Origin of the sequence: Cellulomonas carbonis (assembly GCF_014636275.1) — a bacterium.
Classification (GTDB): domain Bacteria; phylum Actinomycetota; class Actinomycetes; order Actinomycetales; family Cellulomonadaceae; genus Actinotalea; species Actinotalea carbonis.
Genome location: NZ_BMEB01000001.1, coordinates 286,560 through 343,444, shown reverse-complemented (window position 1 = coordinate 343,444; position 56,885 = coordinate 286,560). Strand labels below are relative to the sequence as shown.

Annotated in this window: 53 protein-coding genes and 4 tRNA genes (2 of these 57 cut by a window edge); 30 read left to right on the top strand and 27 right to left on the bottom strand. The window is 74.5% G+C overall.

Annotated elements, in window-relative coordinates:
• The 11 genes from pdxT to IEV86_RS01520 form a co-directional block, all read right to left on the bottom strand.
• On the bottom strand, nt 1–351 hold the 5' portion of the coding sequence (gene pdxT, locus IEV86_RS01570; RefSeq protein WP_043602341.1) for a pyridoxal 5'-phosphate synthase glutaminase subunit PdxT. The gene continues 267 nt to the left of window position 1, outside the view; 351 of the gene's 618 nt are visible here — the first part of the coding sequence; its start codon is at nt 349–351; the stop codon falls past the left edge of the window.
• A 53-nt stretch (nt 352–404) separates the two neighbouring features.
• Nucleotides 405–974, bottom strand: coding sequence for an NUDIX hydrolase (locus IEV86_RS01565; protein ID WP_052425794.1), 570 nt, complete (start codon nt 972–974; stop codon nt 405–407).
• A complete protein-coding gene (gene pdxS, locus IEV86_RS01560) occupies nt 971–1,873 on the bottom strand; it encodes a pyridoxal 5'-phosphate synthase lyase subunit PdxS (RefSeq protein WP_043602343.1) in 903 nt (300 codons plus the stop codon). The genes IEV86_RS01565 and pdxS overlap by 4 nt, the downstream gene beginning before the upstream one ends.
• Nucleotides 1,874–2,001: 128 nt before the next feature.
• Nucleotides 2,002–3,177, bottom strand: a complete 1,176-nt coding sequence (locus IEV86_RS01555; RefSeq protein ID WP_052425795.1) for a PrsW family intramembrane metalloprotease — start codon at nt 3,175–3,177, stop codon at nt 2,002–2,004.
• Entirely contained in the window at nt 3,174–3,845 is a 672-nt protein-coding gene (locus IEV86_RS01550; RefSeq protein ID WP_043602463.1) for a hypothetical protein, read from the bottom strand. Before IEV86_RS01550 ends, IEV86_RS01555 begins: the two co-directional genes overlap by 4 nt.
• Nucleotides 3,842–5,038, bottom strand: a complete 1,197-nt coding sequence (locus IEV86_RS01545) for a glycosyltransferase family 4 protein (protein ID WP_043602345.1) — start codon at nt 5,036–5,038, stop codon at nt 3,842–3,844. The genes IEV86_RS01550 and IEV86_RS01545 overlap by 4 nt, the downstream gene beginning before the upstream one ends.
• Nucleotides 5,035–6,066, bottom strand: a complete 1,032-nt coding sequence (locus IEV86_RS01540; RefSeq protein WP_052425796.1) for a phosphatidylinositol mannoside acyltransferase — start codon at nt 6,064–6,066, stop codon at nt 5,035–5,037. The genes IEV86_RS01545 and IEV86_RS01540 overlap by 4 nt, the downstream gene beginning before the upstream one ends.
• Nucleotides 6,063–6,689, bottom strand: a complete 627-nt coding sequence (pgsA, locus tag IEV86_RS01535; protein WP_043602347.1) for a phosphatidylinositol phosphate synthase — start codon at nt 6,687–6,689, stop codon at nt 6,063–6,065. Before pgsA ends, IEV86_RS01540 begins: the two co-directional genes overlap by 4 nt.
• Nucleotides 6,686–7,306 (bottom strand): HIT family protein, encoded by a 621-nt coding sequence (locus IEV86_RS01530; protein ID WP_438501587.1) that lies wholly within the window; start codon nt 7,304–7,306, stop codon nt 6,686–6,688. Before IEV86_RS01530 ends, pgsA begins: the two co-directional genes overlap by 4 nt.
• A gap of 2 nt (nt 7,307–7,308) precedes the next feature.
• Nucleotides 7,309–9,321 carry a threonine--tRNA ligase gene (thrS, locus tag IEV86_RS01525; protein WP_043602349.1) on the bottom strand — a complete coding sequence of 671 codons (2,013 nt, stop codon included), beginning with the start codon at nt 9,319–9,321 and terminating at the stop codon, nt 7,309–7,311.
• A 303-nt stretch (nt 9,322–9,624) separates the two neighbouring features.
• Nucleotides 9,625–9,696, bottom strand: a tRNA-Val gene (locus IEV86_RS01520).
• A 177-nt stretch (nt 9,697–9,873) separates the two neighbouring features.
• Between IEV86_RS01520 and IEV86_RS01515 the strand changes: the two genes are divergently transcribed.
• Nucleotides 9,874–10,227, top strand: a complete 354-nt coding sequence (locus tag IEV86_RS01515; RefSeq protein ID WP_229734484.1) for an SsgA family sporulation/cell division regulator — start codon at nt 9,874–9,876, stop codon at nt 10,225–10,227.
• 88 nt (nt 10,228–10,315) lie between these two features.
• Here IEV86_RS01515 and IEV86_RS01510 read toward each other — a convergent pair whose 3' ends face one another.
• Together IEV86_RS01510 and IEV86_RS01505 are read right to left on the bottom strand one after the other, a co-directional pair.
• Complete coding sequence (locus tag IEV86_RS01510; RefSeq protein WP_043602351.1) at nt 10,316–11,185, bottom strand: aminotransferase class IV; 870 nt, start codon at nt 11,183–11,185, stop codon at nt 10,316–10,318.
• Complete coding sequence (locus tag IEV86_RS01505) at nt 11,182–12,396, bottom strand: chorismate-binding protein (RefSeq protein ID WP_229734431.1); 1,215 nt, start codon at nt 12,394–12,396, stop codon at nt 11,182–11,184. The genes IEV86_RS01510 and IEV86_RS01505 overlap by 4 nt, the downstream gene beginning before the upstream one ends.
• Before the next feature lie 230 nt (nt 12,397–12,626).
• Between IEV86_RS01505 and IEV86_RS01500 the strand changes: the two genes are divergently transcribed.
• The 3 genes from IEV86_RS01500 to IEV86_RS01490 all read left to right on the top strand — a co-directional run bounded on the left by IEV86_RS01500 (nt 12,627) and on the right by IEV86_RS01490 (nt 12,909).
• Nucleotides 12,627–12,699: transfer RNA gene (locus IEV86_RS01500), tRNA-Gly, on the top strand.
• A 52-nt stretch (nt 12,700–12,751) separates the two neighbouring features.
• A tRNA-Cys gene (locus IEV86_RS01495) sits at nt 12,752–12,822 on the top strand.
• A 12-nt stretch (nt 12,823–12,834) separates the two neighbouring features.
• Nucleotides 12,835–12,909: transfer RNA gene (locus IEV86_RS01490), tRNA-Val, on the top strand.
• Nucleotides 12,910–12,981: 72 nt separating this feature from the next.
• Here the strand turns inward: IEV86_RS01490 and IEV86_RS01485 are convergent.
• Complete coding sequence (locus IEV86_RS01485) at nt 12,982–13,173, bottom strand: hypothetical protein (protein ID WP_043602353.1); 192 nt, start codon at nt 13,171–13,173, stop codon at nt 12,982–12,984.
• Nucleotides 13,174–13,312: 139 nt separating this feature from the next.
• On the opposite strand from IEV86_RS01485, the gene IEV86_RS01480 reads away from it, so the two are divergent.
• The 3 genes from IEV86_RS01480 (at nt 13,313) to IEV86_RS01470 (ending at nt 15,039) form a co-directional block, all read left to right on the top strand.
• Nucleotides 13,313–13,720, top strand: a complete 408-nt coding sequence (locus IEV86_RS01480) for a VOC family protein (RefSeq protein WP_043602355.1) — start codon at nt 13,313–13,315, stop codon at nt 13,718–13,720.
• Nucleotides 13,721–13,814: 94 nt separating this feature from the next.
• The gene (locus IEV86_RS01475) at nt 13,815–14,180 is read left to right on the top strand and encodes an HNH endonuclease (RefSeq protein ID WP_043602357.1); all 366 of its coding nucleotides are present in this window, start codon (nt 13,815–13,817) and stop codon (nt 14,178–14,180) included.
• Between the two features lie 148 nt (nt 14,181–14,328).
• Nucleotides 14,329–15,039 carry a hypothetical protein gene (locus tag IEV86_RS01470; protein ID WP_152605527.1) on the top strand — a complete coding sequence of 237 codons (711 nt, stop codon included), beginning with the start codon at nt 14,329–14,331 and terminating at the stop codon, nt 15,037–15,039.
• A 48-nt stretch (nt 15,040–15,087) separates the two neighbouring features.
• On the opposite strand, the gene IEV86_RS01465 is transcribed toward IEV86_RS01470, so the two are convergent.
• Complete coding sequence (locus IEV86_RS01465; RefSeq protein ID WP_188484521.1) at nt 15,088–15,582, bottom strand: hypothetical protein; 495 nt, start codon at nt 15,580–15,582, stop codon at nt 15,088–15,090.
• Nucleotides 15,583–15,785: 203 nt separating this feature from the next.
• Here IEV86_RS01465 and IEV86_RS01460 point away from each other — a divergent pair, with 203 nt between their 5' ends.
• From IEV86_RS01460 to IEV86_RS01450, 3 genes are all read left to right on the top strand, one after another.
• Entirely contained in the window at nt 15,786–15,995 is a 210-nt protein-coding gene (locus IEV86_RS01460) for a hypothetical protein (RefSeq protein ID WP_043602359.1), read from the top strand.
• A gap of 82 nt (nt 15,996–16,077) precedes the next feature.
• Nucleotides 16,078–17,727, top strand: a complete 1,650-nt coding sequence (locus tag IEV86_RS01455) for a RecQ family ATP-dependent DNA helicase (RefSeq protein WP_229734430.1) — start codon at nt 16,078–16,080, stop codon at nt 17,725–17,727.
• A gap of 77 nt (nt 17,728–17,804) precedes the next feature.
• Nucleotides 17,805–18,548 (top strand): MBL fold metallo-hydrolase, encoded by a 744-nt coding sequence (locus tag IEV86_RS01450; RefSeq protein WP_043602473.1) that lies wholly within the window; start codon nt 17,805–17,807, stop codon nt 18,546–18,548.
• A gap of 88 nt (nt 18,549–18,636) precedes the next feature.
• Here the strand turns inward: IEV86_RS01450 and IEV86_RS01445 are convergent, their stop codons facing one another.
• Together IEV86_RS01445 and IEV86_RS18155 are read right to left on the bottom strand one after the other, a co-directional pair.
• Entirely contained in the window at nt 18,637–18,813 is a 177-nt protein-coding gene (locus IEV86_RS01445; protein WP_043602362.1) for a CsbD family protein, read from the bottom strand.
• Between the two features lie 117 nt (nt 18,814–18,930).
• Nucleotides 18,931–20,232, bottom strand: a complete 1,302-nt coding sequence (locus IEV86_RS18155) for a UbiA family prenyltransferase (RefSeq protein ID WP_081978430.1) — start codon at nt 20,230–20,232, stop codon at nt 18,931–18,933.
• A 53-nt stretch (nt 20,233–20,285) separates the two neighbouring features.
• Between IEV86_RS18155 and IEV86_RS01435 the strand changes: the two genes are divergently transcribed.
• From IEV86_RS01435 to IEV86_RS01425, 3 genes are all read left to right on the top strand, one after another.
• The gene (locus IEV86_RS01435; protein ID WP_043602364.1) at nt 20,286–21,350 is read left to right on the top strand and encodes a type III polyketide synthase; all 1,065 of its coding nucleotides are present in this window, start codon (nt 20,286–20,288) and stop codon (nt 21,348–21,350) included.
• A gap of 4 nt (nt 21,351–21,354) precedes the next feature.
• Nucleotides 21,355–21,888, top strand: a complete 534-nt coding sequence (locus IEV86_RS01430) for an isoprenylcysteine carboxyl methyltransferase family protein (protein ID WP_043602367.1) — start codon at nt 21,355–21,357, stop codon at nt 21,886–21,888.
• A 77-nt stretch (nt 21,889–21,965) separates the two neighbouring features.
• A complete protein-coding gene (locus tag IEV86_RS01425; RefSeq protein ID WP_043602369.1) occupies nt 21,966–23,024 on the top strand; it encodes an NAD(P)/FAD-dependent oxidoreductase in 1,059 nt (352 codons plus the stop codon).
• A 31-nt stretch (nt 23,025–23,055) separates the two neighbouring features.
• On the opposite strand, the gene IEV86_RS01420 is transcribed toward IEV86_RS01425, so the two are convergent.
• Nucleotides 23,056–24,132 carry an NAD-dependent epimerase/dehydratase family protein gene (locus IEV86_RS01420; protein WP_043602371.1) on the bottom strand — a complete coding sequence of 359 codons (1,077 nt, stop codon included), beginning with the start codon at nt 24,130–24,132 and terminating at the stop codon, nt 23,056–23,058.
• 11 nt (nt 24,133–24,143) lie between these two features.
• Nucleotides 24,144–24,314: a hypothetical protein gene (locus IEV86_RS01415; protein WP_161784009.1), complete on the bottom strand. Its 171-nt coding sequence runs from the start codon at nt 24,312–24,314 to the stop codon at nt 24,144–24,146.
• Nucleotides 24,315–24,511: 197 nt separating this feature from the next.
• On the opposite strand from IEV86_RS01415, the gene sqr reads away from it, so the two are divergent.
• From sqr to treZ, 6 genes are all read left to right on the top strand, one after another.
• Nucleotides 24,512–25,783: a type III sulfide quinone reductase, selenoprotein subtype gene (gene sqr / locus IEV86_RS01410; protein WP_052425798.1), complete on the top strand. Its 1,272-nt coding sequence runs from the start codon at nt 24,512–24,514 to the stop codon at nt 25,781–25,783.
• Between the two features lie 3 nt (nt 25,784–25,786).
• Nucleotides 25,787–26,101 carry a TusE/DsrC/DsvC family sulfur relay protein gene (locus IEV86_RS01405; protein WP_043602372.1) on the top strand — a complete coding sequence of 105 codons (315 nt, stop codon included), beginning with the start codon at nt 25,787–25,789 and terminating at the stop codon, nt 26,099–26,101.
• 26 nt (nt 26,102–26,127) lie between these two features.
• Entirely contained in the window at nt 26,128–26,628 is a 501-nt protein-coding gene (locus tag IEV86_RS01400; protein ID WP_043602373.1) for a DsrE/DsrF/DrsH-like family protein, read from the top strand.
• A gap of 83 nt (nt 26,629–26,711) precedes the next feature.
• Nucleotides 26,712–28,835 (top strand): glycogen debranching protein GlgX, encoded by a 2,124-nt coding sequence (gene glgX, locus IEV86_RS01395; protein ID WP_043602374.1) that lies wholly within the window; start codon nt 26,712–26,714, stop codon nt 28,833–28,835.
• Nucleotides 28,832–31,363, top strand: a complete 2,532-nt coding sequence (gene treY / locus IEV86_RS01390; protein WP_043602376.1) for a malto-oligosyltrehalose synthase — start codon at nt 28,832–28,834, stop codon at nt 31,361–31,363. Before glgX ends, treY begins: the two co-directional genes overlap by 4 nt.
• A 4-nt stretch (nt 31,364–31,367) precedes the next feature.
• A complete protein-coding gene (gene treZ, locus IEV86_RS01385; RefSeq protein WP_043602479.1) occupies nt 31,368–33,188 on the top strand; it encodes a malto-oligosyltrehalose trehalohydrolase in 1,821 nt (606 codons plus the stop codon).
• Between the two features lie 61 nt (nt 33,189–33,249).
• On the opposite strand, the gene zapE is transcribed toward treZ, so the two are convergent.
• A complete protein-coding gene (gene zapE, locus IEV86_RS01380; RefSeq protein WP_043602378.1) occupies nt 33,250–34,272 on the bottom strand; it encodes a cell division protein ZapE in 1,023 nt (340 codons plus the stop codon).
• 73 nt (nt 34,273–34,345) lie between these two features.
• On the opposite strand from zapE, the gene IEV86_RS01375 reads away from it, so the two are divergent.
• Both IEV86_RS01375 and IEV86_RS01370 read left to right on the top strand, forming a co-directional pair.
• Nucleotides 34,346–35,107: a dihydrofolate reductase family protein gene (locus tag IEV86_RS01375; RefSeq protein ID WP_043602380.1), complete on the top strand. Its 762-nt coding sequence runs from the start codon at nt 34,346–34,348 to the stop codon at nt 35,105–35,107.
• Between the two features lie 10 nt (nt 35,108–35,117).
• Nucleotides 35,118–35,597, top strand: coding sequence for a hypothetical protein (locus IEV86_RS01370; RefSeq protein ID WP_043602381.1), 480 nt, complete (start codon nt 35,118–35,120; stop codon nt 35,595–35,597).
• Between the two features lie 33 nt (nt 35,598–35,630).
• Here the strand turns inward: IEV86_RS01370 and cuyB are convergent, their stop codons facing one another.
• Genes cuyB through gnd form a run of 3 tightly spaced genes read right to left on the bottom strand, consistent with a single transcriptional unit; the run spans nt 35,631 to nt 39,083 of the window.
• Complete coding sequence (gene cuyB, locus IEV86_RS01365; protein WP_043602383.1) at nt 35,631–36,350, bottom strand: cysteate racemase; 720 nt, start codon at nt 36,348–36,350, stop codon at nt 35,631–35,633.
• Nucleotides 36,347–37,645: a carboxylate--amine ligase gene (locus IEV86_RS01360; RefSeq protein WP_052425799.1), complete on the bottom strand. Its 1,299-nt coding sequence runs from the start codon at nt 37,643–37,645 to the stop codon at nt 36,347–36,349. Before IEV86_RS01360 ends, cuyB begins: the two co-directional genes overlap by 4 nt.
• Before the next feature lies 1 nt (nt 37,646).
• Complete coding sequence (gene gnd, locus IEV86_RS01355; RefSeq protein ID WP_043602385.1) at nt 37,647–39,083, bottom strand: NADP-dependent phosphogluconate dehydrogenase; 1,437 nt, start codon at nt 39,081–39,083, stop codon at nt 37,647–37,649.
• 191 nt (nt 39,084–39,274) lie between these two features.
• Here gnd and IEV86_RS01350 point away from each other — a divergent pair, with 191 nt between their 5' ends.
• From IEV86_RS01350 to IEV86_RS01330, 5 genes are all read left to right on the top strand, one after another.
• Nucleotides 39,275–39,856 carry a DUF3000 domain-containing protein gene (locus IEV86_RS01350; RefSeq protein ID WP_438501588.1) on the top strand — a complete coding sequence of 194 codons (582 nt, stop codon included), beginning with the start codon at nt 39,275–39,277 and terminating at the stop codon, nt 39,854–39,856.
• A gap of 138 nt (nt 39,857–39,994) precedes the next feature.
• Nucleotides 39,995–40,543 (top strand): helix-turn-helix transcriptional regulator, encoded by a 549-nt coding sequence (locus IEV86_RS18150; RefSeq protein WP_081978432.1) that lies wholly within the window; start codon nt 39,995–39,997, stop codon nt 40,541–40,543.
• A 65-nt stretch (nt 40,544–40,608) separates the two neighbouring features.
• Nucleotides 40,609–41,916 (top strand): HRDC domain-containing protein, encoded by a 1,308-nt coding sequence (locus tag IEV86_RS01340; RefSeq protein ID WP_081978433.1) that lies wholly within the window; start codon nt 40,609–40,611, stop codon nt 41,914–41,916.
• A gap of 42 nt (nt 41,917–41,958) precedes the next feature.
• Nucleotides 41,959–43,212, top strand: coding sequence for a thiolase family protein (locus tag IEV86_RS01335; RefSeq protein ID WP_043602387.1), 1,254 nt, complete (start codon nt 41,959–41,961; stop codon nt 43,210–43,212).
• Nucleotides 43,209–45,374, top strand: a complete 2,166-nt coding sequence (locus IEV86_RS01330) for a 3-hydroxyacyl-CoA dehydrogenase NAD-binding domain-containing protein (RefSeq protein WP_043602390.1) — start codon at nt 43,209–43,211, stop codon at nt 45,372–45,374. The genes IEV86_RS01335 and IEV86_RS01330 overlap by 4 nt, the downstream gene beginning before the upstream one ends.
• An 87-nt stretch (nt 45,375–45,461) precedes the next feature.
• Here IEV86_RS01330 and pflA read toward each other — a convergent pair whose 3' ends face one another.
• The 4 genes from pflA to IEV86_RS01310 all read right to left on the bottom strand — a co-directional run bounded on the left by pflA (nt 45,462) and on the right by IEV86_RS01310 (nt 52,916).
• On the bottom strand, nt 45,462–46,349 hold the full coding sequence (gene pflA, locus IEV86_RS01325; protein WP_043602393.1) for a pyruvate formate-lyase-activating protein: 888 nt from the start codon (nt 46,347–46,349) through the stop codon (nt 45,462–45,464).
• A gap of 121 nt (nt 46,350–46,470) precedes the next feature.
• Nucleotides 46,471–48,747, bottom strand: a complete 2,277-nt coding sequence (gene pflB, locus IEV86_RS01320) for a formate C-acetyltransferase (protein WP_043602396.1) — start codon at nt 48,745–48,747, stop codon at nt 46,471–46,473.
• A 183-nt stretch (nt 48,748–48,930) separates the two neighbouring features.
• Entirely contained in the window at nt 48,931–50,805 is a 1,875-nt protein-coding gene (gene dxs / locus IEV86_RS01315; protein ID WP_043602398.1) for a 1-deoxy-D-xylulose-5-phosphate synthase, read from the bottom strand.
• Nucleotides 50,806–50,858: 53 nt separating this feature from the next.
• Complete coding sequence (locus IEV86_RS01310; RefSeq protein ID WP_043602401.1) at nt 50,859–52,916, bottom strand: glycogen debranching N-terminal domain-containing protein; 2,058 nt, start codon at nt 52,914–52,916, stop codon at nt 50,859–50,861.
• A gap of 190 nt (nt 52,917–53,106) precedes the next feature.
• Between IEV86_RS01310 and IEV86_RS01305 the strand changes: the two genes are divergently transcribed.
• From IEV86_RS01305 to IEV86_RS01290, 4 genes are all read left to right on the top strand, one after another.
• Nucleotides 53,107–54,153, top strand: coding sequence for a LacI family DNA-binding transcriptional regulator (locus tag IEV86_RS01305; RefSeq protein WP_043602404.1), 1,047 nt, complete (start codon nt 53,107–53,109; stop codon nt 54,151–54,153).
• Between the two features lie 88 nt (nt 54,154–54,241).
• Nucleotides 54,242–55,513 carry a sugar ABC transporter substrate-binding protein gene (locus tag IEV86_RS01300; protein WP_043602407.1) on the top strand — a complete coding sequence of 424 codons (1,272 nt, stop codon included), beginning with the start codon at nt 54,242–54,244 and terminating at the stop codon, nt 55,511–55,513.
• A 1-nt stretch (nt 55,514) separates the two neighbouring features.
• Nucleotides 55,515–56,684, top strand: coding sequence for a carbohydrate ABC transporter permease (locus IEV86_RS01295; RefSeq protein WP_438501589.1), 1,170 nt, complete (start codon nt 55,515–55,517; stop codon nt 56,682–56,684).
• Nucleotides 56,681–56,885 carry the 5' end (the start) of a carbohydrate ABC transporter permease gene (locus tag IEV86_RS01290; RefSeq protein ID WP_043602409.1) on the top strand. 710 nt of this gene lie beyond the right edge of the window, so the window shows 205 of its 915 coding nt (coding positions 1–205); it begins with the start codon at nt 56,681–56,683; the stop codon falls past the right edge of the window. The genes IEV86_RS01295 and IEV86_RS01290 overlap by 4 nt, the downstream gene beginning before the upstream one ends.

Sequence of the window (56,885 nt, the reverse complement as noted above, 5' to 3'; positions counted from 1 at the left end):
CTGGCGCCCGAAGGCGTTGCGTCGCACCGTGATGTCGAGCCCGCCGATGGTCCGCTGGCCCTCGATCCCGCCCGCGATGCGGTCGGCCAGGAGGATCATGCCCGCGCACGAGCCGTAGGCCGGCAGGCCCGAGCGCACCGCCTCCTGGAGCGGCTCGAAGAGCTCGAACGCGCGCAGCAGCTTGTCCATCGTCGTCGACTCGCCGCCCGGGACGACGATCCCGTCGACGGCCGCGAGCTCGCGCGCGCGGCGCACGGGGACGGCGCGCGCGCCTGACTCCTCGAGCGCGGCGACGTGCTCGCGCACGTCACCCTGGAGCGCGAGCACGCCGACGGTCACAGGTGTGGTCACGGCGGGCGAGTCTACGGGGCGAGCCGCCGTGGGCCGGTGCTCGTCAGATCCGGTCAGTGCCCGTCAGGAAGCCTTCGCACGACCCCGTCCCAGCCGTCGAGGAGGTCGCGGACGACCCCGACCAGACCCGCCGGGAACACCTCCTCGCGCACGTCCGCGAGGTCGTCGAGGGTCCACCAGCGGACCTCGTCCATGAACGCGCGCTCGACGTCGGTCCACCCCGCGTGGTGCACGGCGGCCGGGCGCTCGACCCGCGCGAGGAAGAACTCCTCGTCCTGGCGCACGGTCCGGCGCCAGAAGTCGAAGACGGCGCGACGCCGCAGGACCGGCCCGACGAGCGACGCGGGGTCGACCACGAGGCCTGTCTCCTCGAGCAGCTCACGGGCCGCGGCCTCGCGTGCGGACTCGCCGGCGTCGATCCCGCCCCCGACGGTGAACCACCACGTCCGCTCGGGGCGGTCGACGTCGTGCCCGCGGGCCAGCAGCACCCGGTCGGCCTCGTCGAGCAGGATGACCCGCGCTCCTCGCCGGAACGGCACGCCGTCGTCACCGACGACCCAGTCGGGACCCAGCTCCCACGGAGCCCGGTCCCCCGCGGCCGCCCCGTCGGCGGCCGACGTCACCAGCCGCGCTCGGCGAGCCGGTGCGGCTCGGGGACCTCCTCGACGTTGATCCCGACCATCGCCTCGCCGAGGCCGCGCGAGACCTTGGCGATGACGTCGGGGTCGTCGTAGAACGTCGTCGCCTTGACGATGGCCGCGGCGCGCTCGGCGGGGTTCCCCGACTTGAAGATGCCCGAGCCGACGAACACGCCCTCGGCGCCGAGCTGCATCATCATCGCCGCGTCGGCGGGCGTCGCGATGCCGCCCGCGGTGAACAGGACCACGGGGAGCTTGCCGGTCGCGGCGACCTCCTTGACGAGCTCGTACGGCGCCTGCAGCTCCTTCGCCGCGACGTAGAGCTCGTCCTCGGGGAGCGACGTCAGCCGGCGGAGGTCCTGACGGATGCGCCGCATGTGCGTCGTCGCGTTCGAGACGTCGCCCGTGCCCGCCTCACCCTTGGAGCGGATCATCGCGGCGCCCTCGGTGATCCGGCGCAGCGCCTCACCGAGGTTGGTCGCGCCGCACACGAAGGGGACGGTGAAGCGCCACTTGTCGATGTGGTGCTCGTAGTCGGCCGGCGTGAGCACCTCGGACTCGTCGACGTAGTCGACCCCGAGCGACTGGAGCACCTGGGCCTCGACGAAGTGGCCGATGCGCGCCTTCGCCATGACGGGGATCGAGACCGCCGAGATGATGCCGTCGACCAGGTCCGGGTCGCTCATGCGCGCGACGCCGCCCTGCGCGCGGATGTCGGCCGGCACGCGCTCGAGGGCCATCACGGCGACGGCGCCGGCGTCCTCGGCGATGCGCGCCTGCTCGGGCGTGACGACGTCCATGATCACGCCGCCCTTGAGCATCTCGGCCATGCCGCGCTTGACCTTGGCGGTCCCGATGACGTTCTGGGTGTTCTCGGTGCTCACGTCAGTCCTTGTCTCGGCGGGTGGTCGCGGTGGGGCGGTGACACCCGGTTCGCGTCGAGGGGGCCGCGCGGAGTCGTCGCGCAGCGGCATCCCCATCGTAGTCCTCGGGCGGTGGCGCGACGGACGGGCTAGCGCAGGCCGACGAGCTCGCGGCGCAGCCGTGACAGCTCGACCAGCAGCGCCGCCTCGTCCTGCCGGGCCACCCACAGCCGGTCACGGCCGGTCGCGGCACGCTGCCGCTGGTGCGCGAGGCGGGACGCGGCCGTCTGGAAGGCCCGCATCGCCCGCCGGCCCGACGGCCCGCCGCTGCGCGCGGCCCAGCGCCGCGCGGTGCGCCGCAGCCGCAGGGACGCCAGCATCTGGACCTCGTGCGGCGCGAACCACCCCGCCGCGGCGTACTCGGCGAGGCGCGTGCGGACGACGACCGCCTCCCGGTGCCGCAGCCACACGACCAGCGCGACCGTGCCGAGGAACAGCGGGACCTGCACGACGACGTAGAGCACGAGGAAGCCCATGCCGTCGCCGAGGCTCGCGCTGCCGTTCCAGAGCCCGTGCAGCAGCATCGCGACGACGAGGCCGAGCGGGAAGGCGCCCACCCACGCCGCACGCCCGCGGCGCACCGAGAGGCCGAGGGCGAGGCCGACGGCCGCGGTGAACAGCACGTGGGCGAACGGCGACATCACGGCGCGCAGCACGAACACGACCGCCACGCCGCCGTCGTCGCCGAGGACGGCCGCCTCACCGACCGCCTGCCCGAAGTAGAGGACGTTCTCGACGAACGCGAAGCCCGCCGCGACCGTCGCCGCGTAGACCACGCCGTCGACCGGCCCGTCGACGTAGCGCCGCCACACGAGGAACAGGACGAGGACGCCGATCCCCTTGATGCCCTCCTCCACGACGGGCGCGACGAAGGTCGCGGTCCAGGCCCCGGCCCGCAGCTCGTCCACCCCGGCAGCGAGCAGCACCGTCTGCGCGGTCGTGTTCGCGACGAGCGCGACGAGGACCGACACCGAAGCACCCCAGCCGAACGCCACGCCGAGCGCCTGCCAGGGCTCCGGCTCCCACCGGTCGACCCACAGCACCGCGGCGAGCACACCGACGAGCGGGACGAGCGCGAGCGCGACCGCGGCCGGGAACGCGGGCGGTCCGACGAGCATGCCGACCAACCCGACGGCCCCGAGCCCGAAGACACCGAGCAGGACGACGACGACGACCGCCCCCGCGCCCGGGCGCACGCGGGGCGGGACGAGCGGCGCAAGCACCGACGACGGCACGGGTGTCGTCGGTCCTCCGGGCAGGCTCATGCGGCGTGCCCCGGACGCGGGAGGCCGTCGGGCCAGCCGTCGTCGATCTCGACCGTGCGCGGCATCGGTGCGTGCCCGTGCAGGCGGAGGAGACGCACCAGCGCGGTGCGCCGCATGCGCTGCGTCTGGGCGACCGCCTCGTTGTGGAACCGGCGCGCGAGCTCGACCCGGTACCAGGCCGCGGCGAGCGCCTCGAGCAGCTCCGCACCCAGCGGCTCCTCCGAGATCGCCACGACCTCGGAGGGGTCGTCCAGGGCCGTCCGGAGCGTGCGGGACAGCTCGCTCTCCGCGGACTCGCGCTCCGCCGCGCCGGCGGGTGCGCGGGACGCCTCGCCGGGCGCCGGCGCGTCCGCGTCGGGACCGACGCGCCGGGCCTCCGCTGCGAGGTCGGGCACCAGGGCGATCAGGTCCGAGGCCCCGTGCCCGCCGACGGCCAGGGCCGACCACGCGGCGTCGGCGACGAGCACCGAGCTCACCGGGTCGAGCACGCCGGTCGCGGCGATCTCCGCCGCCACGGACGCCCGCCGCACGAGCTGGTTCTCGAGCGCCGAGCGCGACGCCCCGACCTTCCGGTGCAGCCGGTCCAGCCGCGTCGCCGCGACCCAGACCGACCACACGAGCACGAGCACGACGACGAGCGCGACGAACGCGACCTCCGACCACGTCACGACGCACCCCGCAGGCCGGTCCACAGCGAGCGGACGGAGCGCGGGTCCTCGGCGACGGCGCCGTCGGCCGCGGCGAGCACCATCTCGTACACCGTGAGCACCTGCTGGGTCACGGTCGACCAGTCGTACCGACGCACGACGCGCGACGCGTTCTCGGTGACCTCGCGGCGCAGCGCGGCGTCGCCGAGCACGCGCACGAGCGTCGCGGCGAGGTCGGCCGGGTCACCCCTGCGGAAGAGGACACCGGCTCGCCCCTCGTCGAGCACGCGGCGGAACGCACCGAGGTCGCTCGCGACGACCGCCGCGCCGGCGCTCATCGCCTCGACGAGCACGATGCCGAAGCTCTCGCCGCCGGTCTGCGGCGCGACGTAGGCGTCGACCGAGCCGAGCAGCGACGCCTTCTCCTCGTCTGAGATCCCGCCCAGGAACTCGACCGAGCGGGCGTGCTCGCCGAGCGTCTCGCGCGCCTCGGCCTCGCCCGCCTCGCCGCGGCCCGCGACGAGGAACCGCGCGCCCGGGAACGTCTCGAGCACCTGCGGGATCGCCGCCGTCAGGACCGGCAGGCCCTTGCGCGGCTCGTCGAGCCTGCCCAGGAACGCGATCGTGGGCGCGTCGGGCGTGCCCGTCCACCGGGCGTCCGGCCGCGCACGCACGAACTCGTCGACGTACACCCCGTTCGGGATGACGACGGCGTCGCCGCCCATGTGCTCGACCAGCGTGCGGCGAGCGTCCTCGGAGACGGCGATGCGCGCCGAGATCTTCTCGAGGCTCGACCGCACCACGGGGTACGCCATCTGGAGCGCCCGCGAGCGGATCAGCGCGGTGTGGAAGGTGGCGACGACGGGGCCCTGCGCGATCCACAGCGCGAGCATCCCGAGGCTCGGCGTCACCGGCTCGTGCAGGTGCAGGACGTCGAACTGCCCGTTCGTGACCCAGCGTCGCACGCGCGCCGCGCTCAGCGGCCCGAAGGTCATGCGCGCGACCGCCCCGTTGTAGCGGACGGGGACGGCCCGGCCCGCGGGCGTCATGTTGTCCGGCACGGGCGTGTCGTCGTCCGCGGGCGCGAGGACCGAGACGGTGTGGCCCTGGCCCTCGAGCGCGCGCGCGAGGTCCCGCACGTGGAACTGCACCCCGCCGGGCACGTCGAAGGAGTAGGGGCACACGAGGCCGATGCGCAGCGGCCGGTCGCTCATGGCGCCACCTCGTCCGTGACGCCGCCGGGGTGGCCACCCGAGGCGCCGGTGCCCTGCTCGCGACCACCACGGGCCGCGGTGTCGTCGGCGGCCACCACCGCGGCGTACCGCTCGGGGTCGAGGTCGGCGACGAAGACGCGCTGCAGCATGTGCCAGTGGGTCGGGTCACGGGAGATCTCGGCGCCGAGGACGTCCACCCAGCCCTGTGTCAGCGCCGCGACGCGCTCCGCGCGGGGCGTCCCGGGGTCCACCTCGACGGGCAGGAACCGGATGACGATCCCCCAGCGCGCCCGGGCCGCGCGCCGACGCGCTCCCCGCAGCCGCTCGTGCTGGATCGACGTCGCCATGAGCGGCGCGCCCGTCGTGACGGCGAGCGCGGCAGGACCCGCGGCGACGCGCGCACGCTCGCCGAGCAGGTCGACCTCGACGCCGGAGGCCGTGAGGTCCCGGTCGGCGAGGAGGGGGACGACGACCCCGCCCGCCCGGACGGTCCGGACCAGCTCCCGGAACACCTCGCCGCCGCGGTCGAGCGGGAGGATGCGCAGGCCGATGCCCTCGCGCAGCGCCAGGAACTCGTCGAAGACCTCGGCCGGCTCGAGGCGCTCCGCGACGGTGGTCACGGGCCCGAGCGCCCGCGTCGCCCACGCACCCGCGAGGTCCCAGTTCCCCTGGTGCGCGAGCGCGAGCACGACCGACCCGCCCTCGGCGAGCACGGCACGGACGGCGTCGTCGCCCTCGACCCGCACGCGGGCCTCGACCCGCTCCCACGCGAGTCCGGGGAGCGTGAACGCCTCGGCGTAGTACCGCATGTACGTGCGCATGCCCTGCCGCGCGAGGCGTCGCAGCTCGCGCGGTGACGCCTCGGGCCGGGCGCGGTGCAGGTTCTGCTCGAGGCGCCGCACACCGCTCCCTCGCAGCAGCGTCGCGGCCTCGGCCCCGACGGCGAGCGCCGCCCGGACCACCGGCTCCGGCAGGCGACCCGCGAGGCGCCACGCGGACACGAAGAGGCGCGAGCCGTCGACCGTCATGCCGCACCGCCGTCCGGGGTCGCCGCCAGCGCCTGCCGGCGCACGACCGCCATGCGCTGCACGACCGTCACGAGGGACGCCAGGGCGAGGAGCCCCAGGACCACCGTGAGCAGGACCGCGGGCGCACCGAGCCCGACGACGAAGGTGGAGAGCAGCACGGCGAGCAGGCGGTCGGCGCGCTCGGCGATCCCGACGTCGGCGCGCATGCCGAGCCCCTCGGCGCGGGCCCGCGCGTACGGGACGATCGAGCCCAGGACCAGCGCGGCCAGGGCGAGCGCGGCACCGACCTGGTCGTCCCCGCGGCTCGCGAGGTAGACCACGAGCCCCGCGAAGATCGCGCCGTCGCCGAACCGGTCGAGGGTCGAGTCGAGGAACGCACCCCAGGGACTCACGCGCCCGGACCGGCGGGCCATCGTGCCGTCGAGCAGGTCGGTGAGCGCGAACACCGTGATGACCAGGGGCCCGGCCACGAGGTGGCCGAGCGGGAGCAGCACCAGCGCCGCGACGACGACGCCGACCGTGCCGGCGACCGTGACGGCGTCCGGGTGGACCCCCGAGCGCAGGAGCGCGTCGGCCACGGGGTCGACGACGCGAGCCACGACGGAGCGGAGCCTTCTCATCACCTGCCGGTCAGCCCTTCCGGTCCGTGGGCGTCGATGGGCCAGGCGTCGGCGAGGCGGCGGCGCGTGTCGGCCAGGAGCTCGGGCATGGCCTTGGTGCGGCCGACGATCGGCAGGAAGTTGCTGTCGCCCGCCCACCGGGGCACGACGTGCTGGTGGAGGTGCGCGGCGATGCCGGCCCCTGCGACCGCACCCTGGTTCATGCCCAGGTTGAAGCCCTGCGGCCCCATGACGGCGCGGAGCACCTGCATCGTCGTCCGGGTGAGGTCCGCGACCTCGACCGTCTCGGCGTGCGTGAGCTCGGTGTAGTCCGCGACGTGCCGGAAGGGCACGACCATCGCGTGGCCGGAGTTGTACGGGTAGAGGTTGAGCACCACGAAGGCGTACGTCCCGCGCGCGACGACGAGCGCCTCGGCGTCGTCGGACGATGCGCCGGCGCGGCAGAACGGGCACGCGCCCGACCCGTCGTCGGCCGGCTTGTCCTGGCCCCCGATGTACGCCATGCGGTGCGGCGTCCAGAGCCTCCCGAACCCGTCGGGGACGCCCGCGAGGTCGCCGGCCGGCACGGTCGTCGGGACGCCGGCCGCGCCGGTGACGTCGGCGGTCGGGTCCTCGGGCACGGTCACACCTGGGCCCGCGTCCGGACCGCCTCCACGATCCGGCGGACGGCCTCGTCCACGGGCACGCCGTTGTCCTGCCGCCCGTCGCGATACCGGAACGACACGGCGTCCGCCGCGACGTCCTCCCCCCCGGCGATGAGCACGAACGGGACCTTCTGCGTGCTCGCGGTGCGGATCTTCTTGCCGAACCGGTCGTCGGACAGGTCGACCTCGGCCCGCACGCCCTCGGCGCGCAGACGGTCGACCACCGCGAGCAGGTGGTCGTTGAACGGTTCGGCGACGGGCACCGCGAGGACCTGCACCGGTGCGAGCCACGCGGGGAAGGCCCCCGCGTAGTGCTCGGTCAGCACGGCGAAGAACCGCTCGATCGAGCCGAACAGCGCGCGGTGGATCATGACGGGACGCTGCCGCGAGCCGTCGGGCGCGGTGTACTCGAGGTCGAACAGCTCGGGCAGGTTGAAGTCGAGCTGGATCGTCGACATCTGCCACGTCCGCCCGATCGCGTCCTTGGCCTGGACCGAGATCTTGGGCCCGTAGAACGCGGCACCCCCCGGGTCGGGCACGAGGTCCAGCCCGGACGCCGTGGCGACCTCCTCGAGCGTGCGGGTCGCCTCCTCCCACACCTCGTCGGCACCGACCGACTTCTCGGGGTTCCGGGTGGACAGCTCGAGGTAGAAGTCGGTCAGGCCGTAGTCCTTCAGCAGCTCGAGGACGAAGGTCAGCAGGCTCGCGAGCTCGTCGCGCATCTGCTCGCGGGTGCAGTAGATGTGCGCGTCGTCCTGCGTGAAGCCGCGCGCCCGGGTCATGCCGTGCACGACGCCGGACTTCTCGTACCGGTACACGGTCCCGAACTCGAACAGGCGCAGCGGCAGCTCACGGTACGAGCGACCGCGGGACCGGTACACGAGGTTGTGCATCGGGCAGTTCATCGGCTTGAGGTAGTAGTCCTGCCCCGCCCTGCGGACCGTCCCGTCGGCGTCACGCTCCTCGTCGAGGTGCATCGGGGGGTACATGCCCTCCGCGTACCACGACAGGTGCTGCGAGATCTCGTACAGGCGCGCCTTGGTGATGTGCGGGGTGTTGACGAACGAGTACCCGGCCTCGACGTGCCGCCGACGCGAGTAGTCCTCCATCTCCATGCGCACGATCCCGCCGCGGGGGTGGAAGACGGCGAGCCCGGAGCCGATCTCCTCGGGGAACGAGAACAGGTCGAGCTCGTTGCCGAGCCGACGGTGGTCGCGCCGCTCCGCCTCCGCGAGCCGCTCGAGGTGCGCCTTGAGCTCGTCCTTGCTCGGCCACGCGGTGCCGTACACACGCTGCAGCTGCGGGTTCTTCTCGCTGCCGCGCCAGTAGGCGGCGGCCGAGCGCATGAGCTGGAAGCCGTTGCCGATGAGCCTGGTGCTGGGCAGGTGCGGCCCGCGGCACAGGTCCTGCCAGACGACCTGCTCCGACTCGCGGCCGGCGCCGCGCACGTTCTGGTAGATCGAGAGCCCTCCGAGGCCCACCTCGACCGAGGCGCCCTCCGCGGCCTCGTCGGCCGTTCCCTTGAGCCCGATGAGCTCGAGCTTGTACGGCTCGTCGGCGAGCTCGCGCCGCGCTTCCTCCTCGGTGACCTCCCAGCGACGGAAGGTCTGGCCCTCGCGCACGATGCGCTGCATGACCTTCTCGACCGCCTTGAGGTCCTCGGGCGTGAACGGCGTCTCGACGTCGAAGTCGTAGTAGAAGCCGTCGGTGATCGGCGGGCCGATCCCGAGCCGGGCCGAGGGGTTGATCTCCTGGACCGCCTGCGCGAGCACGTGCGCGGCGGAATGACGCAGCACCGCGAGGCCGTCGGGCGAGTCGATCGTGACGGGTTCGACGACGGCGCCGTCCGGCAGCGTCGCGGTCAGGTCCCGCAGCTCTCCGTCGACCCGGACGACGACGACGTCGCGGCGGTCCGCGAACAGGTCGCCACCGGTCGTCCCCTCCGGGACGGTCCGCTCGACGCCCTCGGCTGACAGGGTGATCTCTGGCACGGACTCTCCTCGGTTGGACGGGCCCGACGATGCTACCGGCGCGTCGGCCGCCGACCGCCGCCCTCGACCCCCACGGGGTGGCGCCACGGACGATCGTCCCGGATGGCGGGCGGAGCGGGTGAAGAATCGACTCCCCGCGCGTTGCGCCGGACGGGTGATCCCGTCACCACGGATCGTGGCGACCGCGGGCGAACGGCTAGCGTCTGCACGTCGATGAGCAGCGCGGACGTCCTCGCGCTGAGGGGCCGGGACGGGCCCCGTGCGGGTGACCCCCGCACGGGGGATCCCCTGGTCAAGATCGGGTGGGCGATACTGGGTTCGAACCAGTGACCTCCTCGGTGTGAACGAGGCGCTCTACCACTGAGCCAATCGCCCTCGCACCGCGGTCAGCCCGAGGCGCGACGACGATGCTAGCGAATGAGAGCCAGATTTCCGAACCTGGCGCAGGAGTCGGTCGAGGGGGGACGATGAGGCTGGTCACCGGACGGAGCCGAGATGCGGAGAGGGGTGACGATGTCCGAGCGAGCGAGCACAGCCTCTGAGGTCGTGCCCATGCACCTGGTCCTGCCGGACGCGAGCGTCCTGCCCATCAGCGCCGAGCTTTCCTTCGACGCGGCGGACCCGTACACGGTCCGCATCGTCTTCACGGGGACCCACTCCACGTCGACCTGGCTCATCGGTCGCGAGCTCCTCGCGCACGGGCTGCTCGCCGACACGGGCTCCCCTGCCGGCACGGGCGACGTGCGCATCTGGCGCGACGAGGACCCGTCCTACCTGCTCGCCGGACCGGCGGAGCCGTTCGTCCGGTTCGTCGACGCGACGGTCGCGCTGGTGCCCTTCGGTCAGGAGAGCGACCAGATGGAGGACGAGATCTCCCGCCTGATCGTCACGCTCCTCGACGCCTGAGACGCACGACGACGCCCCTCCGCCCCGACGGGCGGAGGGGCGTTCTCGTACCCGACCTCGCGCTCGCCGTCGTCGGACGGCGCGTCGCTCACGGGTCGACGTCGGCCGCGGCCCGCACCGCGTACAGCGCGGCGACGCGCGCCGTGAGCGGGCCCACCTCGACGGGCTCGCCGTCGAGCGCGACGACCGGCACGAACGTCCTGACCGAGCCCGACAGCGCCAGCGTCGCCCCGCCACGGACGACATCGTCGAGCACCGACCACGCGAGCTCGCCGGGCGCCGCCTCACGCACCGGGAGCCCCTCGGCGGCCGACCACTCGAGCACGAGCTCGCGCGTGATGCCCGCGAGGCAGCCGCTCGACAGGGGCGGCGTGAGGAGCTCGCCGCCGCGCTCGACGAACACGTTGCTGCCGGTGCCCTCGCACAGCTCGCCGACGGTGTTCGCCAGGAGCGCCTCGTCGGCTCCCGCCGCCGTCGCGCGCGCGAGCGCGACGACGTTCTCGGCGTACGACGTGGTCTTGAGCCCCGCGACGGCGGACCGCTCGTTGCGCGTCCACGGGACGCGGACCACCCGTGCCGGGTGCGGTGGTCCGGCCGGTCCCGCGGCGACGACCACCGTCTGCCGTGACGACGTGCGGGCGGACCCGAGCGGACCGGGTCCGGCGGTCACAGTGATGCGCAGCCGTCCGGGGTCCGGGGTCGCGGCGAGCACCTCCGCGACCCCGCGGCGCACGAGGTCCTCGTCCGGGTCGCCGAGCCCGAGGCCCCGCGCCGAGCGGCGCAGCCGCGCGAGGTGACGCGTCAGGGCGAACGGCTGCCCCGCCTCGAACCCGCACGTCTCGAAGACCCCGTCGCCCACCGTGAGGCCGTGGTCGACCGCGTCGAGGGCCGGGGCGCCCGCGGGCACCAGCCGGCCGTCGACCCAGACCACGACCCCGTCGGCCTCCGCACCGCTCACGTCGTGCTCCTCTCCTCGGACCTGGTCCTCACCGTGCCACTGCCGTCACCGCCGTCGCCTGCGTCGCCCGCAGGACGCCCGTCCGCGGTCGCGAGCCCCACGAGCCGTCGCGCCTTGAGCTCGGTCTCGGCCCACTCGGCGTCGGGGTCGCTCCCCCACGTGATCCCCGCGCCGGTCCCGAAGTGGAGCACCCCGCCCCGCTCGGGCGTCCACCAGAACGTGCGGATCCCGACCGCGAGCCGCGCGCGGCCCGCATCGGCGTCGAGCCACCCGACGGCGCCGCAGTAGGGCCCGCGGGGAACGGGCTCGAGCTCGCGGATCAGGCGCAGCGCCGAGCTCTTGGGCGCGCCCGACACCGACGCGGGCGGATACGTCGCCCCCAGGAGCGCCGACCAGCCCGTGCCCGGGAGCAGGCGCCCGCGGACCGTGGTCACGAGGTGCACTAGTCCCGGGTGCCGCTCCAGACCGAGCAGGTCGGTCACCTCGACCGTCCCCGGCCGGCAGACCTGCTGCAGGTCGTTGCGCACCATGTCGGCGATCATGACGTTCTCGGCCCGGTCCTTGTCGAGCAGCCCCTCCGGCGTGGCCGCGGTGCCCTTGATCGGCCCGGAGGACACCCACCCGTCCCGGACGTCGAGGAAGAGCTCGGGCGAGGCGCTCACGACCCAGACCGGCTCCGAGCCGCAGCCCGCCGGGACGTGGACGAACCCCTCGTACGGCGCCGGGTTCGCGCTCCGCAGACGCCGGGCGAGCGCTGCGGCGTCGGGCTCGGGGCCGCCCCGGGCCTGGTCCGCCTGCGCGAGCGGCGCCTCGAGCACCCGGCAGAGGTTCACCTGGTAGACGTCGCCCTCGTGGACCGCGCGCCGGACCGCCTCGACCCCGCGGCGGTAGGCGACCGCGTCCAGGCTCGTGCGCCACGCCGACGCGTCCGGCCCGTGCCACGCGTCGCCGGTGCCGTCGCCGGTGCCGGCGTCGTCGGCGTCGTCGTCCCGCTCCGGTCCCGCGTCGCCCGCTCGCCGGACGTCGGCGAAGCGCCAGGCGCGGACGGGTCCGTCGAACTCCCCGACCACGGCCCAGAAGCCCTCGGTCACCCGGTCGCCGTCGCGCTCGAGGTCGACGCAGTCGACGACGTCGCGGGCGACCAGGTCGCCGAACCGGGCCCGACCCGCACCCGTCACCCGCTCGGGGCGTGGGTCTGCGGTCCGGGGCACGCGGTCACGCTAGCGCCCGACGACGGCGCAGCCGCGTGCTCGACGAACGTCGTCCGGCTGCACGGGGACTGCGCCGGCGCAGGGCCACGGCACAGTCGGACGACGCGCGGGAGGGCCGTGCCCGGCCGCGCCCCGAGGGCCGTCGGCACCCTCGATTTGGACGATCGCGCCAGGGGTGCGTTAGAGTCTGGGACGCCGCACAGAGCCGGGGAAGATCCGGACGGTGCAGCGCGGACGTGGCTCAGTTGGTAGAGCATCACCTTGCCAAGGTGAGGGTCGCGGGTTCGAATCCCGTCGTCCGCTCGGAGGCGACATACCCGTGCCGGGGTGACCTGGGCGAGGCATGAGAGCCTGCGGTGGAGTGGCCGAGTGGCTAGGCAGCGGCCTGCAAAGCCGTCTACACGGGTTCGAATCCCGTCTCCACCTCGCACACACCACGGGCGATTGGCGCAGCGGTAGCGCGCTTCCCTGACACGGAAGAGGTCACTGGTTCGATCCCAGTATCGCCCACCAGAACGAGGCCGCCCCGGACGACCGGGGCGGCCTTCGTCGTCCTCGGCACGTGGTCACGCCCCGGCCGGTGCGTCACCCGTCGCCGTCACCACCGCCGTGCCCAGCCGGGTCGGGCCGGGACCGTGCGACGTCGGCGACCTCCTCCTCGGGCCTCGGCGGCACGGTCTCGTCCGCCTCGAGCACGGGGACGTCGTCGTGCACGTCGTGCCCACCGGTGGCCGTCGGGCCGTCCGGGTCGACCCGGCTCTCGTCGCTCTCGATCATGTCGTCCTCCCCTGTCGGTGACCACCGTCCCACGCCGCGCGTCGCACGTCTCGCGGTCAGCCGCGGTCGCGGGACGGGCGGCGGCACGGACGCCGTCCTACCGTCGAGGCGTCCACCTCGCACCCCGCCGGGAGCCAGCATGAGCCCGTACCCCGAGATCCGCTCCGTCGTCCTCGACGCGACCGACCCGCGTCGTCTCGCGGAGTTCTACCGCGAGATGTTCGGCCTGCGGTACCGGGCAGGCGACGAGCCGCCCTCCGACGGGGCGCCCGACGACGCGGACTGGCTCGTGCTGCGGGGCGCAGGCGTCGCCCTCGCCTTCCAGCGCGTCGACGATCTGCCCGAGCCGACGTGGCCCGACCCGGGCGTGCCGCAGCAGCTCCACCTCGACACGACCGTGCCCGACCTCGACGAGCTCGAGCGGCAGCACACGCGCGCCCTCGCGCTCGGCGCGCGCCTCCTGCTCGACCGCACGGACGACCCCGACGAGCCGCTCCACGTCTACGCCGACCCCGCGGGGCACCCGTTCTGCGTGTTCGTCGCCTGAGCGCGTCGCACGAGCGGGCGGTGAGCACGTGGTGGGACGTGACGGACGTGGTGAGCACGGCACGAGCACGGCACGAGCACGGCATGGGCACGGTGTGAGCGGCGACGTCGGACGGGTCGAGCGGCTCGCCGCGGCGGTGCGCGCGCAGGAGGGTCGGTGCGTGTGGTGCGGACGCGCGTTCGGCGCGCTCGTCCCCGCCACGACCGACCACCTCGTGCCGCGCACGAAGGGCGGCCCGTCCTGGCCCGAGAACGAGGTCGCCGCCTGCCGGCGGTGCAACGCCGAACGCGGCCACACGTCGCCGGCCGACTGGGCGGACGAGTGCGCACGCCGCGGTTGGCCCGTCGACCTCGAGCTCGTCCGGACCGCGCTCGAGCGCCTCGAGGAGGCGGTCGAGCGCCGTGGCGGCGCACGTCGGGCGCGGCCCTACCTGCGTGGGCAGCTGCGGCGCGTGCGCTGACCGGGCGAGCGGGGCGGTCGGGCACGGACGGCGAGGCCGCCCGGCGACGTGCCGCGCCGGTCTCCGCGGGCCGCGGTCCGGCCGTTGCCAGACCGGGGTGGCTGACGGACACTCGGAGGACACAGCCGTCCCAGGCGAGGTGAGCCCCGTGCGCCAGGTCCCCGACGTCCTCCCCGTCCTCTCCCCCGGCCGGCACCGCCGGCCGAAGGACGGTGCGTGCTTCATGGAGTGGGCGAGCCTCCTGGCGGGCGAGCGGTGGAGCGACCGACCGGCCTGCACCCACCGCCTCCTCGCCCACCTCGCCCGGCTCGTCAACGACACGGTCGACGACGACGCGCGGGCCGGCCTGGTGCGCCTCGTGCCGGACGTCGTCGGCCTGGTCGGCGACGACCCGCGCTGGGACTACGAGATCGCGTCGCTCGCCGCGGCGCGGGCGCTCCCGGTGGCGTCCCGCGAGGAGGCGCGCGTGCTCGCGGTGGGCCTCATGACGAGCGAGCGGCTCATCGCGGTCCACGAGGGCCGCCCCGCCGACGACCTGCGGCCCCGCGCCCGCGCGGCGCTCGACGAGGTCCCCGGCGAGGCCGGGTGGGCACGGCGCTTCACCGCGGGCCTCGTGAGCGTGCGGTCGCGCAACCACCCCGGCGAGCTCGTCGTCGAGCACGCGGTCGAGGCGCTCGCGGCCGCTCCCGACGGCGCCGCGCGGCTCGTGCGGCTCCTCACGGAGGAGGTCGCGCTGTGCCGGTCGCTCCGTGGCGGACGGACGACGCACGACGTGCCGTCGTCGTCGGTCACCACACCGCCCGCGGGTCCGACGGCCCCGTCGTCACCGGGCGCGCGCCTGTCCGCCCAGCGGTCCTGAACCCTGCCGACAGCGATGCGGTGCACCCGGGGGCCGACCGCGGCGTCCTCAGTGGTGCGCCGGAATGCAGCAGGCCGACGCGTCCGTGGTGACGCCGGCAGCCTGGCCTGCGGCACCCGTGCCGGGAGCAGCGGTCCCCGGCTCACCGGCGGCGCTGCCCGCGTCGTCGTCGGCGTCGCGCGACCGCTCGATGCGCACGGGAGCCAGCTCGTCGGGCAGCGACGCCACCCCGGGCCCACCTGAACCGAGCCAGCGCGCGAGGGCCTCGCTGCGCTCCGGGCCGGCGAGCTGCTCGAACCAGACCGGTCGGCCGCCGCACCGACGGCCGTGCGGGCTCGGCCGCACGACGACGACGTCCCCGCGCTCGCACTCGTCGAGGCACTCGACCAGCGCGAGCCGCGCGAGCCCGGCCTCCTCGATGGCGCGCAGCCGGGCCATCTGGCCGCCCGGTGCGTCGCCGTCCCCGAGGGTCTCCCCGGAGCACAGGCTGCACGCGGTCAGCGCCGGCGTGGTCGCGGCGGGAACCGGATCGGTCGTGGACACCGCAGGACGGTACCCGACGCGGCAGGGAGGCCCTCCCGGTCGGCCCGGTCCCTGTCGACCCCGCCTGCCCCGGCTTCGCAGGGTTCGCACCGCTCGGCGCTGCGCGTCGGACGACCGCCCGCGACGTCCGCCCGACGACACGGTGTTGCGGCCGTGGCCCCGGTGGGCGACAGTTGCCGCGAACCGCCGACCGAGGAGGACCTGTGGACGCCCGTGAGCCCGCGTGGGACGAGCCCGCCGTCGACCGACCAGCGGCGTCGGGGGTCCTGCTCGCGGTGCTGTGCATCGCCCTCATGATCGGCGGCTTCGTCGCGCTGATGGTCGGCTTCGACGTCGAGTCGGGGCTCCTGTACGCCGCCGGGATCGTCCTGTGGGGTCTCGCCTTCCTCATCCCGATGTCGCGCCGGTCCTGACCCCAGGGCCGACCGACCCGAGGCATCCGGGCGACCGGGCCCTCGCCGTGCGCCGGTACCCACGCCGGGATACAACCTCCGGGTGACCCGAGCCGGTACCCGCCCCACCCCCGCCGCCGCAGTCGGCGTGCCGCCCACCCTCGACGAGGCCGTCGCGCGCGTCCTCGGCGAAGGCGGCCGACTCCGCGAGGCGCAGCGCGACGCGCTGTCCGGCCTGCGTGCCCACGACACGCTCCTCGTCGCCCGGACGGGTGCGGGGAAGACGGCCGTGTACGCCATCGCGACCATGATGTCGGGACGCCCGACGGTCGTGGTCTCGCCGCTGCTCGCGCTCCAGCGGGACCAGGTCACCTCCCTCGCCGAGGCGGGCCTCCGTGCGGAGGCGGTGAGCTCGGCCGTCCCGGCGCGCGCGCGGCGCGCCGCCCTCGAGGACGCTGCCCGCGGCCAGGTCGAGGTCCTGCTGCTCGCTCCCGAGCAGCTCGCGCGCGACGACGTCGTCGAGGCGCTCGCGGGTGCCGGCGTCGGGCTCCTCGTGGTCGACGAGGCGCACTGCGTCACGGAGTGGGGACACGACTTCCGGCCGGACTACCTCCACCTCGCGGGCGCGGCCGAGCGCATGGGCTCGCCCCGCGTCCTCGCCCTGACCGCGACGGCATCCCCCCACGTGCGGCAGGAGGTCGTCGAGCGGCTGGGGATGCGCTCACCGCGTGTCCTCGTCCACGACACCGACCGGCCCAACATCTGGCTCGGCGCACGCACGACGGCCGGGGCACCCGAACGTGACGCGGCCGTCGTCGAGTCCGCCGTCGCGACGTCGGGTGCGGGCATCGTGTACGCACGGACGAGGGCGCACGTGGAGGAGCTGGCGGCGCTGCTCGCGGACGCCGGCCGCCCCGCCCTCGGGTACCACGGCGGGATGAGCGGCCGTGAACGGAGCCGCGTCGAGGAGGCCTTCCTCACGGGCGAGGCCGAGCTGGTCGTCGCCACGAGCGCGTTCGGGATGGGCGTCGACCGCGCCGACGTCCGGTTCGTCGTGCACGCCGGCCCGCCGCCGTCCCTCGACGCGTACTACCAGGAGGTCGGACGCGCGGGACGTGACGGCGAGGACGCTCTCGCGGTGCTCGTCCACCACCCCGACGACGTCGGTCCCAACCACTACCTCCGCGCCGGTGGCGCACCGAGGCGGGCGACCCTCCAGGCGGTCCTCGGAGCCGTCGAGCAGGGGCCCGGTACGCGTGCCGACGTGGCGGGGCGCTCGGGCCTCGGCGCACGCACGGTCGCGCGAGCCCTCGCGGCGCTCGCGGCCGTCGGCGGCGTCGAGGAGCGCGCCGGGACGTGGCGGAGGCTCGGGGGCGGCTCGGTGGCCGAGGTGGTCCGTGCCGTCCGGGAGCGCGCCGACGACGCAGCCGCGCTCGACCGATCGCGCGTCGAGCTGGTCCGCACCTACGCGGAGACGACCGACTGCCGGCGTCGCGTGCTGCTCGAGCTGCTGGGCGAGGACCACCCCCAGGCATGCGGCCGCTGCGACAGCTGCGACGCCGGGACGAGCGTCGACGTGACGGACGCACCGTTCCGCCCCGGGCAGGCCGTCGAGCACGTCGAGTGGGGCTCCGGGACGGTGTCCGTCGTCGAGCAGGGGCGGGTGACGGTGCTGTTCGAGTCCCGGGGCTACGTCACGCTTGACGCGGACCTCGTGGTGGACAGCGGCGTGCTCGCCGCGGCCGACGGCTGACGCGCCCGCGGGTCACGCCGGCCCTACCGTGGGCCCAGGGGACCCCCGCCCCGTCCGACCGAGCCATGGGAGTGCCGATGCTCACGACCGAGGTGGCCGACCGGGTGTTCCGGCTCGAGCACGCGTACGTGAACTGCTACGTCGTGGTCGACGGCGAGGACGTCCTGCTCGTCGACGCGGGACTGCCCGCGACCTGGCCCCTCATGGGCTGGGCGCTGCGCGAGCTCGGCCGCCGGCCGGAGGACGTCGTCGGCCTCGTCCTCACGCACGCGCACTTCGACCACACCGGGTTCGCGGCACGTCTTCAGGAGCGGCTCGACGTCCCGGTCTGGGCCCACGAGGACGACCACTACATCGCCGCGCACCCGTACCGGTACGCGCACGAGAACATGCGCGGCCAGTACCCGTTCCGGCACCCCTCGGCCCTGCGCATCCTGGGGGCCATGGCCCGCGCGGGGGCGCTGCGCGTGCGCGGGGTGCACGGCCTGCGTGCGCTCGTCCCGGGTGAGGTCCTCGCGGCGCCGGGAGCACCCGTGGTCGTGTTCTCGCCCGGGCACACCGCGGGCCACTGCGCTCTGCACCTGCCCGACCGCGACGTCCTGATCAGCGGGGACGCGCTCGTCACGCTCGACCCGTACACGGGCGTCGAGGGCCCGCAGATCATCGCGGGTGCCGCGACCGCCGACAGCGCCCAGGCTCTCGCGTCGCTCGACGCCCTGGCGGCGACCGGCGCGACGACTGTCCTGCCCGGGCACGGCGAGCCGTGGCTGGGTGGTGTCGTCCAGGCGGTCACCGAGGCGCGCGCCGTCGGCGCGCACTGAGTCCCGGACCGGGCGAGCACCCCGGGGCCGACGCGGCGAGGGCCGGACCACCGCGTGGTCCGGCCCTCGCCGCTGCTCGGCGGGTGCGTCAGTCGCGGCGGAAGGCGTCCTTGACCTTCTCGCCGGCCTGCTTGAGGCTCGCCTCCGTCTGGTCGGCGTGGCCCTCGGCCTGCAGGTCACGGTCGCCCGTCGCCTCGCCGATGCCCTCCTTGGCCTTGCCGCCCCACTCCTCGGCGGTGTTCCGCACCTTGTCGTCCGTACCCATGTCGGCCTCCTCGTGGTCGGTTCCCTCGACGCTACGACGGACGGCGCCGACGCGCAGGTCGAGGCGGATCGTGGAGGTCGTGCCACGGGCCTCACGGCCGGTCGCACCGTTCGGTGCTCATGCGGTGAGCGCCAGCAGCGCGTCGCCCTCCGCCAGGTGCCCGGCGTGCGCGAGCGCCCGCGCGAGGCCCGGGAGAGTCGTGATCAGGTGCCCCGCGCCCACGACGACGGGCTCGGCCGCGCCCTCGGGCCAGAGCTCGGCCCAGTAGCACTCGAGCTCGGCGTCGTAGCCCCACCGCGAACCCGCGGACCACCCGGCCCGCGTGACCTCGCGGTCGAACGCCGTGCGCGGGACCGGCCCCCGGGGCGGCGCCACCGCCGCCGACGCCACCGCCTCCGACGCCACCGCGGCGCGGGACCCCTCGACGCGCGCGAGGGTGGAGTCACGCGCCCCGGGTGCCGTGACACCGGACGCGCTGAACGTGGACGGGCCGGACATGACGCCATCCTCCGACCGACCACCGACACGACCCGCGGGGCCCAGCCCACCCCCGACCACGAGCGCGACGACGCACAGCACCGCGACGCCCATCGCGACGGCGAACGGCGCCCGGCTGCGCGGGACGGTGACCGCGACCACGCCCGCTCCCGCAGCCAGCAGGGTGGCCGCGACCGCCGCCGCCGCGCCAGCGGGGGTCGGCGGACCGGGCGGGGCGAGCGTCGCGACGACGACGGCGACCGCGAGCACGAGCGGTGCCAGCACGCTCGTCGTCCGTCGCCCCAGGCGGTGGGGCAGCCCACGGACCCCTGTCGCGGCGTCGTCCTCCAGGTCGGGGAGCACGTTCGCCAGGTGCGCCCCGACGCCCAGGAGCGCACCCACGGCCACGAGCCACGCCCGTGCCGTGGCGCCGGTGACCGCGAGGACCAGGAAGACGGGGAGCAGTCCGAACGAGACGGCGTACGGCAACCACGAGGACGCCGTGCTCTTGAGCCGCGCGTTGTAGGCCCACGCCGAGGCGACGGCGACGAGGTGGACGGCGCCTGCCGCGACCCCGCACAGGAGCGACAGCGCCCCGCAGAGCACGAGTGCGGCGACCGCGGCCCGGCGTAGGTCGCGTGCGCCCACGAGACCACGCACCACGGGCTTGTCCCGGCGTCCGACCGCCGCGTCGCGTGCGGCGTCCAGCCAGTCGTTGGACCAGCCGATCGAGAGCTGACCGGCGAGGACCGCGGCTGCGGCGAGCCACGCGCGCGCCCCCCCACCGACGGCGACCGCGAGGGCCGCGGAGAGCACGGTGACCACGACGGTCGGTCCGGGGTGCGACGCACCCGCGAGCGCACCGGCGACGGCCCACCGCGACGGCGGGGTCCCGCGCGCGGGACCCGCGCGGCCCGGCGCTGCACCTCCGACGGCTCCCACGCGGCGAACCTACCGATCGCGCCGCGAACCGGACACCGTGGCACGATGCGGCAATGTCACGTGTCGTGTCGGTCGCGCGCGCCCTGCCGGGCCCCGCGCTCCCCCAGGCCGAGATCACGGCGACGATCGCGCCGCTCGTCGCGCCCGACCCGCGCTCCCGCGCTCTGCTGGAGAAGGTGCACGCGAGCAGCGGCGTCACGACGCGGCACCTCGCCCTCCCGCTCGACCGCTACCCCGCGCTGACCGACTTCGGTGCGGCCAACGACCGCTTCCGCGAGATCGGGACCGACCTCGCGGTGCGTGCGGTCCGCGACGCGCTCGACCTGGCCGGGCTCGCGCCGGCCGACGTCGACCACCTGCTCCTGACGTCGGTCACGGGGGTCACCGCGCCGTCGGTCGACGCGCTCGTCGCGGCGCGGGTCGGCCTGCGCCCCGACGTCCGCCGCACGCCGTCCTTCGGGCTCGGCTGCGCCGGCGGTGCGGCGGGCCTCGCGCGCGTCCACGACTACCTCGTCGGTCACCCCGCCGACGTCGCGCTCCTCGTGTGCGTCGAGCTGTGCTCGCTCACGCTCCAGCACGGGGACTCGTCGGCCGCCAACCTCGTCGCGAGCGGCCTGTTCGGCGACGGGGCGGCGGCCGCCGTCATGGTCGGCGTGGACCACCCGGCCGCGACCGGCCCGCACGTCGTCGGCGCCGCGAGCCGTCTCTACCCGGGGACCGAGGACGTCCTCGGGTGGGAGGTGGGCGCGAGCGGCTTCCGGATCGTGCTCTCCGCGGGGCTGCCCGACCTGGTCGAGACCCACGTCGCCGCCGACGTCGAGGGCCTCCTCGCAGCGCACGACCTCAAGGTCGAGGACGTCGAGGCGTGGGTCGTGCACGCCGGCGGGCCGCGCATCCTCGACGCCGTCCAGGGCGCGCTGCGGCTCCCCGCGACCGCTCTCGACCGCAGCCGTACGTCCCTCGCGGAGGTCGGCAACCTGTCGTCGGCGTCCGTCCTCGACGTCCTCGCGCGCGTCCTGGCGCAGCCGCCCGGCCCCGGCTCACCCGGGCTCGTCCTCGCGTTCGGTCCGGGCGTCAGCTCCGAGGCCGTCCTCCTGCGCTGGCCGGACGAGGGCTGACGCCGTGCTGTGGCTCCTCGTCGTCGTCCTGGTCGCGACCGCCGTCGAACGCGTGCTCGAGCTGGTCGTCTCCGCGCGCAACGCCCGCTGGTCGTTCGCGCGCGGCGGGGTCGAGAGCGGTCGCGGCCACTTCCCGGCCATGGTCGCTCTGCACACCGCCCTGCTCGTCGCGCCGCTCGTCGAGGTGACCGCCGCCGACCGCCCGTTCCTGCCGTGGCTCGGCTGGACCGCCGTCGTGCTCGTCGTCGTGAGCCAGGCGCTGCGGTGGTGGTGCATCACGACGCTGGGGCCCCGGTGGAACACCCGCGTGATCGTGGTGCCCGGTCTCCCGCTCGTGAGCCGGGGCCCGTACCGGCTGCTGCGCCACCCGAACTACGTGGCCGTCGTGCTCGAGGGCGTCGCTCTCCCGCTGGTGCACAGCGCCTGGGTCACCGCGGTCGCGTTCACGGTGCTCAACGCGGTGCTGCTGCTCCGTTTCCGCATCCCGGCCGAGGAGCGAGCGCTCGAGGCCGCCCGTCGCACGGCCGCCGACGCGTGAGGGCGCCGCGGCGAGGGCGCGTGCGACCCGACGGCGCCGCGGCCGTGACGGACGGGTGAGGGACGGGTGAGGGACGGGTGACGGACACCGACGTCCTCGTCGTCGGCGGCGGGCCGGTCGGGCTCGGCGCCGCGGTCGAGGCGCGTCGCGCCGGCCTGGAGGTCGTCGTGGTCGAGCCGCGCGCCGGCACGATCGACAAGGCGTGCGGCGAGGGGCTCATGCCCGGCGCGCTGCGGCTCCTCCAGGGGTGGGACGTCGACCCGCCGGGCCGGCCGATCGCGGGGATCCGGTACTGCTCCGGCGAGACGGCGGTCTCCCACCGGTTCGTCGGACCGGCGGGTCGGGGCGTGCGCCGGACCGCGCTGCACGAGGCCCTGCGGCGGCGCGCGGCGGAGCTGGGGGTCGTGACGGTGACCGGACGCGTCGACGACGTCGAGGTGCTCACGTCCCGCGGGACGGTCCGCGCAGCCGGGGTCGAGGCGCGCTGGCTCCTCGCGTGCGACGGGCTGCACTCGACCGTGCGCCGTCGGCTCGGGCTCGACGTCGACCCCGACCGCCCGGCTGCGGCCGACGCGCGCAGGGGCACGGACGACCGGCGCCGGTACGGCCTGCGGCACCACGTCGGCGTCGCACCGTGGACCGACCTCGTCGAGGTCCACTGGACGCCGACGGCCGAGGTCTACGTGACGCCGGTCGCCGACGACGTCGTCGGCATCGCCGTCCTCGGGCCGCGCGGCACGGACCTCGACGCCGCCGTCGCGGCGTCGCCGGCCCTGGCACGCCGGGTCGCGGACGCCCCGGTGGTCAGCACGACCCGAGGGGCAGGACCGTTGCGGCAGCGGTCGCACCGCCGCGCCGCCGGGCCCGTGCGGCTCGTCGGGGACGCCTCGGGGTACGTCGACGCGCTGACGGGTGAGGGTCTGCGAGTCGGCTGGGCGCAGGCGCGCGCGGCGGTCGCGACCCTCGACGACCCCGAGGCCTACGAGCGCGCGTGGCGGGCGGCGACGCGCGACTACCGGGTCCTGACCGCCGGTCTGGTGCGCTGGGCGACCTCGCCGGCGCGTCCGCTCGTCGTGCCCGTCGCGCGGCGTGCGCCCCGCGTCTTCGCGGGCGTGGTCGAGCGCCTCGCACGCTGACCGCGTGCCGGGCCACGTGACGGGCGGGCCGTCACCACTCGGCGGACTGCCCCCCGAGGAGCGACGGCCGCGCGCGCCCACGTGCGCGCAGCGGGGGGCTCGCCGTCCCCGACCCGGCGACCATCCCCTCGACGACCTCGGCGAGCGCCTGCTGGGCGGTCACACGCGGCCGCCAGCCGAGCTCGGTGCGCACGCGCGTGGTGTCCAGGAGCGGGATGCCCGCCGCGAGGTCGATCCAGCCGGGGCTCAGGTGCAGCGCGCGCGCACGCCACGCCGCTCCGACCGCCGACCGGACGAGCGGCACCGGGACGTCGACCGCCCGACCACCGGTGAGCACCTCGGCCACGTCGTCGCGCCGCAGGACGTCGTCCGCGGCCACGTTGAAGGCGCCCGTGGCCCGTGCGACGACGACGGCGCGGTAGACCGCCGCGAGGTCGTCCGCGTGCACCGCCTGCACCCGGAACCCGGCAGGCCACGGCAGGACGGGCAGCACGCCGACGAGCCACGCCGGGGCACCCGGCCCCAGGAAGTACCGCTCGATCGAGGACCCCGCGTCGCGCTGGAAGACGAGCGCGGGTCGGACCCGCGCCACCGCGACGCGCTCCTCGACCTCGTCGAGGAGCCGCTCGAGGGCGACCTTGTCGACGCTGTAGGAGCTCGACCGGACACCCTCGGTCGCCCACGACTCGTCGCGCACGTCGTCGTCGGCGACGGGGCTGTAGGCGCCGACCGACGACGCGACCACGAGGTGCGGGACGCCGGCCGCGACCACCGCCTCGGCGACGCGTCGGCTGCCGTCGACGTTCGTCGCGCGGAGCCGGGCCCGGTCGTGGCTGGGCTGCATCTGCCACGCGAGGTGGACCACGGCGTCGAGGCCGTGGAAGGCCTCGGCGAGCGGCGCCACGACCGCGTCGTCGGGCGCGTCGGCCCCGATGTCGCACGCGAGCCACCGCGGGAGACCGGACGCGCCCGCGTAGGGCGCCGGCGGACGGCCCGCGGGGACCCGGCGCGCGACGGCGACCTCGACCGTGACCTCCCGGTCGTGCTCGAGGTGCCGCAGCAGGCCGGTCCCCGCGTTACCGCTCGCGCCGACGACGGCGATGCGCACGGCGGCGGGTCTCAGTCGCCGGCGTCCTCGCGCGGGTTGAGCATGTCCGGGTCCGCGTCGGGGTCACCGGCGGACGGGCCGCCCGAGGCCTGGGAGCCGGTCCGCGGCTCGAGGTTCTCCGGGTCGGAGTCGGGGTCCTTGGCGGGGTCGTAGGGCTCGGTGGACGGTGTCTGCTCGCTCATGGGCCCACCGTGGCACCGCGCCGCACCGGCCGCATCCGCTCGCGCGGCCGACCCGGGGAGCCGCCTGCCGTCCATACCCCCCGGTGTATCCGACCTAGGTCCCTGTCGGGGTCGCCGGCACGGTCCTAGCGTCGACACCAGGACGGCTTCCCCGCCCCCGCCGACCCGCTCGGCGACCCACGTCCCAGGAGCGCACGATGCGCAGACTCGTGGTCCTCGGTGCCGGCACGGCAGGCACGATGGTGGTCAACCGGCTCCGTCCCCGGCTCGAGGAGACCGAGTGGTCGATCACGGTCGTCGAGCGGTCGACCGTCCACCGGTACCAGCCCGGGTACCTCTTCCTGCCGTTCGGTGCGATGCGCCCCGAGGACGTCAGCCGCCCCGTGGCACGCACCCTGCGGCGCGGCGTGGAGCTCCTGACCGCCGAGGTCGACCGCGTCGACGTGGACGCGCGCGAGGTGCTGCTCGCCGACGGACGGTCCCTGCCCTACGACTACCTCGTCGTCGCCACCGGCACGTCACCGCGCCCCGAGGAGACGCCCGGCCTGCCCGAGGCGCTCGGCGGCGACGTGCACGAGTTCTACACCTACGGCGGCGCGCTCCGGCTCGCCGCGCGGCTCGCCGACTGGACGGGGGGCAGGTTCGTCGTCCACGTCGCGGAGATGCCCGTCAAGTGCCCCGTCGCCCCGCTCGAGCTCACGTTCCTGGCCGAGGCGTACTTCCGTCGCCAGGGCATCCGCGACCGCGTCGACCTCACCTACGTGACGCCGCTGTCCGGCGCCTTCACGCAGCCCGTCGCGTCCGCCCGGCTCGGCGACATGCTCGTCACGCGCGGGATCGCCGTCGAGCCCGACTTCGTCGTCGAGTCCGTCGACGGCGACGCGCACGTGCTGCGGTCCTACGACGGCCGGGAGATCCCCTACGACCTCCTCGTGACGGTGCCCGTGAACATGGGCGCCGACCTGGTCTCGCGGTCCGGCCTCGGGGACGAGCTCAACTTCGTGCCCGTCGACCGGCACACGCTGCTGTCGCGCGCGTCCGACCGGGTCTTCGCCATCGGCGACGCGGCCGACGTGCCCACGTCCAAGGCCGGTTCCGTCGCGCACTTCGAGGTCGACGCCTTCGTCGAGAACTTCCTCGAGCACGTCGAGGGGCGCCCCATGACGCATGCGTTCGACGGGCACGCCAACTGCTTCGTCGAGTCCGGCGACGGGCGCGCCCTCCTGCTCGACTTCGGCTACGACGTCGAGCCCCTCCCGGGGACGTACCCCCTGCCCGTCGTCGGCCCCCTGAGCCTGCTGCGCGAGACGCGGGTCAACCACCTGGGCAAGCTCGCGTTCCGCCACCTGTACTGGAACGTCCTCCTGCCGGGCCGCCGCATGCCGGTGCCCGCTCGCCTGTCCATGGCGGGCAAGGACGTCCGCGCCGCCGCTGATCCCGCGCCCGCGGGTGCCACCTGGAAGGAGTGACCGATGCCCGTGACCACGATCGGTGGACGCGAGGTCCACGTCGACGCCGAGGGCTTCCTGACCGACCCCGCCGAGTGGGACGAGGACCTCGCGACGGCGCTCGCCTCGGCGATCGGCCTCGAGCTCACCGAGCGGCACCGCGAGGTGCTCCGCTTCCTGCGCGCGGACTTCGCGACGCAGGGCGAGACCGCGACGACCCGCCGCGTCCAGGCGGTCGGGGGCTTCCCGACGCGTCTGCAGTTCGAGCTCTTCCCCACCAAGCCCGCGAAGAAGATGGCGTACGTCGCCGGGCTCCCCAAGCCACGCGGCTGCGTCTGACGCCCCGCGACGAGGAAGGACGCACGATGAGCACACCCCTGGTCCCCCGATTCGACGACGACGCGGCGACCGGCCGCCGGCTCGCGATCATCTGCTCCAAGGGCAACCTGGACATGGCCTACCCGGGCCTCGTCCTGGCGAACGCGGCCCTCGGCGAGGGGGTCGAGACCCACCTCTTCTTCACGTTCTGGGGCTTCGACATGATCACGAAGCGCCGCATGGGCGACCTCAAGTTCACGCCCGTCGGCAACACCGCGACGCACATGCCGATGGGCCTCACGCCGCTGCCCGGGATGACGGCGCTCGCCACGCGGCAGATGCGGCGGACGCTCGCGGAGCTGGACATCCCGACCGTGCCGGAGTTCCTCGAGCAGGTCGTCGCCGCGGGCGGGCACCTGTGGGCCTGCCGGCTCAGCGCGGACATGAACCGTCTGGGCGCCGAGGACCTGCACGAGTCCGTCGAGGGCATCATCTCGGCGAGCGACTTCATCGAGATGACGGAGGGCGCCCAGCTGCTCTTCATCTGAGCGAGCCGCCTCGCCGCGTGAGGATCCCCACAAACCGGACACACGGTCAAGCGGGAAGCCCTGCGCCCTGGCACTCTTGGCCCATGCAGATCTGGCCCGGTAGGCCCTACCCCCTCGGCGCGACCTTCGACGGCGCCGGCACCAACTTCGCCCTGTTCTCGGAGGTGGCCGAGCGCGTCGAGCTCTGCCTGATCGCGGCCGACGGCTCCGAGGAGCGCGTCGAGATGCCCGAGGTCGACGCGTTCGTCTGGCACTGCTACCTCCCCTCGGTGCAGCCCGGTCAGCGCTACGGGTTCCGGGTCCACGGCCCCTACGACCCCGCCAACGGGCACCGGTGCAACCCGGCCAAGCTGCTCCTGGACCCGTACGCGAAGGCGATCGACGGCCAGGTGGACGGCCACCAGTCGCTCTTCTCGTACGACTTCGGGGACCCGGAGTCGTTCAACGACGAGGACTCGCTCGGGCACACCATGACGTCGGTCGTCATCAACCCCTACTTCGACTGGGGCCACGACCGCCCGCCGATGCACGAGTACCACGAGAGCGTCATCTACGAGGCCCACGTCAAGGGCATGACGATGCAGCACCCCGGCGTCCCGGAGGAGCTCCGCGGCACCTACGCCGGGATGGCGCACCCCGCGATGGTCGAGCACCTGTCGTCGCTCGGCATCACCGCCGTGGAGCTCATGCCGGTCCACCAGTTCGTCAACGACACGACCCTCCAGGAGAAGGGCCTGTCGAACTACTGGGGCTACAACACGATCGGCTTCTTCGCCCCGCACAACGGCTACGCGTCCTCCCCGACCGCCGGCGCGCAGGTCCAGGAGTTCAAGCAGATGGTCAAGGCGCTGCACGAGGCGGACATCGAGGTCATCCTCGACGTCGTCTACAACCACACGGCCGAGGGCAACCACCTCGGTCCGACGCTGTCGTTCCGGGGCATCGACAACGCCGCGTACTACCGGCTGGTCGACGAGGACCCGCGGCACTACTACGACACGACGGGCACGGGCAACTCGCTGCTGATGCGCCACCCGCACGTCCTGCAGCTGCTCATGGACTCGCTGCGGTACTGGGTCAACGAGATGCACGTCGACGGCTTCCGGTTCGACCTCGCCTCGACGCTCGCCCGGCAGTTCCACGAGGTCGACCGCCTGTCGGCGTTCTTCGACCTCGTCCAGCAGGACCCGGTCGTGAGCCAGGTCAAGCTCATCGCCGAGCCCTGGGACGTCGGTGAGGGCGGCTACCAGGTCGGCGGGTTCCCCCCGCTGTGGAGCGAGTGGAACGGCAAGTACCGCGACACCGTCCGGGACTACTGGCGGGGCGAGCCCGCGACGCTCGCCGAGTTCGCGAGCCGCCTGTCCGGCTCGTCGGACCTCTACGAGCACACCGGCCGCAAGCCGATCGCCTCGATCAACTTCGTCACGGCCCACGACGGCTTCACGCTGCGCGACCTCGTCTCCTACAACGAGAAGCACAACGAGGCGAACCAGGAGGGCAACGCCGACGGCGAGGGCCACAACCGGTCCTGGAACTGCGGCGTCGAGGGCCCGACGGACGACGCCGGCGTGACCGCGCTGCGGTGGCGGCAGATGCGCAACTTCCTCACGACGCTGCTCACGTCGCAGGGTGTGCCGATGCTCGCGCACGGCGACGAGCTCGGGCGCACCCAGGGCGGCAACAACAACGGCTACTGCCAGGACAACGAGATCACGTGGATGGACTGGGACCTCGACGAGGCCCAGACCGAGCACCTCGCGTTCACCCGCAAGCTCGTCCACCTGCGCCGCGACCACCCCGTGCTGCGCCGTCGCCGGTTCTTCGCGGGCAGCGCCGACCACGGCGGCGAGTCGGACCTGCGGGACATCGCCTGGATCAGCACGTCGGGATCGCCCATGTCCGACTCGGACTGGCACCAGGGCTTCGCCAAGGCCGTCATGGTGTTCCTCAACGGCGAGGCGATCGCGGAGCCGGACGTGCGCGGCGAGGCCGTCGTCGACGACAGCTTCCTCATGCTCTACAACGCCGCACCCGAGGGCGTGGAGTTCACGCTGCCCCCGGCGAAGTTCGGAGCCGTCTGGAGCTGCGTGCTCGACACCGACCACAACCTCGCCGACGGGGCGAAGGTCAAGGCGGGCGAGTCGCTCGTCGTGAGCGGCCGGTCGGTCCTGGTCCTCACGCGGCCCGTCGCCGGGTCGGCCGAGTGAGCGGCGACCGCGCCGAGGTCCGGCAGGGCCCGAGCCGCCGACGCCCACCGGCCGGCCGGCCCGTGCCGGTGTCGACCTACCGCCTCCAGCTCAACGCCGACCTCACGTTCGACGACGCCGCGGCGCTCGCGCCGTACGTCGCCAGCCTCGGTGCGACGCACCTGTACCTGTCCCCCGTCCTGACGGCCGCGCCCGGGTCCACGCACGGCTACGACGTCGTCGACCACGACGAGGTGTCCCCCGCCATGGGCGGTCGGGAGGGGCTCGACCGCCTCGCCGCCGCAGCGCGCGAGCACAGCCTGGGCCTGGTGCTCGACGTCGTCCCCAACCACATGGCCGTCCCGACGCCGGTGTGGCACAACCGGGCGCTGTGGTCGGTGCTCGCGCACGGACCCGAGTCGCCGTACGCCGCGTGGTTCGACGTCGACTGGACCGCAGGCGAGGGTGCGCTGCTCATGCCGGTCCTGGGCAGTCGGCTGGGCACGGTGCTCGCGTCCGACGAGCTGCGCCTCGACGAGGTCGTCGTCCCCGGCGACCGCGCGGGCGAGCCGCAGACCGTCCTGCGCTACTACGACCACGTGTTCCCTGTGCGCCCCGGCACCGAGAGCCTCCCACTCGCCGAGCTCGTCGATCGGCAGCACTACCGGCTCGCCTACTGGCGCGTCGCGAACGAGGAGCTCAACTACCGCCGCTTCTTCGACGTCGGGACGCTCGCCGCCGTCCGCGTCGAGGACCCCGACGTCTTCGACGCGACGCACCGCCTCGTGACCGGCCTCGTGCACGACGGCACGGTCGACGGCCTGCGCATCGACCACCCGGACGGCCTCGCGGACCCCCAGGGGTACCTCGCGCGGCTCGCCGAGGCGACGGACGACGCGTGGGTCGTCGTCGAGAAGATCCTCGCGCCGAACGAGGAGCTGCCCGAGGACTGGGCCACCGCGGGCACCACGGGCTACGACGCGATGTGGCGCATCGAAGCCGCGTTCGTCGACGCCGGCGGCGGCGGTGAGCTCGGCGCCGTCATGCACCGCCTGACCGGCGACACGGCCGACGCGCTGCCCGCGATCATCGACGAGGCGAAGCGCGAGATCGTCAACGGCCCGCTCTACGCCGAGGTCGACCGGCTCGCGGGCCTCGCGGCGGACATCTGCCGCGACGACGTCCGCCTGCGCGACCACACGCGTCGCTCGCTGCACGACTGCCTCGTCGAGCTGCTCGTCGCGGCCGACCGCTACCGGTACTACGTCGTGCCCGGCGAGCCCGTGCACCCCGACGCGGCGTCCGCGTTCGCCGACTGCGTCGCGCGCGCCCGCAGCCGCCTCGAGGGTGACCGCCTCGAGACGCTCGACCTGCTCGCCGAGATGCTCCTCGGCCACGAGATCGGCTCGGCCGGCCGGACCCGTGAGGCGCGTCGCGACGAGCTCGTCGTGCGGTTCCAGCAGGTGTGCGGCGCCGTCATGGCCAAGGGTGTCGAGGACACGGCCTTCTACCGCTGGACGCACCTGCTCGGCCTCGCCGAGGTCGGCGGCGCACCCGAGCGATTCGCGATCAGCCCGGAGGAGCTGCACGCCTTCGCCCTGCGCGCTCAGCAGCACGCCCCCGTCGCGATGACCGGCCTGTCGACGCACGACACGAAGCGCAGCGAGGACGTCCGCGCACGTCTGGCCGTGCTCTCCGAGCTGCCCGTGGAGTGGTCGGAGCTGGTCGACGCGCTGCGCGCGGCGACCGCGGACGTGCGTCCGTCGCTGCTGGACGGGCGGACCGAGAACATCCTGTGGCAGACGCTCGCGGGCACGTGGGGCGACGACGGCCCGATCGCCGAGGACCGCCTGGCCGAGTACCTGACGAAGGCCGTGCGCGAGGCGAAGTCGCACACGTCCTGGACCGCACCCGACGAGGCCTACGAGCAGGCCGTGCTCGACCACGCGCGCCACGTCCGCTCGCTGCCCGCGGTCGTCGAGGCGTACGAGGGCTGGCTGCGCCGCGCGGCGCCGGGAGTCCGCGCCACGACGCTCGGCACCAAGCTCGTGCAGCTCACGATGCCGGGCGTCGCCGACGTGTACCAGGGCACCGAGGTGCCGGCCGTCGCGCTCGTCGACCCCGACAACCGGCGTCCCGTGGACCACGCTGCGCTCGCCGAGCAGCTCGACCGCCTCGAGCAGCACGGACCGCGGGGTCTCGCGGACGAGAAGCTGCTCGTGACGTCACGCGCGCTGCGCACCCGGCGCGACCTGCCCGGCGCGTTCGTCGGCGAGCACGCCGGGTACCAGGCGCTGCCCGCGTCGTCCGGTCACGCGTTCGCGTTCGCGCGCACCGACGACGGCGAGCCGCAGGTCGTGACGGTGGCGACTCGCCTCGCGCTCGCCCTGGACCGCCTCGGCGGCTGGGGTGAGCACACGGTCGCGCTGCCCGAGGGTCCGTGGCGCGACGCGCTCAGCGGCCGGACGCACGACGGCGGTCTCGTCCCGCTGGCGCGGCTGCTCGAGGACCTCCCGGTGGCTCTCCTCGTCCGTCCCGGGCACGCTTGAGCACGTGACGACGGCACCCACCACCTGGACCACCCACCCGACCGTCTGGGCGCCCGCCGCCGGACGCGTCGACCTCCACCTGCCCGGCGCGGCGCACGACCGTGACGGCTCGACCACGGCCGTGCACGCGATGGTCCGCCGCGAGGGCGGCTGGTGGGAGGCACCGGTCGACGTCCCGCACGGGACCGACTACGCGTTCGCCGTCGACGGCGGTGACCCGCGGCCGGACCCGCGCAGCCCCTGGCAGCCGCACGGCGTCCACGGGCCGAGCCGTACGTTCGACGTCGGCGCGCACGAGTGGCAGGACGCCACGTGGGCCGGCCGGGACGTGCGGGGTGCCGTCGTCTACGAGCTCCACATCGGGACCTTCACCGCGGCCGGGACGCTCGACGCGGCCGTCGAGCGGCTCGACCACCTCGTCGACCTCGGCGTCGACGTCGTCGAGCTCATGCCCGTCGCCGCGTTCCCCGGCGTGCACGGCTGGGGCTACGACGGCGTCGCCCTGTACGCGGTCCACGAGCCGTACGGCGGACCGGCGGCGCTCCAGCGCTTCGTCGACGCGGCGCACGCGCGAGGCCTCGCCGTGTGCCTCGACGTCGTGCACAACCACCTGGGCCCCTCGGGCAACTACCTGAGCGTGTTCGGCCCCTACTTCACCGACCGCCACCACACGCCGTGGGGGCAGGCCGTCGACCTCGACGGGCCCGACTCGCACGAGGTCCGGGCGTTCGTCGTCGACAACGCGGTCCGCTGGCTGCGCGACTTCCACCTCGACGCGCTGCGCCTCGACGCGGTGCACGCCCTCGTGGACGACTCGCCGCGGCACGTGCTCGCCGAGATGGCCGACGCTGTCGCGGACCTGTCCGCGCAGGTCGGCAGGCCGCTGTCGCTCATCGCCGAGAGCGACCTGAACGACGTGCGGATGGTCACCCCCACCGCCGAGGGCGGTCTCGGGATGACGGCGCAGTGGGCCGACGACGTGCACCACGCCGTCCACGCCACCGTGACGGGTGAGCGCCACGGCTACTACGTCGACTTCGGACCCCTCGACGTGCTCGCGCACGCCCTCACGCGCGTCTTCGTGCACGAGGGCGGCTGGTCGACGTTCCGCGGCCGGGACTGGGGCCGGCCCGTCCCCGAGGGGACCGACGGGCGACGGTTCGTGGTCTTCGCGCAGGACCACGACCAGGTGGGCAACCGGGCGATCGGCGACCGCCCGTCGGCCCGGCTCGACGACGGCGGGCTGGCCGTCTCGGCCGCCCTCGTCCTCCTCGCGCCGTTCACCCCGATGCTCTTCATGGGCGAGGAGTGGGGAGCCCGGACGCCCTGGCAGTTCTTCACCGACCACGCCGAGCCCGAGCTCGTCGAGGCGATCCGCCGCGGGCGCACCGAGGAGTTCGGCGGGCACGGCTGGGACGACGTCTACGGGGGGCCCGTGCAGGTCCCCGACCCTCAGGCCCCCGAGACCGTCGAGGCCAGCCGGCTCGACTGGTCCGAGCCCGAGGCACCCCGGCACGCGCGCCTCCTGCGGTGGTACCGCGACCTCGTCGCGCTGCGGCACGCGGAGCCCGACATCGCCTCGGGCGACCTCGGCGCGACGTCCGTCGAGCACGGCGGCCAGGACGGCTCCTGGCTCGTGCTGCACCGTGGCGGCGTGCACGTGGTCGTCGTGCTCGCCACGTCACCGCTGCGGGTGCGGGCGACCGGGGGCACGCACGAGGTGCTCGCCGCCTGGGACGGCCACGAGGAGCACGACGACGAGCTCGTCGTGCCCGGCCGGTCGGTCCTCGTCGTGCGCGCGCCCGCCCTCGACGTCGTCGGCTGAGCGGCGCGCGGGGCCGGCCCGAGCCGACCGGTCACGCTCTGGCGGCGGCCCCGTCGCGGCGTCAGCGGACGAGGGCCGCGCCGCGCTCGGCGAGCGCCGAGAGCCGGGAGAGGGCGCGGAGGTACTTCTTGCGGTACCCGCCACGCAGCATCTGGTCGCCGAAGAGGCCCTGCGTCCCCGACCCGCCGAGGAGCACGGGCAGGTCGCGGTCGTACAGCCGGTCGACGAGGACGACGAGACGCAGCGCGTCGGCCTGGTCGTCGACGGGCGCGACCGCCGTGAGGCCGACGGCCGCGACGCCGTCGAGGAGCGCGCCGAAGCGGCTGGGGTGCACCGTGCGCAGGTGCGCGACGAGCTCGTCGAAGGTGTCGCACGTCGCGTCGGGCGTCGCGTCGACGACGGCGCGGACCACGTCGTCGGGCACGCCGTCGTGCGCGGTGGTCGCGCCCCGGTGCCGGTAGTCGGGCCCGTCGATGCGCAGGACCTCGAACCGCTCGGCGAGCGCCTGGATCTCGCGGAGGAAGTCGTCGGCGGCGAACCGGCCTTCCCCGAGCTGCTCGGGCAGCGTGTTGGAGGTCGCGGCGAGGGCGACGCCGTGGTCCCCGAGCTCGCGCAGCAGGCGTGACATCAGCACGGTGTCGCCCGGGTCGTCGAGCTCGAACTCGTCGATGCACACGAGTCGGCGGTGGGCGAGGGCGCGGACGGTCGGTGCGAAGCCGAGTGCTCCCACCAGGTGCGTGTACTCGACGAAGGTGCCGTACGCGGCGTGCTCCGCGCCGACGTCGTGCGCGAGCGCGGCGAGGAGGTGCGTCTTGCCCACGCCGAACCCGCCGTCGAGGTAGATCGCGGCCGCGTCCTGCCGCGCGCTCCGCCCGCGCCACCACGGGCGCCGCGCGGGACGCGCGAGCGACGCCGCGACCTCGGTCATGCGGTCGAGCGCGGCCGCCTGGCTCGGGTGGTCCGGGTCGGGCCGGTAGGACGCGAACGACGCGTCGTCGAACTGCCGCGGGGGGACGAGACCGGCGAGCAGCCGCTCGGCGGGGACCTGGGGTCGACGTCCGGTGAGGCTGCGTGCGGCGGTCACGAGGAGCCAGCCTAGGTGGGGTCGCCGTCCGCCGTCGTGCGCGCCGGCCCGCGCCGGGTCTAGCGTCGGCCTCGTGGACGCCTCCCCTGCCCTCGACGTGCTGCTCCCCGCGGACCGTGCCGGCCGCATCGAGCCCGACGACGCGGAGGCGGCGCTGCGCGCCCTGTACGCGTACCCCGACGAGCCGTGGGTCCGCGCGAACATGGTGACGACCCTCGACGGTGCAGCAGCCGGCCCCGACGGGCGCACCGGGTCGATCAACGGCCCCCCCGACCACCGCGTGTTCCAGGTCCTGCGGGCGCTCAGCGACGTCGTGCTCGTCGGGGCGGGGACGGTCCGCGCGGAGGGCTACCGCGCGCCGCGGACACCGCCCGCGCTGCGCGCCGCGCGGGACGAGGCGGGGCAGGGACCGGACCCCGAGCTCGCGGTCGTCACCGGACGCGGTGACCTGCCCGCAGCGCTGCTGGACGACCGGCCGACCCCGTGGGTCTTCACGACCTCGGACGCGCCGTTCCTCGGGCACCTGCGCGCCCACCTGCCCGTCGACCGGCTGCACGTGGCCGACGGCCCGCTCGACGTCGGACGCGTCGTGCGCACGCTCGTGGACGCCGGTCGACGGCGCGTCCTCACCGAGGGTGGTCCGCAGCTCCTCGGTGCGCTCCTCGCCGAGGGGCTCGTCGACGAGCTCTGCCTGACGCAGAGCCCGGTCGTGACCGGTGGCGGTCCCCCGCTCGTCGCGGCGGGCGGCACACCGCGGCTCGCGCACGCCGCGCCCGCCCACCTGCTGCACGCCGACGGCTTCCTCGTGGGGCGGTGGGTGCTCGCTCGCGGCTAGGCTCGTCGGCGTGACCGAGACCATCCTCGTGCTGACCGAGGACTCCCTGACCGGCGCCGACGTCGAGCACATCACGTCGCTGCACGCGGACGTCCGCTACCACGTGCTCGTCCCGGCCGACACCGAGCAGAACATGCTCGTCTCGCTCGTCGACCACCTCAGCATGGGTGAGCTCCGCGAGGCGCTCGACGCCGTGCTGGGCCGCGAGCCCGAGCCCGACGAGGCGCGCAGGACGGCGACGGACCAGCTCGCCGAGAGCCTCGCCGCGTTCCGCGCCGCCGGGGTCGACGTCGACGGCACGGTCGTCGAGGACGACCCGCTGCCCGCGCTCCGCTCGGCGGTCGGGCGCCTCGCGGTGCGCGAGGTCGTCGTCGTGACCCAGCCGCACGCCCTCGAGGACACGTTCCACACGGACTGGGCGTCGCGGGCACGCGAGGAGCTCAGGGTCCCCGTGCTGCACCTGTACAGCGGGACGAGCCGGCTCGGCTGACGCGTCGCCGCGGCGCCGCGCAGGTGGGTCCCGTCAGGCCTCGCGGACCCGGTGCCCGGCCCGCTCGATCGTGCGGCGTGCGAGCACGTCGAGCGAGTCGACGAGCGTCCGGTCGGCGAGCAGGTCGTGGTCGGCGGCGACGACGGACAGCTCGGTGCAGCCGAGCACGACGACCTCGGCCCCTCGCCGGCGCAGTCCCTCCACGACGTCGTGGAAGGTGTCGACGTCGACCGGCCGCCCGGCCTTGACCTGCTCGTAGATGATCCGCATGACGCGGGCCTGGTCGTCGTCGTCGGGCAGCAGGCACGTGAGGCCGTGCCGCTCCGCCTCGCGCTGGTAGACGGCGGCCCGCGCCGTACCCGTCGTGGCGAGGAGGCCCACCGTGCCCAGCCCGGGGACGCGGCGGCGCGTCTCCGCGACGGTCTCCTCCACGATGTTGAGCAGCGGGACCGTCACGGCGCCCGCGACCTCGTCGGTGAAGTGGTGCGCCGTGTTGCACGGCAGGACGAGGAACTGGACCCCGAACCGCTCGAGGCGCCGCGCGTCCTCGGCCATGACCGGGCCCGGGTCCTCGTCCGACTCGCCGACGATGAAGGCCGTCCGGTCCGGGATCGTGGCGTGGTTGAGCACGACGAGGTCGAGGTGGTCCTGGTCCCGGGCGGCGTCGGTCAGGCGCACCACCATGTCGAGGAAGTACGCCGTCGCCTGCGGCCCCACGCCGCCGATGACGCCGACGGGCGGGTCACCCTTCACGAGCCGCTCCCGGCGCCCGCCGGCTCACGGACGTCCCCGGTGGCCCGGCCCAGCGGGTAGTGCGTGCGGTACTTGCGGAACTGGTTGAGCTGCGCGAGCAGGAGGTACGCGACGCGTCGGGGGTCCGTCTCGGCCCGGTACCACAGGGGGTTCGTCGTCCGCCGCGCCCGCATGAGCGCCCGCGTACGGCGGCGCAGGGCCGGGTCGGTCACGTAGCGCAGGAGGAGCGGGCGCGGGAGCACCGTGTAGAGGTGCTCCGTCGTGAGCTCGGCCTCGGCACCGTCCGGCAACGGGTCCAGGCCCTGCAGGTGCTCGCGCACGTACAGCTCGGCGGTGTTGCGACCCGCGGCAGTGATGTAGAAGTTGCTGCGACCGAGGCGCGGGTTGAGCTCGAAGAACACGGTGCGTCCGTCGCGGGGGTCGTGCTTGAGGTCGAAGTTCGCGTAACCGGTCCACCCGATGTGCTCCAGGAGCCGGCGCGCCTGCTCGACGATCCGGGCGTCGCCCTGCGTGATGATCCCCGCGGGGTTCCCGAGCGCACCGGGCGTGTGCTCCTCCAGGAGCACGTGCCCGAAGGACGCGAACCGCATCACGCCGTCGCGGTCGCAGTAGCACGTGAGGATGCGCATGCCGGAGTCGTCGCCCGGGATGAGGTCCTGGATGATGAACGAGTCGCGGTACCCGGACGCCTCGACCCGCGCCATGAGCGCCGCGAGCTCCTCGGGCGTGTCGACGGTGAAGACCTTCTTCTTCCCCGGGAACTCGACGAGGTGGTACGCGGCGGTGTTGCCCGTCTTGGCGATCACGGGGAACCGCAGGTGCGACGTGTCCGGCAGCTCGCCCGAGCCGACGTGGTGCACGACGGTGGTCGGGTGCGCGAGCCCGAGCTCGACGCACAGCCGACCGAAGCTCTCCTTGTCGGTGACGAGGTCGAGGTTCTCGAGGGTCGTGTACGGGATGGCGTAGAGGTCCTCGAGGGCGTCCCGGTTCTCGATGATGGTCCGCACGAGCCAGTCGGCGCTGCCCAGCAGGACGAGCCGCTTGCCGCTGTGCTCGGCGGCGATCGAGCGCAGGCGCCGCACGACCGCGTCGGCGTCGTCCATGTGCGGCTCCACGACGGCCGTCAGGATGCGTGAGTGCCGGACGAGCCCCGTGGACACGGACGGGACGACGACGGAACGCACGCCGTACGCCTCGTGGAAGGTGCGGGCGAGGCTGTACGCGCCGATGTCCCCGCCGAGGATGACCGGCTGCAGGTCCGCGAGGGGAACCTGCGCACCGAGGCTCCGCGCCATGTCAGGCCTCGGTCTCGGTGCGGTCGCCGGACCAGTCGGTGTGGAAGGTGCCGGGGCGGTCGGTGCGGGCGTAGGTGTGGGCGCCGAAGAAGTCCCGCTGGGCCTGGATCAGGTTCGCCGGCAGCCGCTCGGCGCGCACGCCGTCGTAGTACGCCAGGGACGAGGAGAACGCCGGGGTCGGGATCCCGGCGAGCGTGGCGGCGGACACGACCCGCCGCCACGCACCCACGCCCTGGGCGACCGCGTCGGCGAAGTACGGGTCGGCCAGCAGCAGCGGCAGGTCCGCCTCGCGCTCGTACGCCTGCGTGATCCGGTCCAGGAACCGGGCCCGGATGATGCACCCACCCCGCCAGATCCGCGCCATCGCACCCCGGTCGATGCCCCACCCGTACTGCGCCGACGCGGCCGCGATCTGGTCGAAGCCCTGCGAGTACGCCACCACCTTCGACGCGTACAGCGCCCGACGCACGTCCTCCACGAACGCGTCCCGGTCGTCCACCTGCAGCGCGACGGTGTCCGCGGCCAGCACCCCGACCGCCGCTGCCCGCTGCGGCACCGACCCCGACAGGGCGCGCGCGAACGTCGCCTCAGCGATCCCGGTGATCGGGACCCCCAGGTCCAGCGCGTTCTGCACCGTCCACCGCCCGGTGCCCTTCTGCTCGGCCCGGTCCGCCACCACGTCCACGAACGCGCCACCGGTCAGCGGGTCCGTGTGCGCCAGCACGTCCGCGGTGATCTCGATCAGGAACGACTCCAGGTCCCCGGTGTTCCACTGCGCGAACACCTCACCGATCTCCGCGGCGCTCATCCCCAGGCCCTGGCGCAGCAGGTCGTACGCCTCCGCGATCAGCTGCATGTCCGCGTACTCGATGCCGTTGTGGACCATCTTCACGAAGTGCCCGGCACCCTGCGGCCCGACGTACGTGCAGCACGGGACCCCGTCCACCGTCGCCGCGACCTTCTCCAGGATCGGCCCCAGCACCTCGTAGGACTCCCGCGACCCGCCCGGCATGATCGACGGACCCAGCAGCGCCCCCTCCTCACCGCCGGAGACCCCGCACCCCACGAAGTGCAGCCCACGCCCGGCCAGCGCCGCCTCCCGACGCACCGTGTCCGGGAAGTGCGCGTTCCCCGCGTCGATCACGATGTCCCCCGGCTCCAGCAACGGGACCAGCTCGTCGATCACCGCGTCGGTCGCCGCACCCGCCTTGACCATCACCACGACCTTGCGCGGCCGCTCCAACGCCGCCACGAAGTCCGCCATCGACTCCGCACCCACGAACTCACCCTCACCACCGTGCTCAGCCACCAGGCTGCGCATCCGCCCCACCGACCGGTTGTGCACCGCCACCACGAACCCGTTCCGGGCGAAGTTCCTCGCCAGGTTCCGACCCATCACAGCAAGGCCAGTGACACCGATCTGCGCGCGTGCGGACATGCTCGAGTACTCCCGTCGGCCGGAATCAGGTTCACCGCAGCCTAGTTGTCGACGTCCCCGGCACGTCCGGCGCGTCCGGACGTCGGGCGTCGCCGGCGGGCTCCCCGGGCGCCGGGCGTCACCGCCGCACGACGGACGGCTCCCGCGCGCCGCTACCACGGCGGGCGGGTCGCGGACCCTACCCTGCGACTGTGATCACAGCGGATGCGGATGTCCCGGCGGAGTTCGTGCGCGCGCTGCACTCGCTCAGGGACCGCCGCCTGCGTCCCGAGGTGCGGCTGCAGGAGATCCCCGCACCCGCGCGCATCGCCCCGTACGCCGTCGCGCTGACCGGTGAGGTGACGGCCGCGGTGTCCGACGACCTCGAGGACGAGCCGGCCTCGGGTCGTTTCGTGCTGCTCCACGACCCGGCCGGGCAGGAGGCGTGGCAGGGCACCTTCCGCGTCGTCACGCTCGTGCGCGCGACGCTGGACCCCGAGGCCGCCCAGGACCCGCTGCTGTGCGCCGCCGCCTGGAGCTGGGTCGAGGAGGCGCTGGACACGACCGGTGCGCAGCGGCACGCGCTCGGCGGGACGGTGACCCAGGTCCAGTCGCAGTCGTTCGGCGCGATCGCGGAGCGTCCCGACGAGGTCGAGGTCGAGATCCGTGCGTCGTGGTCCCCCGACCCGTCGGACGCCGGTGCGCACCTCGCGGCGTGGGCGACCGTGCTGTGCACCGCGGCGGGACTGCCCCCGCTGCCGGACGGCGTCGCCGCGCTGGGACGCCGGATCTGACCCCTCGTCCGACCTCTCGCGGTGAGGACCGCGGGTGAAGCCTGGGAACGATGTCCCGATTCGCGCTCAAGCCGGCGCCGTGTCATGCCGATGTGACGGTCACGACATCGAAACCGCACAGCCGCACCGGGAGTTCCCGTGACCGTCGAGCACGTCCGCACCGCCCCGCGCGCCACCACCGCGCCCCGGGCCCTCGTGCGTCCGGTCGCCCCCGGGCGGGCGCCGGCCCCCACCGCGCCCCCCTCGCCGCGACCGGCCTCGGGCAGCGGTCCGCTGTGCCTGGTCGTCCCCGAGCTCAACGAGGGTGACGGCACCGCCCTGCTGCGCACGCTGCGCCGCCGCGAGTCGACCCGGGCCGTCCTCCTCACGCGCAAGGCCGGCCGTCGCGAGCTCGTCGTCCTGCTCGGCGGCGGCGTCCGTGGCGCCGTGACCGCCGAGACCCCCGGGGCCGTCCGGATCGTGGGTCGCCCGGCGCCGCCCGTGCGCCGCGGGCCCGAGCTCACGGCACGCGAGCTCGGCGTCCTCCGGCTGGTCGCCGACGGCAAGAGCAACCGCGAGATCGGCGAGGACCTCCAGCTGTCCGCGCTGACCGTGAAGAGCCACCTCGCGCGCATCTCGCGCAAGGTCGGCACCGGGGACCGCGCCGAGATGGTCGCCTTCGCGATCCGCAACGAGCTCCTGACCTGACCCACCGGTACGTGCCCGGCCTGTCGCGGCCGGATCGGCACGGGTGACCCTCTAGCGTGGAGCCCATGCCCCGATCCCGTCCGGTCCCCCCGACGGCGGCCGTCGAGGCGACGGCGGCTGAGGACGCCCCCGCGACCGACGCGTCGACCGAGGTGGAGCTCCCCGAGCCGCCCGCCGTGACACCGCTGACCGAGCCCGCGGACGGCGTCCCGGAGGTGGTCGCGACCCCCGAGGAGCTCGCGCGGGTGGTCGCGCGCTTCGCCGCCGGGACCGGGCCGGTCGCCGTGGACGCCGAGCGCGCGTCCGGGTACCGCTACGGGCAGCGCACCTACCTCGTCCAGCTGCGTCGTGCCGGGGCGGGCACCGCGCTCGTCGACCCGGTGGCGCTGCCCGACCTGTCGTCGCTCTCGGACGCCCTCGCCGGCGTCGAGTGGGTGCTCCACGCCGCGTCGCAGGACCTGCCCGGGCTCGTCGAGCAGCGGATGCGCCCCGACGCGGTGTTCGACACCGAGCTCGCCGCGCGGCTGCTCGGCATGGAGCGCGTCGGTCTGGCTGCCGTGGTCGCCGAGGTGCTGGGACTCGGGCTCGCCAAGGAGCACTCGGCGGTCGACTGGTCGACGCGGCCCCTGCCCGCCGAGTGGTTGCGGTACGCGGCGCTCGACGTCGAGGTGCTCGTCGAGCTGCGCGCCGCGCTGGGCGAACGTCTCGAGGCCGCCGGCAAGTCCGAGTGGGCGCGGCAGGAGTTCGAGGCCGTCCGCCTCGCACCGCCCCCGGCGCCACGCATCGACCCGTGGCGTCGGACGTCGGGCCTGCACACGCTGCGGGACGCGCGCCGCGTCGCCGTCGCGCGCGAGCTGTGGCTCGCGCGCGACGCCGAGGCGCGTCGGCGCGACCTGTCCCCCGGACGTGTGCTCCCGGACAGCGCGATCGTGGCCGCGGCGACGGCCCTCCCGCGCAGCGTCGGCGAGCTCGCCGCGCTGAGGGCGTTCTCAGGGAAGTCGACGCGCCGCAAGGTCGACCAGTGGTTCGCCGCGGTCGAGCGCGCCCTGGCGGCGCCCGACCGGTCGTTGCCCTCCGTCCGTGGTCCGCGCTCGGACGGCCCGCCGCCGCCGCGCGCCTGGGCCGATCGCGACCCGGCCGCGGCCGCGCGGCTCACCGCCGCACGTGCCGTCGTCCAGGAGCTCGCGTCGTCGCACACGCTCCCGGTCGAGAACCTGCTCCAGCCGGACCTCCTCCGCCGCCTCTGCTGGACTCCGCCGTCGCCGCTCACCGAGGACTCCGTCGCGGCGTTCCTGAGCGACGGCGGCGCGCGACCGTGGCAGGTCGGCCTGGTCACCGGACCACTGGTTGGAGCACTAGTTACTCTCGAGTAACCTCAGCGGCACCCGGACACCGTCGTCCCACCTGGAGGCTCGATGCCCACCGCCGCCGCCACGCCCCACGCGCGCCCCGTCGTCTTCGTCGACGGCGTGCGCACACCGTTCGGCCGTGCCCGCCCGGACGGGATCTACGCGCACACGCGCGCCGACGACCTCGCCGTCCGGACGGTGCGCGAGCTCCTCCGCCGGCACCCCGGCCTGCCGCCCGAGCGCATCGACGACGTCGCGATCGCCGCGACCACGCAGCGCGGTGACCAGGGCCTGACGCTCGGCCGGACCGTCGGCGTGCTCGCGGGCCTCCCGCCGACCGTGCCCGGGTTCGCGGTCGACAGGATGTGCGCCGGCGCGATGACCGCCGTGACCGCGACCGCCGCGGCGATCGGCTTCGGCGCTCAGGACGTCGTCCTCGCCGGTGGGGTCGAGCACATGGGTCGGCACCCGATGGGCTTCGACGCCGACCCCAACCCGCGCTTCGTCGCGGAGCGGCTCGTCGACGCGCAGGCGCTCAACATGGGGTGCACGGCGGAGAACCTGCACGACCGCGACCCCCGCCTGACCCGTGAGCGCGCCGACGAGTACGGGGTCCGCAGCCAGCGACGGTACGCCGAGGCGCTCGCCGCGGGCCGCATCACCCCGGACCTCGTCCCGGTCGCGACGCGCGACCCCGAGCGCGGCTGGGGTCTGGCCACGGCTGACGAGCCGCCCCGCCCGGGGACGACCGTCGAGCAGATCCGCGCGCTCCCCACGCCCTTCCGTGCCGGCGGACGCGTGACCGCCGGGACCGCGGCGCCCCTCACGGACGGTGCCGCGATGTGCCTGCTCGCGGGGCAGGACACGGCCGAGGAGCTCGGCCTCGCGCCGAGGCTGCGCATGGTCTCGTTCGCGTACGCGGGCGTCGACCCCGCGGTCATGGGTCTCGGACCCGTTCCCGCGACCGAGAAGGCGCTGCGCCGCGCCGGGCTCGGGATCGAGGACATCGGGCTGTTCGAGATCAACGAGGCCTTCGCCGTCCAGGTGCTCGCCTTCTGCGACGCGTTCGGCCTCGCCGACGACGACCCGCGCGTCAACCCGTACGGCGGTGCGATCGCCGTCGGCCACCCGCTCGCGAGCTCGGGCGTGCGCCTCATGACGCAGCTCGCCCGCCAGTTCGAGGAGCACCCCGAGGTCCGGTACGGGCTGACGACGATGTGCGTCGGGCTCGGGCAGGGCGGCACCGTGATCTGGGAGAACCCCCACCACGCCGACTACGACGGCTTCACCGGCTCGACGACGACGGAGGCGCAGCGATGACCGCGACGACGACCACCTGGTCCGGGACGGCCGCAGCCGAGGACGTCGGGCGGCTCACCGCCGCGACGGCCGACGTCGAGCGCGTCACGCACGCACCCGTGCGCGACGTCGTGCTGCCGGGGGGCGCCGGGACGCTCGCCCTCGTGACCCTCGACAACGGTCTGGACCACACCAAGCCGACGACGCTCGGGCCCAACGGGCTCGCGGAGATCGCGGCAACGCTCCGTGCCCAGCAGGCACGTGCCGCAGCCGGGGAGATCGTCGCCGTCGCCGTGACCGGCAAGCCGTACTACCTCGCGGCCGGGGCCGACCTGAGGATCATGGGTCGACTCACCTCGGTGGACGACGCGCGGACCATCGCGCGCATGGGCCACGACACGTACCGGCTCCTGCGCGACATGGGCGTGCCGACGTTCGCGTTCGTCAACGGTGCGGCCCTCGGCGGCGGCCTGGAGATCGCCCTCGCGTGCTCGTACCGCACCGTCTCGGCCGACGTGTCCGCGCTCGCGCTGCCCGAGACCTACCTCGGCCTCGTCCCCGGCTGGGGCGGCTGCTACCACCTGCCGCGCCTCGTCGGGGTCGAGGCGGCGGTCGACCTGATCCTCACGCGTCCGCTCGCGAACAACCGCCGGACGGACGCCGCGACCGCGGCACGGATCGGGCTCGTGGACGTCGCGCTCCACCCGGCGGACTTCCTCGAGCAGTCGCTCGCCTGGGCGTCGCGCGTGCTCACGGGCGAGGTCGAGGTCGCGCGTCGTCCGCTCGACGACGCTGCGACCTGGGACGCCGTCGTCGGCGCGGCCCGGGCGCAGCTCGACCGCCGCCTGCACGGGTCGCGCCGGGCCCCGTACGCGGCGCTCGAGCTCGTCGCCGCGGCGCGGGAGAGCGACGTCGACACGGCGTTCGCGGCCGAGGACGAGGCGCTGACCGACCTGCTCATGACCGACGAGCTCCGCGCGGGCCTGTACGCGTTCGACCTGGTCACGCGTCGGTCGCGCAAGCCCACCGGTGCACCCGACCGGTCGCTCGCGCGCCCGGTCCGCAGCGTCGGCATCGTCGGTGCGGGGCTCATGGCCCGGCAGCTCGCGGTGCTCGTCGCACGACGTCTGCGCGTGCCGGTCCTCATGACCGAGGTCGACGACGAGCGGGTCGCAGCCGGCCTGGAGGGCATCCGGTCGATGGTCGCGCAGATGGCGGCCAAGGGGCGCATGAGCGAGGCCGAGGCCAACCGCGTCGTCGGCTCCATCACGGTGAGCACCGACATCGGGACGCTCGCGGGCGTCGACCTCGCGATCGAGGCCGTGACCGAGGTCATGGGCGTCAAGCAGCAGGTGTTCTCGGCGCTCGAGAAGGTCCTCGACCCCGAGGCCGTCCTCGCGACCAACACCTCGGCGCTCTCGGTCGCCGAGATGTCGGCCCACCTCGACCACCCCGAGCGGGTGGTCGGCCTGCACTTCTTCAACCCCGTCGCGCAGATGCCGCTGGTCGAGGTCGTCCGTGCCGAGCGGTCGTCGGACGCCGCAGTCGCGACCGCGTTCGCCGTCGCCGAGCAGCTCCGGAAGACCGCCGTCGGGGTGGCCGACCGGCCCGGGTTCGTCGTCAACCGCCTGCTGCTGCGGATGCTCGCCGAGGTCGCCGCGGCCGTGGAGGCGGGCACCCCCGTCGAGGTCGCGGACCGCGCGCTACGACCGCTCGGGCTCCCGATGGGACCGTTCGCGCTGATCCAGCTCGTCGGTCTGCCGGTCGCGCTGCACGTGCTGCGCTCGCTGCACGAGGACCTCGGCGACCGCTACCCGCTCTCCCCCGGTCTCGAGCGCCTCGCGGCCGAGGGTCGGCGGGTCGTCCCGGAGCCCGACGGGAGCGGACGCGAGCAGGACGTCGACCCGGCGATCCAGGAGGTGTTCGGCGAGCCCGGCGGACCCGGGGCGCTCGACGAGGCCGGTGTGCTCGACGCGGTGCTCGCGGGTCTGGCCGAGGAGGTCGGGCTCATGCTCGACGAGCGCGTGGTGGCCGAGCCGGAGCAGATCGACCTGTGCATGGTCCTCGGCGCGGGCTGGCCGCTGCACCTCGGCGGGATCACGCCGCACCTGGACCGCAGCGGTCACGCCGAGCGGGTCATCGGCCGCCGCCTGCACGAGCCGGGAGTCGCGAGCCTCGCCTGAGCGCGACGGCGACGGAGGGTCCGGGACCGACCGGTCCCGGACCCTCCGTCGGTCCCTCGGCCGACGCCGGCGTCCGCGCCGGGGCCGTCAGAAGACCGTGAGCCCCTTCGCGCGGAACTGGTCGCGCACCCGCTCCACGAGGTCGGCGGACGGTGCGGGGGTGGCGTCGAGCTCGTACCGCATGCCGAGGCTGTCCCACTTGTCCCGACCCATCTGGTGGAACGGCAGGACCTCGACGCGCGAGACCGTCGAGAGGCTCGCGACGTACTCGGCGACCGCCTCGACGTTCTCGACCGCGTCGGTCAGGCCGGGGACGAGCACGAACCGGACCCAGATCTCCGTCCCGCGCTCCGCGAGCCGCCGACCGAAGGCCAGGGTCGGCTCGAGCTCGCGACCCGTCACCCGCTTGTACGTCTCGGGGATGCCGGACTTGACGTCGAGCAGGACCAGGTCGACGTCGTCGAGCATCTGGTCGCTGCAGTGCGCGCCGAGGTAGCCGGAGGTGTCGATCGCGGTCCGGATCCCCATCTCCCTCGCACCCCGCAGGATCCGTGCGAGGAACGCGGGCTGCATGAGGGGCTCGCCCCCGGAGATCGTGAGGCCGCCGCCCGTCACGTCGAAGATCCCGCGGTAGCGCGCGACGCGTGCGAGGAGCTCGTCCGCGGTCACGGGCTCGCCGCGCCGCATCTCCATCGTGTCGGGGTTGTGGCAGTACAGGCACCGCAGCGGGCAGCCCGAGAGGAAGACCGTGAGCCGCGTCCCGGGGCCGTCGACCGCCGTGACCAGCTCCCACGAGTGCACCGAGCCCAGCTCGCCGGCCCGCATCTGCGAGAACCGCTCGGAGCGCTCGGCCTCGCTGGGCTCGAGCCCCGCCGTGCCTGCGGACGACCGCGTCCTCGACCCGCCGACGAGCGGGGCGGTCAGCTCGATGATCGGTGCGCCGCACCGGTCCGTGGCCTGCGTCGTCGTGGTCATGGGACCAGCCTCCCCTGAACCGTCCGCGGAGTCATGGGACGAATGTCCGTGAGACCGACGTCACACGGACGCCGAGGGGCGCGGTGCCCGCAGGCACCGCGCCCCTCGGGGTCACCGTCCGTCAGAGGCTGCCGTGGAACGTCCGGGACAGGACGTCGAGCTGCTGCTCACGCGTCAGCCGGACGAAGTTCACCGCGTAGCCGGAGACCCGGATGGTCAGCTGCGGGTAGTTCTCCGGGTGCTCCATCGCGTCCTCGAGCGTCTCGCGGTTGAGGACGTTGATGTTGACGTGGAAGCCCGAGCTCACGTTGTAGCCGTCGAGCAGACCGACGAGGTTGGTGATCTGCTCGTCGCGGTTCCGCCCGAGGCCCGACGGGACGACCGTCGCGGTGAGCGAGATCCCGTCCATCGCGTCGTCGTACGGGAGCTTCGCGACCGACAGCGCGCTCGCGAGCATGCCGTGGCTGTCGCGCCCGTTCATCGGGTTCGCGCCGGGGGCGAACGGCTCGCCCTTGCGGCGTCCGTCCGGGGTGTTGCCCGTGTGCTTGCCGTAGACGACGTTCGAGGTGATCGTCAGCACCGACTGCGTGTGGAGCGCACCGCGGTAGGTGGGCTGCCGGCGGACCTTCTCCATGAAGCTGCGCACGAGCTCGACCGCGATGGCGTCGACCCGGTCGTCGTCGTTGCCGTACGTCGGGTACTCGCCCTCGACCTCGAAGTCGACGACGAGGCCGGTCTCGTCCCGCACGGGGCGGACGGTCGCGTACTTGATCGCCGAGAGCGAGTCGGCCACGACCGACAGGCCCGCGATGCCGCACGCGAGCGTGCGCAGGATCGCGCGGTCGTGCAGCGCCATCTCGATCCGCTCGTACGCGTACTTGTCGTGCGACCAGTGGATGCAGTTGAGCGCGTCGACGTAGGTCTGCGCGAGCCAGTCCGTGAGGCGGTCGTACGCCTCGTAGACGTCGTCGTAGCGGAGGACCTCGCCCTGGACGGGCATGGTGACCGGGGCGACCTGCTTGCCCGAGATCTCGTCGCGCCCGCCGTTGATCGCGTACAGCAGCGCCTTGGCGAGGTTCACGCGGGCGCCGAAGAACTGCATCTGCTTGCCGACGCGCATGGCCGAGACGCAGCACGCGATCGCGGCGTCGTCGCCCCAGCACGGCCGGATGAGCTCGTCGGACTCGTACTGGATCGCGGACGTGTCGATCGAGACCTGCGCGCAGAAGCGCTTGAAACCCTCGGGGAGCTTGTGGCTCCACAGCACCGTGAGGTTGGGCTCGGGCGCCGGGCCCAGGTTGTAGAGGGTCTGCAGGTAGCGGAACGACGTCCGCGTCACGAGCGAGCGGCCGTCCTCACCGAGGCCGCCGATCGACTCGGTGACCCACGTCGGGTCGCCCGAGAACAGCGCGTCGTACTCGGGGGTCCGCAGGAAGCGCACGATGCGGAGCTTGATCACGAAGTCGTCGATGAGCTCCTGGGCACGCTCCTCGGTGAGCACGCCGGCCGCGATGTCGCGCTCGAGGTAGATGTCGAGGAACGTCGACGTGCGCCCGAGCGACATCGCGGCGCCGTTCTGCTCCTTGACCGCGGCGAGGTACGCGAAGTAGAGCCACTGCACGGCCTCGTGAGCCGTCGCGGCCGGGCGCGAGACGTCGAACCCGTAGGAGGCGGCCATCTGCTTGAGCTCGTTCAGCGCCTTGATCTGCTCGGCGATCTCCTCGCGCTCCCGGATGACGTCCTCCGTCGAGCGCTCCATGTCGAGCTCGGCGCGCTCGACCTTCTTGGCCTCGATCAGGGCGTCGACGCCGTAGAGCGCGACGCGGCGGTAGTCGCCGATGATCCGACCGCGGCCGTAGGCGTCGGGCAGGCCCGTGATGAGGTGCGACGAGCGCGCGGCGCGGACGTCGGGCGGGTACACGTCGAAGACGCCGTCGTTGTGCGTCTTGCGGTACTTGGTGAAGATGTCGCGGACCACGGGGTCGGGCTCGTAGCCGTAGGTCTTGAGGGCGTTCTCGACCATGCGGTAGCCGCCGTAGGGCATGATCGCGCGCTTGAGCGGGGCGTCGGTCTGCAGGCCGACGACGAGCTCGTTGTCCTGGTCGATGTAGCCGGGCGCGTGGGCCGTGATGGACGCCGGGGTGCTGGCGTCGACGTCGTAGATGCCCTTGGCGCGCTCCTCGGGGAACATCGCCGCGAGCGTCCGCCAGATGCCGGTGGTGCGCTCGGTCGGGCCGGCGAGGAAGTCCGCCTCACCCGTGTAGGGCGTGTAGTTCCGCTGGATGAAGTCACGGACGTCGATCCGGTCCTGCCACGGACCGCTCACGTATCCGTGCCACGCGTCGCCGGGCTCGTGGCGAGGGGTGGTCGCCGGTCCGGAGTCGGTCGTGATGGCCATCGGGTTCTCCTCGATGCGTCGGGCTGGTGCTCCCGACGCTAGGCCCCGAGGTCATGGGATGACCTGGGACCTTCGGGTCCGCCTCTCCGCACGCCCGGTGAGGTGCGTCACACGCCTGTCGCCCACGCGGCACGGCGGAGCGACCGACCGCACCCTGCGGCACCCGGCCTCGCGCGGCTCGCGTCAGCCGCGTGCGCGGAGGGCGACCAGGAGGTCGTGCGCGACGTCCTCCGCGCGCAGGCGCAGCGCCTCGACGATCTGCCCGCGCGTCGCGTGGTCGAGGAAGCCGAGCGGGATGCCCACGCTCGTGATCGGCGTGGCGACGCCGGCCTCGGTGCAGCGCTGCCCGAGCATCGCGCCGACGCCACCCTCGACCAGGCCGTCCTCGAGGACGAGCAGGTGGTCGTGCTCGTCGGCGAGCTTGACGAGCGCGCTCGGCAGCGGGAGGACCCAGCGCGGGTCGACGACGGTGCTGCCCACGCCCTCGGCCGTGAGCAGCCGGGACACCTCGACCGCGGTGTGCGCCATGGGTCCGACGCCCACGACCAGCACGCGCCGCTCGCCGTCCTCGCGGGCGAGCACGTCCACGCCGTCCACGACGTCGAGCGCGGGCAGGGCGTCCGGAAGGGGTCCCTTGGGGTACCGGACCACGCTCGGGGCGTCGTCGACGTCGACGGCCGCACGCAGCGCGTCCCGCAGCGTCGGCTCGTCGCGCGGCGCAGCCAGGCGCAGCCCCGGGACGACGCGCAGCATCGCCATGTCCCACATCCCGTTGTGGCTCGCGCCGTCGTCGCCCGTGATGCCCGCGCGGTCCAGCACGAACGTCACGCCGGCCCGGTGCAGCGCGACGTCCATGAGGACCTGGTCGAACGCGCGGTTGAGGAACGTCGCGTAGACCGCGACCACGGGGTGCAGGCCGGCGAACGCCATGCCCGCGGCGGAGGTCACCGCGTGCTGCTCGGCGATCCCGACGTCGAAGACGCGCGAGGGGAACTCGGCGGCGAACGGCGCGAGGCCCACGGGCTGGAGCATCGCCGCCGTGATCGCGACGACGTCCGACCGCCGCCTGCCGATCGCGACCATCTCGTCCGCGAACACCGACGTCCACCCGAAGCGCGACGGCGCGACGGGCAGCCCGGTCTCGGGGTGGATCTGCCCGACGGCGTGGAACCGGTCGGCCACGTCCTGCTCGGCCGGGACGTAGCCGCGGCCCTTCTCCGTGATGACGTGGACGATCACCGGCCCGCCGAAGGCCTTCGCGCGCCGCAGCGCCTGCTCGGTCGCGACGACGTCGTGCCCGTCGATCGGGCCCACGTACTTGATCCCGAGGTCCTCGAACATGCCCTGCGGCGCGACGACGTCCTTGATGCCCTTCTTGAGGCCGTGCAGCGCGTCGTACGCGAGGCGTCCGGGCGGGCCCGAGCGGCGCAGCGTGCGCTTGCCCCAGGCGAGGAAGTTCTCGTACCCGCGCGTCGTGCGCAGCGTGTCGAGGTGGTGCGCGAGGCCGCCGATCGTCGGGTCGTAGGACCGGCCGTTGTCGTTCACCACGAGCACGAGGCGGCGATCCTGCGCGGTCGCGATGTTGTTGAGCGCCTCCCAGGCCATGCCGCCGGTGAGCGCGCCGTCGCCGATGACCGCGGCGACGTGGCGGTCGGTCGCGCCCTGGAGCGCGTACGCCTTCGCGATGCCGTCGGCCCACGAGAGGGCGGTCGACGCGTGCGAGTTCTCGACGACGTCGTGGACGGACTCCGCGCGGCTCGGGTACCCGGACAGGCCGCCACGTCGGCGCAGCGACGTGAAGTCGGAGCGCCCGGTGAGCAGCTTGTGCACGTAGGACTGGTGCCCCGTGTCGAACACGATCGTGTCGCGCGGCGACTCGAAGACGCGGTGCAGCGCGAGCGTGAGCTCGACGACCCCCAGGTTGGGGCCCAGATGCCCGCCGGTGCGGGAGACGCTCGCGACGAGGAACGCCCGGATCTCCCGCGCGAGCTCCTCGAGCTCGTCGGCGTCGAGCGCGCGCAGGTCCGCGGGACCGGTGATCCTCGACAGGATGGGCATCCGGCCATCGTACGGGGCGTGGCCGCGGCCGGTCCCTGCCACGCGCGGGACCGTCACACGATCGCCACGCCGTCCGCGCCGTCGAGCGTGATGGCGACGACCGCGCCGTGGCGGTCCGTCCGGACCTCGAGGGACGCACCGGCGACGCGCAGCCCGCGCACGTGGACCGCCCCGACGACGGGCGGCGTCGAGCCCGTCACGCGGAGCGTGCCGCCCGGGACGTCCGGCTCGAGGCCGAGGACGGCGGTCAGGAGCGCGACCGCCGAGGCCGCCGACCACGCCTGCGGACGGCACGCGGCCGGGTACGGCACGGCCGCAGGGACGGTCCCGCGCGCGTCGCCCGCGTGCAGCTCGGGGAGCCGGAAGCCGAGGTCCGCGGCCGCCGCGAGGAGGCCCTCGACGAGCGGGGCCACGACGTCGTGGTGCCCCGAGCGCGCGAGGCCGAGGACCGTGATCGCGGTGTCGTGGGTCCAGACGGACCCGCCGTGGTACCGCAGGGGCCAGTACCCGGCCTCGTGCGTCGACATCGTCCGCAGGCCGTAGCCGGAGTCCATGTCGGGGCCCGCGAGGCGCCGCGCGACGAGGCGCTCCTCGTGCGCGTCGAGGATGCCCGTGCCGAGGAGGTGCCCGATGTTGCTCGTCAGCGAGTCGACCGGGCGCTTGTCGGCGTCGAGCGCGATGGCCGGGTACGGGCCGGCCTCGTCGCGCACCCAGAAGGAGGCCCGGAAGCGGTCGGCGAGATCGGCCGCCCAGGCGCGCCACCGCTCGGCGCCCGGGCGCCCGAACGCGTCGAGCAGCGCCGCGCCCGCGAGGGCCGCCTCGTGCGCGTACCCCTGCACCTCGCACAGGGCGATGGGTCCGCGCGCGAGCCGGCCGTCGCGCCACTGGACGGAGTCGCCGGAGTCCTTCCAGCCCTGGTTGGCCAGCCCGCGCCCGCCCTCGTCGTGGTACTCCAGCAGCCCGTCGCCGTCGGCGTCGCCGTGCTCGGCCATCCAGCCGAGCGCGGCCTCCGCGGCAGGGAGCAGCGCCTCGACCTCGGCCGGGTCCATCCCCCACCGCCACGCGTCGTGCAGCAGGCACAGCCACAGCGGCGTGGCGTCGATGGTCCCGTAGTAGGTCGGCGGCAGCGCCCGGTCGCCCTCCCCGAGCGGGAGCTCGTGCGCACGGACCTCGTGCAGGATCTTGCCGGGCTGCTCGGCCGTGCCGGGGTCGACGCGGGCGCCCTGGCGCGCCGCGAGCGTCCGCAGGGTGCCGCCCGCGAGCTCGGTCCCGAGGGGCAGCAGCATGCGGGCCGCCCAGAGGGAGTCCCGGCCGAACAGCGTGAGGAACCACGGCGCGCCCGCCGCGAGGAACTGGTCGTCGGGGGCGAACCGCGCGCGCATGCGCAGCCCGTCGAGGTCGCCGAGGGCACGCGCGAGGAGCGCCGCGAGGCGCCGGTCGTCGGCCGTGACGTCAGGGACCGACCACGGCGCCGGACCGAGCGCCGGCAGGACGACCGCGTCGTGCGCGCGGGCGCGGACCTCCCACGTGACCATGACCGTGCCGCCCGCAGGCACGACGACGTCCCAGCGCGCGACGGGCGCGGTCGGCTCTGTCACGTCGACCGTCGCCCCCGGGAGTGCGACCTCCACCGCGACCTCTCCCCCGTCCCACGCGACGCCGTCGGCCGTGGCGCGCGCGGGCGACGGCTCGGTGCGCCGACCCGCCTTGACCGCCTGCATCGGCGCGAGGTCGCACGCGAGCTCGAGCCGCAGCGGCACGCGGACGTCACCGGCGGTCGCGGCCGACAGGGTGAGCCGCTCCGCGACGACGCCGGGCCGGACCGTGCGCGTGCGCCGCAGGCGCACCGTGGGGTCGGCCCCCGGTTCGTCCACCGTGCGCACGAGCGCGAGGACCTCGACCGTGTCGGCTCCCGCACCGACCGGCCCGGCCGCGACCGCCTCGGGCGGCGCGCCGTCGACGAGCAGCTCGGCGCGCGAGAGCACGCGCACGTCGCCCTCGTAGAGCCCCTGCGCACCGGACGCGCGCACCTGCCCGTCCGGTGCGGACCACGCCTGGGTGGGTGCGCTCGTCGCGACGAGCAGGTCGTGCAGAAGCGGCTGCAGCTCCATCGATGGGGCCCTTCCCTCGTTCCGTGATCGACCCGTGACCCTCGGGGGCGCCGTGCGTCTTGACAGCGCGCGGGGCGCCGGACAAGGTGGGCCTACCGATTTGCACGTTCAAATGCACACTGACACTACGCGATATGAACGTTCCAACGACAGCCCCGGTCATCGCCGACCGGACTCCGGGAGGACACCCGTGGACGCACGCCCGACGCTGCAGTCGGTCGCCGAGCGCGCAGCCGTCTCGCGCCAGACCGTCTCGAACGTCCTCAACGCCCCGCACCTCGTCCGCCCCGAGACCCTCGAGCGCGTCCGCCAGGTCATCGAGGAGGTCGGCTACCGGCCGCACTCCGCGGCACGTCAGATGCGCACCCGCCGCTCGCGCGTCATCGGCCTGCGCCTCCAGCCCACCGTCGACGGCATCAACGGCGCGGTGCTCGACCAGTTCCTGCACGCCCTCACCGAGCACGCCCAGGTGCGCGGGTACCGGGTCATGCTGTTCACCGCGCCCGACGACGAGGGCGAGATCGCCCAGTACGGCGAGCTGCTCGACACCCTCGAGCTCGACGCGTTCGTCCTCACCTCGACGCACCACGGCGACCCGCGCACGCGGTGGCTCGCGGACCACGAGGTCCCCTTCGTGACGTTCGGGCGGCCGTGGGACCCGCCGGCGACCGACGGGCGCTCGCACGCCTGGGTCGACGTCGACGGCGCGACGGGGACCCGCGCCGCGGTCGAGCACCTCCAGGAGCTCGGCCACCGCCGCATCGCGTTCGTGGGCTGGCCCGAGGGGTCCGACACCGGCGACGACCGCCGCCGCGGGTGGCGACGTGCCGTGCTCGCCTCGGGCGTCGCGGCCCACGAGCTGGCGGCGTGGGACGTCGGCGTCCCCGACTCGGTCGCGGACGGTGCGGACGCGGCCGCGACGCTGCTGGACGGGCCCGAGGACGCCGCACCGACGGCGTTCGTCTGCGCGAGCGACTCGCTCGCCCTCGGCGTGCTCGCCGCGACGCGCCGCGACGCCGCGGACCCGTCCGTGGCCGTCGTCGGCTTCGACGACACCCCCGTGGCCCGGGCCGTCGGGCTCACGAGCGTCGCGCAGCCGCTCACCGAGGCGGCCGTGCGCGCGCTGCAGCTCCTCCTCGACCAGCTGGGTCCCTCGCCGCGGCCCGCGACCGACGACCACCACGTCCTGCTGAGCCCGTCGCTCGCCGTCCGGGCCTCGAGCGTCCCCGCACCCTGACCCGCCGGCACGGCCATCACCCGTACCGCTCCCCCGCACGACCACACAGGTCCCTCGCCGTCGAGGGGCCGAGACGAAGGAGACGACGATGCGTCGCACCGCACGCACCACAGCACTGCCCGCCCTGGTCGCCGTCGCAGCGCTCGGCCTCGCCGCGTGCGGCGGCGGCTCGGGCTTCGACGACACCGAGGGCGGCGGCACCGAGGAGACCGGGGAGGGCGGGGCCGGGGGCGGGTCGCTCACCGTCCTCATCGGCTCGTCCGGCGACGCCGAGACGGACGCCGTGACCGCCGCCGTCGACGCCTGGGCCGAGGAGTCGGGGACCGACGCGTCCGTCCGCGTCGCGAGCGACCTGAACCAGGAGCTCGCGCAGGGCTTCGCCGCGGGCAGCCCGCCCGACGTCTTCTACGCGAGCACCGACCAGCTCGCCGGCTGGGTCGCGAACGGGTCGCTGCACCCCTACGGCGACCAGCTCGGCAACGCCGACGACTTCTACCCCTCGCTGGTCGAGAACTTCACGGTCGACGACCAGTTCTACTGCGCGCCGAAGGACTTCTCGACGCTCGCCCTCGTCATCAACACCGACGCGTGGGCCGCCGCGGGCCTCACCGACGCCGACGTCCCGACGGACTGGGAGGGCCTGCGCACGGTCGCCCAGACCCTCACGACAGGTGACCAGGTCGGGCTGTCCTTCGGTCCCGAGTACCAGCGCCTCGGCGTGTTCATGGCCCAGGCCGGCGGCGGGCTGGTCGACGAGGACGGCACGACGGCGATCGCCGACAGCCCCGAGAACGCCGAGGCCGTCGAGCTCGTCCAGCAGATGCTGGTGGACGGGTCGCTCGCCTTCCCGTCGGAGATCGACTCCGGATGGGGCGGCGAGGCCTTCGGCAGCGGCCGTGCGGCGATGACGATCGAGGGCAACTGGATCATCGGTGCGCTGCGCAACGACTTCCCCGACACGCCGTACACGGTCGTCCCGCTGCCCGCCGGGCCCGCGGGTCAGGGCACGCTCCAGTTCACCAACTGCTGGGGCGTCGCCGCCGACAGCCCGAACCAGGAGGCCGCGGTCCAGCTCGTCGAGCACCTGACGGCCCCCGAGCAGCAGCTCGCGTTCGCCGAGGCCTTCGGCGTCATGCCGTCGGTCGAGTCCGCCGGCGAGCAGTTCCGCGAGTCGTTCCCCGAGCAGGCGGCGTTCGTCGAGAGCGCCGAGTTCGCGACCGGCATGCCCACCGTGCAGGGTGCGTCCGAGGTGATCGCCGACCTCAACGGCCAGATCGAGGGCCTCGAGACCGCCGACGTCGCCGCGATGCTCGCGTCGGTCCAGCAGAACATGCAGGCCGCGCTGGACTCGGCGGGCTGACGTGGCCGCCGTCGACGACGCCCCGGTGCGGCACAGCGCACCGGGGCGTGCCCCTCGACCGGAGCCCGCGCGCCGCGGCCGGTCGGGGATCCGGGGTCGTGAGGCGGTCGCGGGCTGGCTGTTCATCGCGCCGATGATCGTCATCCTCGGCCTGTTCCTCGCCGTCCCCGTGCTCATGGCGGCGTGGGTCAGCGTCTCCGACTGGACGGGGCGCGGGAGCCCCTTCGCCTCGACCGTCGGCTTCGTCGGGCTCGAGAACTACGAGCGCCTGGTCGCCGGCGGCGGTCTGGCCACGCAGGACTTCGGCACCGCGCTGCGCAACAACGCCTGGTACGTCCTGCTCGTGGTCCCGCTGCAGACGGCGCTGTCGCTGTTCCTCGCGGTGCTCGTGAGCCGGTCCGCGCTGCGCGGACGCGGCGGGTTCCGCACCGCGTTCTACTTCCCGTCGGTCACGAGCTCGGTCGCGATCACCGTCCTCTTCCTCTTCCTCTTCTCGGCGTCGGGCGCGGTCAACCGCGCCATGGAGGCGCTGAGCGTCGACGGCCCCAACTGGTTCGCCGACGCGCGCGGGGTCCTGCACCTGGTCCTCGGCGCGCTCGGCGTCGACCAGGGACCTGCCGCGCTCACGGGCAACGGGTTCCTCGGGATCACGTGGTGGGAGTGGCTCGCAGGGCCGAGCGTCGCGATGTGCGTGTTCATCACGATGGCCGTCTTCACGACGTCGGGCACGTTCATGCTGCTCTTCATCGCCGCGCTCCAGCAGATCTCGGGCGACATCGACGAGGCCGCGATGATGGACGGCGCGACGCCGTGGCAGCGCTTCCGGCTCGTCACGCTCCCGATGCTCCGCCCGACGCTGTTCACGGTCGTCACGCTCGGCCTGATCGGGTGCTGGCAGGTCTTCGACCAGATCTACACCGGGACGCAGGGCGGCCCGGCGAAGACCACCCTCACGCCCGCGTACCTGTCGTACCAGTCGTCCTTCGAGCAGCAGGACTGGGGCCGCGGCGCCGCGATCGCCTTCGTCCTCTTCGCGATCATCGTGTTCTTCACGATCGTCCAGCGCATCATCCTGCGCGAGCGGACGACGGTCCCGCGCCGCAAGCGGTTCGTCCTGACGACGCGCAGCGGCGAGAGCGGTGCCGTCGCCGGGGCGGGGGCGCAGCGATGAGCGCCGCGACCGGCCCCGCACGCACCGGAGCACGGGGGTCGACGCGCGAGGACCGGGCCGGACGCCGCGCCGACCGCTCCGCACGACGTCGGACCATCGGGACCGCGTTCGTGTACACGACGCTCGTCGTCATCGCGGTCGTCTACATCTACCCGTTCCTCGTCCAGGTCGCGACGTCCTTCAAGAGCGAGGCGGAGGCCG

What these genes read in the sequence shown, in the direction of transcription:
- IEV86_RS01555 (WP_052425795.1), bottom strand. Translation starts at nt 3,177, where the DNA reads ATGAGCCTGCCCGGAGGACCGACGACACCCGTGCCGTCGTCGGTGCTT.
- IEV86_RS01545 (WP_043602345.1), bottom strand. Translation starts at nt 5,038, where the DNA reads ATGAGCGACCGGCCGCTGCGCATCGGCCTCGTGTGCCCCTACTCCTTC.
- IEV86_RS01540 (WP_052425796.1), bottom strand. Translation starts at nt 6,066, where the DNA reads ATGACGGTCGACGGCTCGCGCCTCTTCGTGTCCGCGTGGCGCCTCGCG.
- IEV86_RS01515 (WP_229734484.1), top strand. Translation starts at nt 9,874, where the DNA reads ATGCACCTGGTCCTGCCGGACGCGAGCGTCCTGCCCATCAGCGCCGAG.
- IEV86_RS01485 (WP_043602353.1), bottom strand. Translation starts at nt 13,173, where the DNA reads ATGATCGAGAGCGACGAGAGCCGGGTCGACCCGGACGGCCCGACGGCC.
- IEV86_RS01480 (WP_043602355.1), top strand. Translation starts at nt 13,313, where the DNA reads ATGAGCCCGTACCCCGAGATCCGCTCCGTCGTCCTCGACGCGACCGAC.
- IEV86_RS01450 (WP_043602473.1), top strand. Translation starts at nt 17,805, where the DNA reads ATGCTCACGACCGAGGTGGCCGACCGGGTGTTCCGGCTCGAGCACGCG.
- IEV86_RS01445 (WP_043602362.1), bottom strand. Translation starts at nt 18,813, where the DNA reads ATGGGTACGGACGACAAGGTGCGGAACACCGCCGAGGAGTGGGGCGGC.
- IEV86_RS01435 (WP_043602364.1), top strand. Translation starts at nt 20,286, where the DNA reads ATGTCACGTGTCGTGTCGGTCGCGCGCGCCCTGCCGGGCCCCGCGCTC.
- IEV86_RS01415 (WP_161784009.1), bottom strand. Translation starts at nt 24,314, where the DNA reads ATGAGCGAGCAGACACCGTCCACCGAGCCCTACGACCCCGCCAAGGAC.
- sqr (WP_052425798.1), top strand. Translation starts at nt 24,512, where the DNA reads ATGCGCAGACTCGTGGTCCTCGGTGCCGGCACGGCAGGCACGATGGTG.
- IEV86_RS01405 (WP_043602372.1), top strand. Translation starts at nt 25,787, where the DNA reads ATGCCCGTGACCACGATCGGTGGACGCGAGGTCCACGTCGACGCCGAG.
- IEV86_RS01400 (WP_043602373.1), top strand. Translation starts at nt 26,128, where the DNA reads ATGAGCACACCCCTGGTCCCCCGATTCGACGACGACGCGGCGACCGGC.
- glgX (WP_043602374.1), top strand. Translation starts at nt 26,712, where the DNA reads ATGCAGATCTGGCCCGGTAGGCCCTACCCCCTCGGCGCGACCTTCGAC.
- IEV86_RS01360 (WP_052425799.1), bottom strand. Translation starts at nt 37,645, where the DNA reads ATGGCGCGGAGCCTCGGTGCGCAGGTTCCCCTCGCGGACCTGCAGCCG.
- gnd (WP_043602385.1), bottom strand. Translation starts at nt 39,083, where the DNA reads ATGTCCGCACGCGCGCAGATCGGTGTCACTGGCCTTGCTGTGATGGGT.
- IEV86_RS01340 (WP_081978433.1), top strand. Translation starts at nt 40,609, where the DNA reads ATGCCCCGATCCCGTCCGGTCCCCCCGACGGCGGCCGTCGAGGCGACG.
- IEV86_RS01335 (WP_043602387.1), top strand. Translation starts at nt 41,959, where the DNA reads ATGCCCACCGCCGCCGCCACGCCCCACGCGCGCCCCGTCGTCTTCGTC.
- IEV86_RS01330 (WP_043602390.1), top strand. Translation starts at nt 43,209, where the DNA reads ATGACCGCGACGACGACCACCTGGTCCGGGACGGCCGCAGCCGAGGAC.
- pflA (WP_043602393.1), bottom strand. Translation starts at nt 46,349, where the DNA reads ATGACCACGACGACGCAGGCCACGGACCGGTGCGGCGCACCGATCATC.
- pflB (WP_043602396.1), bottom strand. Translation starts at nt 48,747, where the DNA reads ATGGCCATCACGACCGACTCCGGACCGGCGACCACCCCTCGCCACGAG.
- dxs (WP_043602398.1), bottom strand. Translation starts at nt 50,805, where the DNA reads ATGCCCATCCTGTCGAGGATCACCGGTCCCGCGGACCTGCGCGCGCTC.
- IEV86_RS01310 (WP_043602401.1), bottom strand. Translation starts at nt 52,916, where the DNA reads ATGGAGCTGCAGCCGCTTCTGCACGACCTGCTCGTCGCGACGAGCGCA.
- IEV86_RS01300 (WP_043602407.1), top strand. Translation starts at nt 54,242, where the DNA reads ATGCGTCGCACCGCACGCACCACAGCACTGCCCGCCCTGGTCGCCGTC.